Below are 56678 nucleotides of genomic sequence, written 5' to 3'. Positions count from 1 at the left end.
GGTCACAAGCGAGTGTCAGCGACAAGGGCGGGCCCCTGGCTGGGGACCACGTGGCGTACGTCCCTGACACCGTCGGACTGGGTACAGATAAAGGCCGAGGCGTACGGGAAGTTCGCCCAGGAGCCGAACCGCCCCGAGCTGGAGCGGTTCTTCTTCCTGGACGACATCGACCGCGATCTGATCGCCCGGCGCCGCTCCACGCACCACCAACTCGGCTTCGCGCTCCAGATGTGCACGGTTCGCTACATCGGCCGGTTCCTCCCGGACGACCCGCTGGACGCGCCCTGGCCGGTGGTCGAGCACCTGGCCGCGCAACTCGGCATCGAGGACCCGTCGGTGGTCAAGCGGTACACCGAGCGGCCGAAGACGGCGTACGAGCACGCGTGGGAGATCCGGGACGCCTACGAGTACCACGAGTACGACGACCCGGAGTGGTCCCGGCGGTTCCGCACCTTCCTGCACGGTCGGGCCTGGACGCACGCCGAGGGCCCGAAGGCGCTGTTCGACCACGCGGTGGGCTGGCTACGCCGCAACCGTGTACTGCTGCCGGGCGTCTCGGTGCTGGCCCGGCAGGTGTCGGAGGTACGGAAGGTCGCGGACAAGCGGCTGCACGCCACCGTCGCGGGCGCCGCCCGCCGCGCGGACCCGGCGCTGCCCGCGGATCTGGTGGCGACGCTGAAGACGCCGGAGGGCTCGCGGTTCTCGGAGCTGGAGCGGCTGCGCCGGCCACCGACGCGGACGACGGGCACAGCGTTCGCCCGCGCGCTGGAGCGGGTGGACGAGATCGGCGCGTACCGGCTCGGCAGGCTGAGGCTGTCGCAGGTCCCGCCGAACCGGATGGCCGCTTTGGCCCGGTACGCCCTGGGGTCGAAGGCGCCGCTGCTGGAGCGGGCGGCGGAGCCCAAGCGCACGGCGATGCTCACCGCGGTGATGCGGCACCTGGAGGCGAAGGCGATCGATGAGGCCCTGGACCTGTTCCAGATCCTCATGGCCACCCGGCTGCTGAACACCGCGAAGCGCAAGACGGAGAAGGAACGGCTGTCCACGCTGCCGCAACTGGAGAAGGCGTCACGGGTGCTCGCGCGGGCGGCGAAGGTGCTGTTCGAGGAGCTGGAGTTGGCCGAGGAGCAGGAGGCGGACCTGGACGTGGCCGCGCTGTGGGCGGCGGTGGAGGAAGTCGCCCCGCGCGCCGCCGTGATGAGCGCGGCGGCCACCGTGGTGACCCTGGTACCTGAGGACGAGAACTCGGCCGAGGTCGCCATGCGGGCCGCGCTCGCGAACCGGTACGCCACGGTGCGCCCGTTCCTCGCGCTGCTGGGCGAGTCGAAGGCCCTGGACGCGGCGAGCGCCGGGAAGCGGGTCCTGGCCGGGGTGCGCGGCCTGCCAGCGCTGGCCCGGCGGAAGGTGGGGGTCAAGCCGCTGCTGCCGCGCGAGGTGGACGACAAGCTGGTACCGCCGGCGTGGCGCAAGGCGGTGTACGCCAACCCGGACCTTCCGCAGGGCGCGGTGGACCGGGACGCGTACGTGGTGTCCGTGCTGGAGCAGCTGCACCGGGCCCTGAACAACCGCGACGTCTTCGCCTCGCCCTCCCACCGCTGGTCCAACCCGCGCGCCCGCCTGCTGGACGGGCCCGACTGGGACGCGGTCGAGGAGGACGTCCTAGCGGCCCTGAGCCTGGACATGCCCGTCACCGAGCACCTGGCGGAGCTGGTGCGGGGACTGGACGCCGGATGGAAGCAGCTCGCGACACGCCTGGAAGAGGCGGGGCCGACGGCGAAGGTTTCCATCGAGGTGCGGGACGACGGGCGGGTGAAGCTGAACGTCGACAAGCTCGGCGCGCTGGGCGAGCCAAAGTCCCTGACCTGGCTGCGCCAGCGGGTCGAGAAGATGCTCCCGAAGATCGACCTGCCGGACCTGCTGTTCGAGGTGAACGCCTGGACCGGGTTCCTCGACGCCTTCGTGCACCTCGGCGACGGCACCACCCGGATGAAGGACCTGCCCACCTCGGTGGTCGCGCTGCTGGTGTCCGAGGCGTGCAACATCGGCCTGGCCCCGGTGGTCAACCCCGGCTACGAGGCGCTGACCCGGGCCCGGCTCGTGCACGTCGATCAGTACTACCTGCGCGCCGACACCATCGCCGCGGCGAACGCGCGGCTGATCGCCGCCCAGGCCGGCATCCCGATCGTGCGCCACTGGGGCGACGGGCTGCTCGCCTCGGTGGACGGGCTGCGCTTCCAGGTGCCGGTGCGCACCATCAACGCCGCCCCGTCGCCGAAGTACTTCGGGTTCAAGCGCGGCATCACTTGGCTCAACGCCGTCAACGACCAGGTCGCGGGCATCGGGCAGATGGTCGTCCCCGGCACCCCGCGCGACTCCCTGCACATCCTGGACGCCCTGCTGAACCTGGACGGCGGGGTGAAGCCGGAGATGGTGGCGACCGACAACGCCTCGTACTCCGACATGGTGTTCGGCCTGTTCAAGATCCTCGGCTACAACTTCAGCCCGCGGTTCCGCGACCTGGACGACCAGCGGTTCTGGCGGGCCACGATGCCCGGCGTCGAGACCGGCAGCTACGGCGCGGTGGAGGACCTGGCCCGCAACCGCGTGAACCTGAACAAGGTGATCGCGCACTGGACGGACATGCTGAAGGTCGCCGGTTCCCTGGTCACCAACCAGGTCCGCGCCTACGACCTGCTGCGCATGTTCGGACGCGACGGCCGCCCGACCCCGCTGGGGGCGGCGTTCGCGGAGTACGGACGGATCGCCAAGACCGAGCACCTGCTGCGGGTCGTCGACCCGGTGGACGACACCTACCGGCGGCAGATGAACCGGCAGCTCACCGTGCAGGAGTCCCGCCACAAGCTTGCCCGCGACGTGTGCCACGGCAAGCGCGGCACCATCCACCAGGCGTACCGCGACGGCATGGAGGACCAGCTCGGCGCGCTCGGCCTGGTCCTCAACGCCATCGTGCTCTGGACCACGAAGTACATCGACGCCGCCGTCGCCCAGCTCCGCGCCGACGGCCACGAGATCCGGGACGAGGACGTCGCCCGCCTCTCCCCGCTCAAGCACCGCAACCTGAACCTGCTCGGCCGCTACAGCTTCACCGCCTCCACCCCGGCCGCCGGCGCCCTGCGCCCGCTGCGCGACCCGGACACGCCGGAGCTGGACGAGGACGAGGACGGAAGCGGACAGGAGTAGGCCCCGTCCGGCCGGGCGGTCAGCGACCAGGAAGGCGCGAGTCGGTGGGGCCTCTTACTTTCGGGAGCGGCCGGCGGGCGGGGTGGCCAGTCCGTCCAGGAGCAGTCTCACCACCCGGTCGGTCTGGGCGTGGGACTCGGGGGTGTCGGGCAGGTCCCACACCCCGCACAGCGCCAGCAGTACGTCCCCGCCCTCGATGTCGGAACGGGCGTGCCCGGCGGCCGCCGCCCCGGTGATCAGCCGGTCCAGGGCCTGGACGGTGACCTCGTAGGTCTGTTCCAGCAGTTCCTCGCCGGTGAGGGCGGCGGCGCGGAAGGCGTCTGCCAGGCCGGGGCGGGTGCTGCCGTAGCGGGCCAGGCGGTGCAGCCAGCGTTGCAGGGCCTGCTCGGCCGGGAGGGTGGCCGCTAGTTCCCCGGCCTCGTCGGCGAGCGCGGTCATGTCCTGGTGGTGGACGGCCAGGATCAGGGCCTCGCGGGTGGGGAAGTGCCGGTAGAGGGTGGCGATGCTCACCCCGGCCTGGCGTGCGACCGCTTCCAGGGACAGCTGTGAGCCCTTCTGCGGCAGCAGCGCGAGGGCGACCTCCAGGAGCTGGTCGCGGTTGCGCCGGGCGTCGGCCCGCAGCGGCCTGGCCGCGGCCTTGGCCGCTTTGGTGGTGGGTTCCATGCGTCCTCCCTCGGACCGGATGGCCGTGCCCGAATGCACACCAGAGCCATAAACGTAGGGTCCTTCGTTTAGTGTACCGTCGAGTGAAACGAAGGGTCCTACGTTTAGGGCCTGGGTGCTCAACCGTGCTCAATGAAGGGATCTAACATGACCACCATCGCTGTGACCGGGGCCACCGGACGCCTGGGCGGACGCATCATCGAGCGGCTGCTCGAAGCCGGAGTGGCCGCCGCCGATATCGCGCCGCTGGTGCGCACCCACGACAAGGGCGCCCCTTTTCGTGAGCGCGGCATGGACGTGCGCGTGGGCAGCTACGACGACCCCATCGCCCTGACGGCGGCGCTGGCCGGGGTCGACAAGGCCGTGCTGGTGCCCCCGCCGTCGCTGGACAACGCGGCGCGCATCCACCAGCAGCACCAGGCGGTGCGGGCCCTGCACGCCCTGGACGTCTCCCACCTGGTGCTCGTGAGCCTGGCCGACCCCGAGCGGCGGCCATTCGGCCTGGAGGACGTGGACCTGGCCACCGAGCACATCATCCGGGCGACGGGGCTGCCCTTCACCTTCATGCGCAACAGCGTCTACATGGACGAGCTGGGGCCCGAGCTGGGCGTGGCCGCCAAGACCGGTGAGCTGGTCTCGGCGACCGGCAACCGGCCGCTGAACTGGGTGTGCCGGGACGACCTGGCCACCGCCACCGCCACCGTGCTCGCCGGGCAGGGCCACGAGGGGCGGACCTACCAGCTGACCAACACCGAGCTGTTCACCTACGACGACCTGGCCGCCCTGCTGAGCGAGGTGACCGGCCGGACCATCACCCACCGCCTCGCCTCGGCCCAGGAAACGGTGCAGGCCCTGACCGACGGCGGCATGGACGCCCACCACGCGGACATGATGGCCGGCTCCTTCCACGCCGCCATCGCCAAGGACATCTTCGACACCACCGCGGTCGACGTGCAGGAGCTGACCGGCCGCTCCCCGGCCGTGTCGGCCGAGCTCGTGCGCCGCCTCCTGGGCTGAGCACACCCCAATCCGGGGCAGCCCGGCCCTGTCTCCCCGGTGCCCGAGAAGGGTCAGCCCTTTTCGGGCACCGGGGCCCTCGGCGGGAAGACACCCCCTGCACTGCGGCCGGCACTTGCGACGGAACCGGGCGGTACGCGGCCTGCGCCAGCAGCCGAAGTGCATCCGCATCGCGCGCGGGCCTCACCTGAACCCGGCTGGCCCCGGCAACCGGCCGCGCCGTCGACGCCTGAAGCATCCCTCACCGTCGCGCCGGCCCCGGCCGGATCCATGACGCGATCTACAGAAAGCCAGAGAACCATGCACATCACCGGTCAGATCGCCCTCGTCACCGGCGCCAACCGCGGCATAGGCCGCCAGTTCGTCCTCGAACTGCTCGAACGCGGCGCGAACAAGGTGTACGCGGCAGTCCGCCGCCCCGAAACCGCCGACTTCGACAACAGCCGGGTGGTACCACTGAGACTGGACCTCCTCGACCACGAGTCCATCGCCGCGGCAGCCAAGACCGCGAAAGACGTCACCCTGCTCGTCAACAACGCCGGCATCTCGACCGGAGCCTCCCTCATCAAGGGCGACCTCACCAACGTGCACCGGGAGATGGACACGCACTTCTGGGGCACGCTCAACGTGATCCGCCAGTTCGCGCCGGTCCTGTCCGCGAACGGCGGAGGCGCGATCGTGAACGTCCTGTCCGCGCTGTCATGGTTCGCCACCGCCGACACCGGCGCGTACGCAGCCGCCAAGGCCGCCACATGGAACATGACCAACGCCGTGCGCCTTGAGCTCGCACCTCAGGGCACGCACGTGCAGAGCGTCCTCTTCGGCGTCGCTCGCACCGACCTCTCGACGGACGGCTACGACGGCCCCATGATCGATGCGCGCGAAGTGCCCCGTCGCTCCTTCGACGGACTGACCTCGGGAGCGATCGAGGTGATCGTGGACGACACGACCGCGATGGTGAAGGAAGCACTCGCCGGTGACCCCGCCTTGTTCTACTCGCAGATCACCGACAAGCTCGGCGTCAGCTGAGCACAGCGACAGGCACCCGGCGGTCGCCGGACCGCAAACCATCGTGACGCGGATGAGTGCCACGCCTGTCGCCAAAGGATCGTTTGACGACAGGCGAGCGTCGCGTCCAATGAACCCGTGCAATCCGGGGGTTCGAGGCGGCTCGAATCCAATCAGATCCGATGGTGATTGCTGACAGGGTTTGACGACAGATAGGGTCCGATCCTCCGTACGGAAGGGGCCCGCAGTGGCAAACCTGGTCTACAAGCGGGTCTCGACCGACCAGCAGTCCACCGCCCGCCAGGACCTCGTCCTGGACGAGGCCGGCATCGGGGACCCGGTCGTCTTCGAGGAGGACCCGGGCACCTCCAGTCGCCTCCACCCTCTCCAGCGCCCGAAGTTCGGCGAACTGCTCACCTACGCGCGGCCCGGCGACACCGTGCACATCTCCGAGATGTTCCGCCTCGTGCGCGGCAACCAGCACATCCTCGACGTGCTCGACGTCCTGCACCGCGACCGCCTCGCCCTGCGCATCCACGACGGCGCGTTCTCCGCCATGGACCTCACCGCCCGCCACCCGCGCACCGGCGAACTGCTGTCCACCGTGAAGTTCATGGTGCAGACCCTCGCCGCCGCCGGCGAACTCCAGCGCGACCTCCAGCGCGAGCTGACCTACGACGGACTGCGCGCCGCCGAGGCCAAGGGCGCGAAGGGCGGGCGCCGCCCCGCCGTGGCGGCCGCGAAGGCCGGCGACGTGCGCACCGCGTACCTGGAAGGCCGGTCCATCGCCGCTCTCGCCCGTGACCACGGCGTCAGCCGCGGTGCGATCCGTACCGCCGTCGCCGACCTCCTGCCCGACCACACCGCCAGCGAGGAGGGCGCGCCCGCCCCGGAGCTGCCGGTCACCCTCGACATGCCCGGCAAGATCGCCGACTACCTCCGCACCACCGAACTGGAGCCCGCCGAGCGCGCCGCCCTCGACCAGGGGACGACTGTACGGCGCGGCCAGGGCTACACCCTGCGCGTCAGCGCCGTCCCCGCCGTACACCGCCAGCTTCTCGCCCGCTGTGAGCCGCTCGACGGCGCCCAGGGCCTCGCCACGGTCCCGGCCCAGCGCAAGGCCCGCCGCGAGTACGAGAACCGGGTCACGGCGCTCACGCCCTGACCATGGTCGTTCTCAGCGCCAACCGCTGTACCGATGTTCCCCGAGGCCGGTTTAGTCACGCGCACGCTACACACCGCAATGCCGGAAGCGCACCGCGCGAGCATGCCCGTCCGCCCTGGGACGGGTGTGCACGCGACCAGGGCGGCAGGCCACCGGCGACCCCAAACCCTTCACACAGCCGTGGAGTTCGCCATGCCCGAGATCCCCCTCGTCCCTGTCCACTGGCGCTTCCCTGCCCACCCCGCCTCCGTGCGGCGGGCCCGGCACGCCGTCGCCGAATCGCTGCCGGACTTCCTTCGTCCCCATCTCTGCGACGACCTGGGCCTGTTGACCTCGGAGCTGGTCACCAACGCCGTCCGTCATGGCGCTTGCAGGGAGGACAAGGACCTCATCGAACTTGTCCTGTGGCCCGCCGACGGACACTACTGGCTCGCCGTCTCCGACCCCGGCACCGGCAAGCCCGTACTGGCCGACCCGGACACAGACGCCGAGAACGGTCGGGGTCTGCTCCTCGTCGACCGCCTCGCCACCGCCTGGGCCGTCCGGCCCCGCCCCACGCGCGGAACGTCCGTGATCGCGGGCCTGTCTGTCCACCCGGGCGGTTGACCAGAGGGAGCCGTCGACCAGGGATAGGACGGAAGGCTGGGCGGGTCAGGCCGCCTCGTCATCGATGTTCTCCTCCCGGCGGATCATCCGCCAGGCCGCCCGGCGCGCACTCTGGTTGAGCGACTGCTTGAAGCTGTCGTCGTGGCTGAAGTACTGCCGTCCCATGTCGGCGATGGTGTCGATGTGTTCGGCCATCTTGTCCTCGAAGACCTCGTCGAAGACGAGTCCGAAGTTCTCCTCGTCGTTGACGGCAGCGGCGCGGACCTTCGGGTCCGCCTTCGCCTCGGACCACGGCGTGATCACGTCCTGCTCGGTAAAGTCGGTGCCGAACTTGTCGTTGAACTTCTCGATCAGCTCCGACAGCAGCGACTTCTCCTGCTCCTTGGCACCGCCCGCACCCTCACCGAAGCCGCGCAGCTCCGCCGGTCCCTCGGCGGTCAGTGAAAGATCGTGCTCGCCGGTCCTCTGCACCCGCAGGTGGCTGAGGTCGACATCCCCTATGTCCACACCAGCGTCACCGCGTCGCGGCAGACGGTTGAGCAGGTGGCGGCCGTAGAGGTAGAGGCATTCGAGATCGGCGTCGCGGTAGGGCACGATCTGCGAGAGGAAGCCATACTTCCGCACGTAGTCGTTGAGATCCGCGCGGAACTGCTCAGCGGCCTCGGCGGCGTCCTCGTCGGGGTCGCCCGCCTCGTCCTTGCGGTCCAGCAGTTCGGTGAACCGCTCGACGGCGGGGCCGAGATGCCGGTACAGCTCGGCGTGCAGCTTCTCCCAGCGGGCCACCGAGCCCGCCGCCTTCTCCTCGGCCGCCAGATAGGCGTCCGCGAACTCCCGCATCTCCTCCTCGACAAGGATGTCGGGCTGCATGACCCGGCTCTGTGCCGTGTAGAGGAGGTTGGGGTCGGAGGGGAGGGTGTTCGCTTCCTCGAAGTACGGGCGGAAGGACTCCTTGATGTCCTCGGCGTCGTTGACGAAGTCCAGCACGGCCAGGTCCGCCTGGGACTTGCGGTCGGCCGTGCGGTTCAGACGGGAGAGGGTCTGGACGGCGCTGATGCCCGCGAGCTTCTTGTTCACGTACATCGTGGTGAGGAGCGGCTGGTCGAAGCCGGTCTGGTACTTCTCGGCGACGACCAGGATGCGGTACTCGCGCTGCGTCGCCTTCCCGCCGGTGCGCACGGCCTTGTCGTCCTTGCGTGTGTACGCGAACGCCTTCGGCAGAGCGGACTCGGCCAGGCCGCCGTTCTCCTTCGGCTCGGTGGTCTCCTTGCCGTCGTACGTCAGGCTGCCGGAGAACGCGACCAGGACGCCGGGGTCGGCGTACGCGCGATCATCGACGTACTTCCTGATCGCACGGGCCATCTGCACGGCGCTGTGCCGGGAGGCCGTCACCACCATGGCCTTGGCACGCCCGCCGAGCCGGCCGACGGTGTGCGTGCGGAAGTGCTCGACGATCACCTGCGCCTGCTGCGTCACGGTGGAGTCGTGCGTGAGCGCGTACCGGGCGAGCAGCGGATTGGCCTTGGATGGGTCCACCTCGCGCTCGTCCGGGTTCTTGTTCACCAGCTTCCAGTACGTGTTGTACGTGACGTAGGTGCGCAGGGGGTCGAGGATGAAGCCTTCCTCGATGGCCTGGCGCATCGAGTACGTGTGGAAGGGGACGTACGTCGGCTTGCCGTTGACGCTGGTCAGAGTGCCGAAGAGTTCGAGCGTCTTGGCCTTGGGCGTGGCCGTGAACGCGAAGTAGGACAGGTTCTCTGCCATGCTGCGCTGGATGGCCTTCCGGCGGAGCTTGGCATCGGTGGTGGCTTCTGCTTCCTGCTCGGTCGCCCCGGCCTCGTCGGAGTCCGAGTCCAGGCCCAGGCCACGCAGGGCCGCGCGTACGTCCGTGGCCGCGCCGCCGGACTGCGAGGAGTGGGCCTCGTCCACGATGATCGCGAAGTTGTGGCCCTGGATCTCGGTGGGGTTGCGGCGCAGGTAGTCGATGAGGGCCGGGAAGGTGTGCAGCGTGACCGTGATGATCTTTCCGGTCTCGCGGGACAGCGCCTTGGCGAGCTGGTCCGACTTCGCGCCTTGCCTCTCGTCGATCTTCACCACCAGACCGGCGGTCTTCTCGAAACTGCCGACGGTCTCCCGGAGTTGGGCGTCGAGATTGCGGCGGTCGGTGATGATCACGACCTTGTCGAACACGGGCGCGCCCGGCTTGAGCCCGGCGGCCAGGGCATCGGGGTCGATCTCGGCGGGGTCCGTGGGCGTGTGCAGCGACGACAGGCGATGCGCCAGCCAGCCGATGGTGTTCGACTTGCCGGAGCCGGCGGAGGCCATGCCGAGATAGTTGTGACCGGCGCCGTGGCGGGACGCGTGGTCGGCGAGCTTCTTGACGATGTCCCACTGGTGGTAGCGCGGGAAGATCAGCTTCTTGCGCGTCCGCCCGTCCGGGCCCTTCTCCTTGCTGAGGTGTACGAACCGCTCGATCAGGTCAAGCCAGGTGTCCCGCTCCCAGATCTGCTCCCAGAGGTACGAGGTCGCGTAGGTCCCGGGGACGGTGGGCGCCGGATTCCCCGCACCGCCGGGCTTCCCGGGGCCCTCCGACCCGGTGTTGAACGGCAGGAATCGCGTCGGCTTGCCCCGCAGCTCAGGCGCGACGAACACCAGGTCCGTGTCGATGGCGAAGTTCGCGATCACGCGCCGCGCGAAGATCAGCTCGGTGGGGTCGCGGTCCGTGCGGTACTGGTCCTTGGCGGCCTCCACCCCCTGGCGCGTGAGGGCGTTCTTCAATTCGGCGGTAGCCAGCGGGATCCCGTTGAGGAAGAGGGTGAGGTCGAGGCGCTTGCCCTTGTCCGCCTGCTTGGCGGCGTACTCCAGCTCCTTGACGAAGGTCAGCCGGTTCGCCCGGTAGTCGTCCAGGACCGCGTCCGAGGCGACGAGCGACGGCTTGAAGTAGGCGAGCCTGATCAGGACGCCGTGGTCCTTCACGCCCTTGCGGAGCACGTCCAGCACACCGTCGGTTCCGATCGCCTGGTCCACGCGCTTGGCGAACCCGGCCTGGGCGGTGTCGGGATCGCCGCCGTAGAGGGCGATCAGATCGGCCCAGTCGTCGGCTTGGGTCTTACGGATGAAGTCGAAGAGCTGGGGGGTGTCCAGGCCGAGTTGGGGTTGGTAGTGCGATCGGTTTCCTTCAACCCAACCGCGCTCCAGCAGGGCGGCGACTATGCCGTTCCCGAAGGCTGCTTCGTCGTGGACGGACATGAGCGGCTATTCCCCCCGCTTTCCGGTGACCAGATAGGTGATGTCGCGGCAGAACTTGTCGAACGAGGATGAGTTGGCGCGGGCCAGGTCGAGATCCATGTCTTGGGTCAGTGCCGGCTGGTCCACGCGGGGGCGGTACCGCACTCCGTCGCGCCGGTGGTGAGTCAGCCAGCCCTTGCAGTCGCGTAACGTCTCGCTGTTGGCCGGGACCTCCAACTGTTCGGCGAGCCCTGCCCGCCCGCCGAGGGAGGGCGCAGATGCGAGGAACCACGCCTCGAACTCCCGGTTCGCCAGTACGACGGACGTGCGGCGGTCCGGGCGGGTGGCCTCGGCCCTGGCCAGGAGCGAAGGCCCGAGGCTGGCCGGACAGTCGTCGTCGGCGTCGATCACCACCAGGATGCCGCCCGGGTGGTCGGCGGGTACGCGTCGAGCCTGTGCCTCCACGGCGGCTTCCAGACCGCCCGGTCGGATCAGTCGGCCGCGGTCGACCAGGAAAGGCGGCTGGATGTCCGCGTCCCAGATCTGTGCCTCGTACATCAGCCGCCGCAGGAGCACGGGCAGTGCGCTGATCTCGCCCTCACCCTCCACGACGGAGGCGATCGTGACCTTCGGGTGGCTCACTCCTCACCCTCCGGCTGCTCGTCCGACTGGGCTGGGGGTTCGACGACCGGGCGCAGTTGGTTGGAGCGCAGCAGTTCAGCGGTGGTCGCCAGGCCGTCGGCAACGATCGACCTGCTCACCGGGTCCACTTCGCCGATCACCGTCACCCCGTGCTCGGCAGCGACCACGCGGATGGCCGACAGGTCCGCCTCCTTACGGTCGAACAGCTCCGCGCTCTGCGTGGTGGCAAGGACCTGCACGTGCTCACTTGCTTCCGTGAGCGCGTCGTAGAGTGCCCCGGCCGCGAGCGGGTGCAGCGCCAACTCGGGCTCTTCGACGGCGATGAGCGGAATCCAGCCTTCGCGCGTGGCAGGTTGAAAGAGCGCGGTCAGCAGACCGATGGCACGGATGGTCCCTTCCGACATGGACTCGGCCCGGAAAACGTGGGGTTCCGTCTGGCCGTCGGTGGCGAAGTTGATCCGCGCCGCGATGTAGTCGGCGGAGGGGTCCGTGGGACCGACCTCCACCACACCGGGCACGATCACCCCCAGGTACTGCGAGACACGCTCACGCTCCTGCTCCCCGAGAGCGGCCAGGGCCGGGCCGAGGTCGCCGCCGTCCTCGCCCAAGGCTCCGGCGGTCGGCGTGTTCGGGCTTGCCTTGCGGAGATTGGCCAGGTCGGGGCTGTAGAAGAACATCTCCGTGAGAGCCGTGTGGAGGTCGGCGAAAGGCTCTGCCTCACCCATTCGCGAAAGTTCCAGCAGCCTTTGACGACGCCCCTTCCCCGTGCGGTCTCGCGTCAGGAACCGCTCAGCGTTTGCCCGGCCCTTGGCGCCAGGGTGGCGCATCTCGCAGAACTCCCGCTGGATACGGATACCAGGCCCCGTATCTCGCTCCGCCCCGAGGACGGTTGGTGGCGCGACAGTGATCTCGTACCGCCCCACCCAGGGCTTTGTGTCATGGGTGGTCGTCGGCAGGTGGAATTCCAGACCGATCGTGCAGGAGGTCGCCGGCTCAGGGACCCGGCGCAGCACCTCTTCCCATCCGCCGCGCGCTGCCACAGCCTCGGCCGGGCCGTTCACCAGCGCGTCGCGTACGAAGCGCAGGGCATCGAGGAAGTTCGACTTCCCTGCGGCGTTCAGTCCGAGCAGCACGGTGAACCGGCCGAGAGTCACGTCGCAATGAGCGATGGATTTGTAGTTATCGACTTGCACACGGGTGATGAACGGCATCGGGCGGTGAGGCGCGGCGGGACTCATGGCGCGATCATTCCTCGATCCCTCGTCCACTGGCGGTGGACACGTCGATCTGGCCGGTGACGGCAGCGGTAATCAGGGCTTGGCGGCGTTCGGCGAGTAGGGTCTCTCTCTCCCTGAGTAGTTGGACCTTACGGCTAATTTGCTCTTCCCCTCTAGTCAAGTGAAATACGATTTCCTGCTGCTCCGCCATGGCGGGGGTGGGAATCCATAGACTCTTGACCAGCTCCTGGCTGAGGTTAGGCTGACCAGCTCCTTGAGCGAGGGCGACGACGCTTTCTTTATGCGCCCGGAACCAATAGCGAGCATATTGCGTCGAGATTTTTCCTGTGGCCGACAAGACGCAGCATGCTTGATTTACGCATGCCTGTTTTGTCAGCAATCCCACTTTCCCCTTGGTGGCGCCCTGTCCGTACATCGCAATCACCAAAGAGCCGCGGTTATGGAGCTTCAGTGCGGGGAAGTCATTCAAGGCTCTATCTGTGATCGTCTTTTCACTCGATGTGACCTCTCCGTCATTGAGGTCGCCGCTGTTGACCCACCAATGGGGCCCATCGAAGTACTCGGCGACCGTAGACGTGGGAGTCGTACCGCTGCCCGTCACGAACTGATGGCCTACCTTGAGAAGGCTCCAATTGGGGTTCATCTTGGGCATCCATGAGATCTTTGTCGGACTCGCTTCGCCATTGCCAACCGTTGTCCAGAAGCGCATCGTCTCGTGAAATTGCTCCTGGAGGAGCGCTAGTTGACTAGCAGTTCTATGTAGAAGATCGTTGATGCGATTAGTCTCTGCCTCAAGGAAGTCGGCGATGCGGCGCTGCTCCTCCAATGGTGGCAGCGGGACAGGCAGGCGATTGATGTCCCACTGGAACAGATGTGGAACCCCCATTCCGCTCTTGAGCATATTGATGGTTTCCTGTGTCGTCCGGCTCGCTAGGACATACCGAAGGTAGGACGGCTCAATCCCTGTCGATCGGATGACGGCAATCGAGCCGTTTACGGTCGCCGGACGAGGGAGATCGCGGATGATATTAACGATTCCTAGAGTGTTGCCGTCTTTAGCGAGCAATACGTCCCCTGGCCTCAACCTCAGTTCCGGGGACTCTTCGTAACGGAATTCGGTGATGTAGTTTACATTGAAGAAGTCAATCTCGCCTCCCTTAATATTGGGAGTCGACAGAAACGCGTATCCTTCTGGTTGATACTCGGCTGCAGTGAGAGCCTTCCAGCCAATTCGCGCGTTGACCGTAGCGACCCGGTCCACCCGAGTCCTGCTCCATCCAGCAGGTAGCGACTGGAGGTCGACAGTCACTCGGTCACCTCACCCAGCAGCGCCTGAATCTCGGACTCCAGAGACTTCAACTCCGCGTCAATCTCCGCCAACGGCCGCGGTGGCTTGTACACGTAGAAATGCCGCGTGAACGGGATCTCGTACCCGATCTTCGTCTTGCTGTGGTCGATCCACGCATCCGGAACGTGCGGCAGAACCTCCCGCCGCAGGTACTCCTCCACGTCCTCCTCCAGCGGGACGTTCTCGTAGTCCCGCAGCTCCGGATCAGGCTCCGGCTCGCCCTTGACCTTCTGCTCCTCGCCATCCGGGTCGCGCACGCCGACTGCCTCCCGCAGCGCTTTGCCGAACGGCGCGCCCGTCGGCCACAACAGGCCGGCCGCGACGACCGCGTCCTTGAGGTCGATCCACGCGTCGGACTTCGTCGTCCAGGACTTGCCGACCAGCGGGCGCAGCGCCGCCGCGAATGCCTCAACGTCCGTGGCCCGTGCGATCGGCTTGGACGCGGTGATCGCCGTCAGCGTCTCCTCCGTCATCTCGAAGCGGAGCTTCAGCGGCCGCTCGACGGTGATCCGGCGATACCCGAAGTCCTCGTTACGGAAGACCTTGATCTTCCCGGCCCGGTCGGCGAGGTCATGGCCGCCACCCTTCTCGGCCGCGTCGAGGACCGCCAGCGCCTCCGTATAGAGCCTGGTGATCTCGGAGATGTGCTGATCGCCCAATTCCTTGCGCTTGTCGCCGAGCGACTTCCGCATCTTGCGCCAGTAGTCGCGCGCGTCCAGCAGGATGACCTTGCCGCGCCGGTCCCTCGCCTTGCGGTTGCTGAGCACCCAGAAGTACGTGGAGATGCCGGTGTTGTAGAAGAGCTGGTCGGGGAGGGCGACGATGCCCTCCAGCCAGTCGTTCTCCAGGATCCACTGCCGGATCCTGGACTCACCCGACTCCGCCGCCCCTGTGAACAGAGGGGAGCCGTTGAAGACGATCGCGATGCGGCTGCCGCCCGCCCCCGACGCGTCAACCGGCTTCATCTTCGAGATCATGTGCTGGAGGAAGAGCAGCGAGCCGTCGTTGATGCGTGGCAGGCCGACGCCGAACCGCCCGCTCTCGCCGAGGTGTTCGTGTTCGTACTCGACCGCGTCCTTGACCTTCTTCCACTCCACGCCGAACGGCGGGTTGGCCAGCAGATAGTCGAAAGTGGTGGGCGTGTTCTTGTCCCTCCTGGAGTCGTCGCTGCTGAAGCCGTCGTCGCTGAAGGAGTTGCCGAACTTGATGTTCTCCGGGTCCTGACCCTTGATCATCATGTCCGACCGGCAGATGGCCCAGGACTCGGGATTGAGTTCCTGGCCGAAGACCTTGACGGTGGCGTCCGGGTTGAGGGCAGTGATGCGCTCCTCGGCCGCGCTGAGCATGCCGCCGGTGCCGCAGGCCGGGTCCATGACCGTACGGACGGTGCCCGGCAGAGCCAGCGCATCACTGTCCGGCGCGACGAGCAGGTTCACCATCAGCCGGATGACTTCCCGCGGTGTGAAGTGCTCACCGGCCGTCTCGTTGGACTGCTCGGCGAAGCGCCGGATCAGCTCCTCGAAGATGTAGCCCATCTGGTGGTTGGAGACGATCTCGACGGGCTTGCCGTCCTCGTCGAGTACGACGTTGCCGTCGGCGTCCCTCTCCACCGGCCGCAGGTCGAGGTCGGCGAACCGTCCGACCACCTGGTACAGCAGGTCCGCCGTGTCCAGTCGCTTGATCTGCTGAGCGAACTCGAACCGCTCCAAGACCTCCCGGGCGTTGGGTGAGAAGGCGCCGTAGTACTCGGTGAGGTACTTCGCGGCGTGTGAGGGGTCGCCCGCGATGGCCTTCAGCGTGTAGGTGCTGGTGTTGTAGAAGCTGTGGCCGGACGCCTTGCGCAGGAAGCGGTCGGGGTTGATGTCCTGGTCCTGGTAGCGGGCGGCGACCTCCAGGACCTTGTCCTTGGTCGGGGCGAGGACACACTCCAAGCGCCGCAGCACGGTGAACGGCAGGATCACCTTGCCGTAGTCGGACTGTTTGTAGTCACCGCGCAGGCGGTCGGCAACCGACCACGCGTGGTTCGCCAGTTCCGTGTGCTTACTGCTGTTCAACGAATTCCTTCCGGTGTTCGCCGTCCCAGCGGGACAGAGACGTCAAGTCTGGTCGTTCGCGGTGCTGCGGCGCACGTTTCACGCCGATCCGTGACCGTCCGGCAACAGCGCGCCGCCGGTGAGGCCGGTGCCGAGGAGACGGGTGACCTCCTCGGCGGCCTGGTCGGCACGGCGAGCGGCGGTACGCAGTTCATGAAGGCGGCGGAAGGCGGCGCCGTAGCGCTGCTGCTCGGCGAGCGGGAGCAGGGGAACGCGCAGGCGTCGCGGGTCGACCCGGACGAGGGAAGTGCCGGTGGCTGCGGCGTTGACGTTCTGCTCCGCCGCGAGGAAGCCGGCCAGGAACCAGGGGTCGAGCCGGCGCCGATCCGGGCGGAACAGCAGCAGGTGGGGTCCGAGGAAGCAGCCTGCCTCGCCCGGTTCGACGACCCGGGCCCCGGCCGCGCGTCCCACGCGGAGGATCTCTGTGAGAAGCACGTCACTTGCCTGGACCAACGGTAGGGCGACGCCGGTGGGAAGGTCCGCTTCCGTTCCGGAGGCGGGCCGGTTCTCGAAGACGTCGGCAGCCGTGAGCGCGGGTCGTGCGCCGGGTTCTGCTTCGGGCCCGGGCTGCGGCTGGCCGCTACGGGTCCGGCGGCCCGGGGGCGCGGTGTGGAGCAGGCTGAGAGCGCTGCCGCGCAGAAGGTCCGCGACTGTTGCGGTGCGCCAGTCGCGAGGCCGGTCGTCGGCCGGCGGCCAGTCGCCGTCGGTGCTGAGGCCGACCAGGTCCGTTGCCGCTCGACGTAGTTGGTCATACAGCTCCGATGCCTGCCGGGCCAGCAGGGCGGGGCGGAGGGCCTGCCCGGAAGCCGTCCGGATGCGGCGGGCCGGGGTCAGGTCCACGGCCTCGTCCAGGAGGTCGGTGACCGGCATGGCGGCGGCGATGCCGGGGGCTCCCGTGAAGCCGTCCTGGTCGTCGAGGTAGGGCCGCCATGCCGAGAGCACGGTGTCGTCGACGCTCTCCCCGGCGAGATCTCGGCTCTCGGCGGCGGCGTCGACGAGCAGGACCGTCCCGGGGGCTTCGGCCCGCGGATCGGGTCGTTCGAGCACCCACAGGTGCAGGCCGATGTGGAGCGGGATCGCCGCGCCGGGGGGAAGCGAGACGACCGCGCGGAGGGCTCCGTCCCGTACGAGTTGAGCCCGGATGCGCCGGCCGGCGGTGCGTTCCGCGACGGCGGGCGGCATGAGCAGTACGGCTCGGCCGCGGGGCGCGAGGTGGGCCAGGCAGTGCTGGACCCAGGCGAGTTCGGGCTCGCCCTTGGGAGGCACGCCGTAGGCCCAGCGTTGGTCGTACGCCAGATCGTCGTGCCCCCAGTTACGGGCCCCGTACGGGGGATTGCACAGGACGGCGTCCACGGTGAGGCCCTTGAAGGCGTCGGAGCGCAGACTGTCCCCTGTACGTACGGAGATGGCCGCTTCGGGGGCGCTCAGCCGAAGCCGCACGGCGGCCTGGGCGGCCTGGGCGACCAGCATGTCCTGGCCGTGCAGTTCGCTCGCGCCCGCGGATGCCGCCGCGGCGAGCAGCGATCCCGTCCCGCACGCAGGGTCGAGAACGCTCGCGGGGAAGGCACCCGCGCTGTCGGTGAGGAGCCGGGCCATGAGGTCGGCCAAGGGGCGCGGCGTGAGGTAGGTGCCGGTGCCTCCCGTGTCCTCCATCAGGCGTTCGGCCAGGACATCCGTTGCGGCCTCGGCGCCATCCGTGACGACGCATCGCAACAAGGCCCTCAGTGGCCCGGTCGCGTCGAGGCCGTACGTGGCGTCCGCGATCCTAGGGATGTCGTCGGCTCCGTCGTCCGCAGCTGACCGGACCCATCGCAGCAGAGCGTCGTCACGCAGTTCGGGAAGGGCTTCGCGCTCGCTCCGGTCCAGCCGGGCAGCCGCGAGCACCACTGGGAGCAGGTGCAGGGCCAGTCCGCCGTCGCCGGGGTGGGTGCGCAGCGCGGTGCGAAGCCGGTCCGCCGGTGTGTCCTCGGGGAGTTGGCCACGGGCGGAGAGCCAGGCACGTACGGCGTCGAGGTCGTAGGTGGGGCTGGTGTCCGTGCCTCCCGCAGGGGCGGGGAAGTCCGGATGCCGACGACGCCAGTTGCTCACCGTGGCACGGGTGACTCCGGCTAGCCGGGAGATGTCGGCGGCGGTCACGAGGGCACTGGCCTGCTGGTTCATGGGCTCCTGCCGGGTGACGTGGGGGCGGGCGTGCTGGACGGCTCCACTCTATACCGACCCTCAACCGATGTGAAGTATTTGACAGTGCTTTCAGTTGCTGCTCTACTGATTGTGCTTTCGCTCGGCTTCCCGGCTTCCCCTGGCCTCCCGGGCTTCCCCCTGCCCACAACACGTCGATTCGAATGGAGCGGCACCATGGCCACCAGCACGTCCGGCACGTCCAAGCGCACCCTGTACCGACTCACGGGTGTCGCTCCCACGGTCGACGCGATGTTCGACGTCCTCGACCTGGCTCGACTCGAAGCCGTTGACGCGGAACTGCACTTCCCCCAGGAGCGGTTGGGTGTTCCGGCGCTGCTGGTCACCGGCAGCTTCGAGCAGCCGGTCGCGAGCTGGTGCGGCGAGATCAATCGCACGACCGGGTGCGAGGTGGCGCGGCCGGTGAACCGGTCGGCCGGGCTGCTGATGCTCGCGGTCGACGGCGAGGTGTACGCCGTCGGCTACGACCAGGGCTTCCGTCTGGTGCCCGACCGGGTCAAGGACCGGCGGTTCGGGCTGAGCTTCGTGATCCGCAGGGTGGACCCCGCTCAGATCCGGGACATGGTCTCCCATACGCCGGGGGGCGGCCGGACCGACATCACCCTCGTGCCCGGCGGCGCTCCGGTCTGGAGCCTGGGTGTCCAGGAACATGCGCAGATCGTGCGGCGGCTGGGCGGCCGGCTGGACGGGATCCAGATGACGATCGCCCAGGACGACCGTACGAAGATCTCCAGCGTCGAGGGCGGTACCGGGCTGCGGATGCGCCTCGGTATCGACGCCGCGGACCTGGTCGCGGACATCCGGGCCATCGCCCGTGTCCTTCGGGACGAGGCACCGGCTCCGGAACTGGAGTTCGTCGAGCACATCGTCCCGGTCAAGGACGCCGACCTCGTCACGCGGCTGGAGAAGCGGCTCGACGACATGCTGGGCGAGGTACAGGACGGACGTATCGCAGTCGCCGTCCCGTCCGAGCACTGGGACGACTACGGCGCCGCCCAGGCATTCGCCACCAAGGTGCACAGCCTGGAGGCACGCCTCACCGACGACTTCAGCCTGGACTACGTCCTCAACCGGGCCCGCGTGCAGAGGGCGGGAACGCGCTTCGCCGCGCTCCGGGACGGCACCGTCACCCTCTACACGCACACCCGGGCGGAGAAGGGCGACGTCATCTGGACATCGAGCGTACTGCGGTGGATCGAGGCGGAGTTGGCGTTCGGTGCCCGCCGGTTCTTCCTGCTCGACGGGCAGTGGTACGAGATCGGTGAGGTGTACCTGGAGACGATCCGTTCGCAGGTGGAGCGGCTCATCACCGGCACGCCCTCGGTCGACCTTCCGGCCTGGGTGCTCGGGGACAAGGAGCGGGACTACAACGAGTGGGTGCCCGACCTGCGGCCCGGGTACGTCTGCTTCGACCGTGACAACGTCCGGACCGCGCTGCACCGGGGCAACGGCGTGGAGATCTGCGACCTGCTGAGCCCGGACGACGTCCTGGTCATGGTGAAGCGGGCCAAGGGCTCCGACGCGCTGAGCCATCTGTTCGGTCAGGCCGTGGTCGCCGTTCAGACCCTGCTGCACTCGCCGGAGGCCATGGATAGGTTCGCCCGGAAGGTGGCCGCGGCCCGGCCCGGCCGGGCCCTGCCGGACGGCTTCCGGCCGTCGAAGGTCGTATTCGCGATCCTGCTGAAGAGCGGAACCGGACTCACCGCCGACACGCTTTTCCCGTTCTCCCAGGTCACCCTCGTGCAGACGGCCAAGGTGCTGGAGGCCTGGGGCGTCGCCGTCGAGGTCATCGGGATCCAGGCCACGGCGGTGCCTCAGGGCCGGGCGGGAATCCGCCGCCTAGCCGCATAGCGGGGGGCCTCAACACGAGGGGTTCGAACAGATGGCCATCGGTTGGCCGGGCGGTGCGCCCGCGCTGCTGTCGGAACTCGCCCGTGCAAACCCCGCCACCGCATCGCATGCCCTTGAGTTGGTATTAGCCCCTCGTGGAGGCAGCGGTATGCCATGGAGGCCGACAGGCCGTTGTCGCACGCGAGTTGGGAAAGGCGGGCGCCGTCGATGAACCAGCGCAGGCCGAGCACCGCCTGGCAGGGGCAGCCCAGCGCAGGCTTGCCCCTCCGGGTTCCGGCCGCGATGCGGTGATCGCGCAGCAACCGGGCCAGGGGCGCGGGGCTGTGTCGATGTGCGGCTCCGCCGCGCGGGCGCGACCAGCCACGACGCACCCGCAGACAACCGGCAACACCCCAAACCCGCGGCGCGATCAATTGCCGTGCCGCACCGCGTAGATCATGACCCAGGCCAGGATGTGGATGCCGAAGAGGAAGTACGCGAGGAAGTACCAGACCTGGCGCTCGTTCTTCGTCTCCTGGGCGAGCCGGCGCTTCTCGGCGGCCCGCTCCGGTGAAAGCTCCTCGGACTCGGACATCAGCGCTCCCGGTACACCTTCGTGTTCGACGCCTGGGCCCGCGGACGCAGGATCAGCAGGTCCACGTTGACATGGCTGGGGCGGGTCACCGCCCAGGCGATGGTCTCCGCCACGTCCCCCGCGGTGAGCGGCTCCGCCACGCCCTCGTACACCTTCGCCGCCTTCTCCGCGTCGCCGCCGAAGCGGGTCAGCGCGAACTCGTCCGTCCTGACCATGCCGGGCGCGATCTCGATGACACGGACCGGCCGGCCGACGATCTCCAGGCGCAGGGTCTCGGCGAGAACGTGGGCGCCGTGCTTGGCGGCGACATAGCCCGCGCCGCCCTCGTAGGTGCCGTGGCCCGCGGTGGAGGAGACCACCACGACCGTGCCGTCACCGCTCGCCTCCAGCTTGGGCAGCAGCGCCTGGGTGAGGTTGAGGGTGCCGATGACGTTCGTCTCGTACATGGCGCGCCAGTCCGCCGGGTCGCCGGTGGCGACCGGGTCGGCGCCGAGCGCTCCGCCCGCGTTGTTGACCAGCACCCCGACCGTCTTGAAGGCGGTCGCGAACTCGTCGACGGCGGCCCGGTCGGTGACGTCCAGCGGATAGGCCGTCGCCGCGCCCCCGGCCGCGCCGATCTCCTCGGCCAGCGCCTCGATGCGGTCCTTGCGGCGGGCCGTGAGGACGACCCGGTAGCCGGCGGCGGCCAGCGCACGGGCGGTGGCGGCGCCGATTCCGCTGCTCGCACCGGTGACGACGGCGATGCGGGAGGCGGCGGGCGGTACGGCGGTGGCCATGGGCTGCTCCTCGGGCGGACGGAGGCGGGTCTGTGCCCAGGGTAGGTGACGGCCGCCGCCGCCCGCCGCCCGGTGCCGGGGCGACGGATCAGCCGGCCTCGCGCGGCGCCCACATGATCACGGCCATCCCGACGAGGCAGATCAGCGCGCCGGCGATGTCCCAGCGGTCGGGCCGGTAGCCGTCGGCGACCACGCCCCACAGGATCGAACCGGCCACGAAGATCCCGCCGTAGGCGGCGAGGATGCGGCCGAAGTGGGCGTCGGGCTGGAAAGTGGCGACGAAGCCGTAGGCACCGAGGGCGAGCACACCGCCGGCCACCCACAACCAGCCGCGGTGCTCCCGGACGCCCTGCCAGACGAGCCAGGCGCCGCCGATCTCGAAGAGGGCGGCGACGACGAACAGGGCGGCGGAGCGGAGGATCAGCATGGGGTGCAGCTTGGCATGCACGGTGTCACCTGTTGGACGGCGCCTGCCGCCCGCTGCGCGTGGCATACATCCCTGCGTACGCCATGACGTGATACCGGATCGCACGACGGAGTGGGTGGCATGCGAAGGACGAGGGTGCTTGCTGTGTGGGGCGCCGCCGCGCTGGCGGCGGTCGCCGCCGCCGGGCCCGCCGGGGCGGCCGGGGCGCCGGAGGCGGACCTGGCGTACCACGGGTCGGCGGTGCTGACCGGGGACCGGGTCGACATCCGGTTCACGCCGCGCAACCACGGGCCGTCCGCGGTGCCGGGCGCGAGCGTGCAGCTGCGCTGGTCGGTGCCGCTCGCGGACCGGCAGGAGCTGCCGGCCGGGTGCGCGCGCACGGGCGAGCGGGAGCTGGTGTGCGGGACGGGTCCGCTGGCCGAGGACGGGGTCGGGGAGCAGATCCGGCTCATGGTGGCGCTGCGGGAACGGCCCGCTGAGGTCACGGTGGAACTCGACACGGTGTGGAGCGGCGGCACATGGGACCGCGACCGCACCAACGACCGGGAACAGCTGGTGATCCTGAACACCGGGGACTCGTACGCGTTCTGACCCGGTACGACCCGCGCCCGGCACATGCTCGACGTGCAACGGCGCGAGCGGGCGGCGCGGACCGAACAGCCCGTGCGCAGGAGCGCGAGCGAAACCGCGGACGAAAGGGAGCGCATGACCGGGAGCGGGAGCGCGCGGGGGCGGCTGCTGGCGGAGCTGTCCACCGTCTCCCGCCGGTACATGGCCTCGTACGCCCTGTTCAACCAGGCCGTCGCCGACCATCTGGGGCTGCACCCCACCGATCTGCAGTGTCTGAACCTGCTCGCGCTGGAGCGGGCTCCGGTGACGACGGGCCGGGTCGCGGAGCTGACCGGGCTGACGACCGGATCGGCGACCCGGCTGGTGGACCGGCTGGAGCGGTCGGGCTATGTGGTCCGGGAACGGGACGCGTCCGACCGGCGGCGGGTGCTGGTGGCGACCGTGCCGGAGAGGATCGCCGAGTTCGGGCGGGCGTGGGAGCGGCTGGGCGGCGACTGGGCCGCCCTCTTCGAGGACCTGGACGACATCGAACTCGCTACGATCGTCGGCCACATGAGGCGAACGGTGGCCTTCAGCACCGAACGGATCAACCGGCTGCGCGAGGCCCGGACGCACTCCCCGCCGGGCGCGTGAGGCCCCGGCGCCCGACGGCACTCTCCAGGGGCCCGCGGCCTCAACCCTTCACGCACACGACCTGCTTCAGCTTCGCAACGACCGCCACCAGGTCCCGCTGCTGGTCGATGACCTGCTCGATCGGCTTGTAGGCGCCCGGGATCTCGTCGACCACGCCGGAGTCCTTGCGGCACTCCACGCCACGCGTCTGCTCCTCCAGGTCCTTGGTGGAGAAACGGCGCTTGGCGGCGTTGCGGCTCATGCGCCGACCGGCGCCGTGCGACGCGGAGTTGAAGGACTTCTCGTTGCCGAGGCCGCGCACGATGTACGAACCCGTGCCCATCGAGCCCGGGATGATCCCGTAGTCGCCGGAGCCCGCGCGGATCGCGCCCTTCCGGGTGACCAGCAGGTCCATGCCCTCGTAGCGCTCGCGGCTCACGTAGTTGTGATGGCAGCTCACCTCGGGCTCGAAGGTCACCTTGGCCTTCTTGAACTCTTTGCGGACGACCTCCTTGAGCAGCGCCATCATGATCGACCGGTTGTGCCGCGCGTACTCCTGCGCCCAGTACAGGTCGTGTTCGTACGCCGCCATCTGCGGGGTGTCCGCCACGAAGACGGCGAGGTCGCGGTCGACCAGTCCCTGGTTGTGCGGAAGGCTCCGGGCGACGTCGATGTGGTGGTCCGCGAGTTCCTTGCCGATGTTGCGGGAGCCGGAGTGCAGCATGAGCCAGACGGAGCCGGTCGTGTCGACGCACACCTCGCAGAAGTGGTTGCCGGAGCCGAGCGTGCCCATCTGCTTGCGGGCCCGTTCCGCCCGGAACCTGACCGCGTCCGCGATCCCGTCGAACCGTCCCCAGAGCCCGTCCCACTGCGCGGTGCCGAAGCCGTGGAAACGGGACGGATGGACGGGGTCGTCATGCATGCCCCGGCCCACCGGAATCGCTTCCTCGATCTTCGAGCGGAGCCGGGACAGGTCCCCCGGCAGGTCGTTCTCCGTCAGCGACGTCTTCACCGCCGACATCCCGCAGCCGATGTCCACGCCCACCGCGGCCGGGCACACCGCTCCCTGCATGGCGATGACCGATCCGACCGTCGCTCCCTTGCCGTAGTGGACGTCCGGCATCACGGCCAGGCCCTTGATCCAGGGCAGCGTGGCGACGTTGCGCAGCTGCTGCAGCGCCACGTCCTCGACCGTGGCGGGGTCGGTCCACATGCGGATGGGGACCTTGGCGCCCGGTATCTCCACGTACGACATGTCTTCCTCATTCCCCCGAGAAGATTCCCCCGAGAAGTCAACAAAAGCCTTAGAAGCGACACACGGCAAAATCGACGCCAAGGTCGACGAAAAGCGACAACGGACCGGCGTGTACGGCAGCGCGTGCGATACACATTGTCTCCAGGGAGCGCCCCGCTGCGGCAAGCGAATAACCAGCGGGGACACTGGAGAACCGAACGCACCGACACCGTCGAGAGGACCCTGACCGTGCAGCGGAAGGCGTACGCAATCGGCACCGCCGCTCTCCTCGCGGCGCTGCTGGCCGGCTGCACCGGCGGGTCCGGCGACAAGGGGTCGACGGACAACGCGAACCCGGGCGACACCGGCACGGCGACCGAGGCGGCCCAGCCCGGCAAGTACCGCACGCTGCCCGAACCCTGCGGCGTGGTCGGCCGCGGCACCCTCGACTCCCTGTTGCCCGGCATCAAGCAGATCGCCGACCAGGACCAGCGGGCCAAGGCGTACGAGGGCACCGCGACCCTGACGTACGACACCGACCGCAAGGTCGGCTGCCGTTGGAAAGTCGAGTCCGCCGACGCGACCGACCACCTCCTCGTCGACTTCGAGCGGGTCGTGTCCTACGACAACGCCGTCAGCGACGACAACCAGGCGCACAACCTGTTCGCGGCCAAGGAGACGGCGGCCGACCTGCCCGAGCCCAGCGTGCCCGCCTCCTCATCGGCGCTCGCGGCCGGCGGCGACGCGACCGCCGACGCCTCGGCCGGCAACTCGCCCTCGCCCTCGGACTCGTCCCCGTCGCCGTCCTCGTCCGCCTCGTCCCCGTCCGCCTCGCCGTCGGCCGGCACGTCCGGCGGTGCCACCCCGTCCGACCTCCAGCCGCGCGTGCTCGACGGCCTGGGCGACGAGTCCTTCCTCGACGACCAGCTCGGCGGCTCCGGTTCGACGGCCGCGCGGCGGACGGTGACTGTGGTGTTCCGCACGTCCAACGTGATCGTGACCATCGAGTACGCGGAGCAGCCGACGACCGTCGGGGTGACCCCGGACAGCAAGGAACTGCAGGACAGGGCGCGGAATCTGGCCGCGCAACTGGCCGGCTCGCTGAGCGGCTAGCGGCACCCTCGCCCGCTTCGGTGGCGCTCCGCGAGGCACCCGAACCGGAACCGCACCGCTCCTTCACCGCGTACCGTGGCCCCTCCGGACCCGATCCGACCGCAGGAACACGAGCGTCATGAGTGAAGGAACCATGCAGCGAGCAGCCCAGCGAGACGACCACCGTGATCAGCGTGACCGGCGAGCGGGGAGACTGCGCCGAGCCCTTGTCTGCGCGGCCGCCGTTCCGGCGGTGCTCGTCGCCGCCGGCTGCTCCTCGGACTCCGGCTCCCAGGGCGGCGAGGCCAAGCAGTCCCCGAGCGGCAGCGCGGCCGACGGCTCCGTGAGCCCCTCGCCCACCGTTCAGGCCGCCGCGTACCGCAAGCTGCCGGAGTCGTGCGCCGTGCTGTCGAAGAAGACACTCGGCGAACTCGTCCCGAAGGGCACGTCGTCGGGCAAGGAGGGCGGCTCCAACGACACCTCGTCCCGGGCCAGTTGCTCCTGGACCAGCCTGGACGACAACGGGGTGAAGGGCTCCCAGTTCCGCTGGCTGAGCGTCTCCCTGCTGCGTTTCGAGTCCGACACCCACCGCGGCTCGGCCGACAAGCAGGCACAGGAGTACTACGCCAAACAGGTCCAGGACACGCAGGCCGTGGAAGGCGCCAAGAACGTCACGTCGCAGCCGCTCGCCGGGACGGGCGACGAGGCGACCACGGTGCGCTACGACCTGAAGAAGAAGGAAGGCGCCTTCAAGCAGCAGACGATCGTGGCACGCGTCGAGAACGTCGTCGTCACCCTCGACTACAACGGTGCGGGCCTGGCCGGCGAGAAGACCCCGGACGCCGGCGATCTGGCGAAGGCCGCGCAGAAGGCCGCCAAGGAGGCCGTGGCCGCGGTGTCGTCGGCGAACGACGGGGGCGCCTCGCCGTCCGCGTCACCCTCCAAGTCGCCCTCCAAGTCGGCGTCCGCGTCGCCCTCCGCGTCCGAGTCGGCCAAGAAGGGCTGACCAGCGGCCTGCTGACGGACCGGCGACACGCGCGCCGCACACATGTGCCACCCTGTTGCGCGCAACCACACGCAAGGGGAGGGGAGTCGGGTGGCCCGGCCAATCCAGCTGACCCGGATGCACCGCGTTCTCATCGGCGTGGTCGTGACCGGCGCAGTGATCATCGCCGGCATCGGCTTCGCCGGTTCCTACGCGGCCGTCCGCGAGCTGGCCCTCAAGAAGGGGTTCGGGGATTTCTCCTACGTCTTCCCGATCGGCATCGACGCGGGCATCTGCGTCCTGCTCGCCCTGGACCTGCTGCTGACCTGGATCCGGATCCCCTTCCCGCTGCTGCGCCAGACGGCCTGGCTGCTGACCGCGGCGACCATCGCCTTCAACGGCGCGGCGGCCTGGCCCGACCCGCTGGGCGTGGGCATGCACGCGGTGATCCCGGTGCTGTTCGTGGTCGCGGTCGAGGCCGCACGGCACGCCATCGGCCGCATCGCCGACATCACGGCGGACAAGCACATGGAGGGGGTCCGCCTCACCCGCTGGCTGCTCTCCCCCGTCCCGACCTTCCTGCTGTGGCGCCGCATGAAGCTGTGGGAGCTGCGCTCCTACGAGCAGGTGATCAAGCTGGAGCAGGAACGCCTCGTGTACCAGGCGCGGCTGCGCTCCCGCTTCGGCCGGGCGTGGCGCAGGAAGGCGCCGGTGGAGTCCCTGATGCCGCTGCGGCTGGCCAAGTACGGGGTGCCGCTCGGCGAGACGGCACCCTCGGGCCTGGCCGCGGCGGGCATAGAACCGATCCTGATACCCGCGGCGCCCCCGCAGCCGGAGCTGCCGACGGCCGTCGTCCCCGGCGTGGCCGCCGCGCCGGTCCCCGTCCAGCAGCCGCCGGCGCCCGCCGACGAGCAGCACTCCGGGCCGGCCGAGCAGGACACCGGGCAGCCGGAGGCCGCGCAGAACCCGGAGCAGAGCCCCTGGTTCCAGAAGCACCCCCAGCACGTCGACTACCAGGGGGGATACGACCCCTCCTTCGACCCGGGCTACGACCCGGCGTACGACCCCCGGTTCGGCCCCGACGAGCAGTACGAGCAGCAGTGGTTCGAGGCCCAGCAGCACCCGGACCGGCTGCCGGCCGGCCCGTACCCGGAGCGGCCCCAGGACCAGCGGGCCGCCGGGCCGTACCAGGAGCAGCCGTACCAGGAGCCCGAGCCGCCCGCCCCCTCCCCCGAGGACACCGGCAGCTTCCCGATACCGGTGGGCCCGAACCGCACCCGGGAGCTGGGCGAGGGCGGCGGCACCCCGGCCGCGGAGCCGGACGAGGACGCGTACTACCAGGTGTTCAAGAAGTCGATCAACGGCAGCTACCCGACCCCGCGCGAGTTCGGCGACAACGTCGAGGCCGAGTTCGGCAGGTCGCTGCCCTCGGACGACGCCAAGCGCATGGTCAACCGCTTCACCAACCGCCACACCGCGGAACTGGAAGAGGACCACATCGCCTGAACCACGGAACCGCCACGCGAGAACAACACACGACCGACGAGGGGCGCCCGGTGTTCACCGGGCGCCCCCTCGTCATGGTGGTGGGGTCACTCCCCGAGCAGGGCCCGGACGCGGTCCTGGCCGACCGCCAGCAGCAGCGTGGGCAGGCGCGGGCCGGTGTCGCGGCCGACCAGCAGGTGGTACAGCAGCGCGAAGAACGACCGCTGGGCGGTCTTGATCTCCGGCGGCAGCTCCTTCGGCGTGGCATCGGCGGAGAACCCGGCCTGCACCTTGGGCACGCCGTACACGAGGTGGGTCAGCCCGTCCAGCGACCAGTTCCCGGCCAGCCCGTCCAGCAGCAGCCGCAGCGACTGCTGCCCCCGCTCGTCGAGGGACTTCAGCAGCTCGGCGTCGGGCTCCTCGCGCACGATGGTGCGCTGGTCGGCCGGGACGTGCGTGTTGATCCACGCCTCGGCCTTGTCGTAGCGCGGACGGGCCTCGTCGAGCGAGCCCAGCGGATCGGCCGGGTCCAGTTCGGACAGGATGCGCAGGGCCTGGTCCTGGTGGCCGGCGGTGATGTCGGCGACCGACGCGAGCGTGCGGTACGGCAGCGGACGCGGCGTCTTCGGCAGGTCGCGGGCCGCCGTGCCGACGGCGCGCGTGTAGGCGGCCACGTCCCCGGGGAGCGCGGCGCCCTCGGCGACCTTGCCCGCCAGCTTGTCCCACTCGTCGTACAGACGCTGGATCTCCTGGTCGAAGGCGATCTTGAAGGACTGGTTGGGCCTGCGGCGGGCGTACAGCCAGCGCAGCAGCTGCGGCTCCATGATCTTCAGCGCGTCGGCCGGGGTGGGCACGCCGCCACGGGACGACGACATCTTCGCCATGCCGCTGATCCCGACGAAGGCGTACATCGGGCCGATCGGCTGCTTGCCGCCGAAGATCCCGACGATCTGGCCGCCGACCTGGAAGCTGGACCCCGGCGAGGTGTGGTCGACGCCGGAGGGTTCGAAGACGACCCCCTCGTACGCCCACCGCATCGGCCAGTCGACCTTCCACACCAGCTTGCCGCGGTCGAACTCGCTCAGCCGGACGGTCTCCGTGAAGCCGCAGGCACCGCAGGTGTACGTCAGCGCGGTGCTGTCGTCGTCGTACGAGGTGACCGTGGTGAGGTCCTTCTCGCAGCGGCCGCAGTACGGCTTGTACGGGAAGTAGCCGGCGGAGCCGGAGCTGCCGTCGTCCTCGCTCGCCGCGCCGGAGCCCTCCTCGGCCTCCAGTTCGGCCTCGTCGACCGGCTTCTGCGGCTGCTTCTGCGCCTTCGGCTTGGTCCGGTACTGCGCGAGGATCGCGTCGATGTCACCGCGGTGCCGCATCGCGTGCAGGATCTGCTCGCGATAGACGCCGGAGGTGTACTGCGCGGTCTGGCTGATCCCGTCGAACTCCACGCCCAGTTCCGCCAGCGACTCGGTCATGGCGGCCTTGAAGTGCTCGGCCCAGTTCGGGTACGTGGAGCCGTGCGGTGCGGGCACGGACGTCAGCGGCTTGCCGATGTGCTCGGCCCAGGACTCGTCGACGCCCGCGATGCCGACCGGGACCTTGCGGTAGCGGTCGTAGTCGTCCCAGGAGATCAGGTGCCGGACCCGGTGGCCGCGGCGGCGGACCTCGTCGGCGACCAGGTGCGGGGTCATGACCTCGCGCAGGTTGCCCAGGTGGATCGGGCCCGAGGGGGAAAGGCCGGACGCGACGACGACCGGTTTGCCCGGGGCCCGACGCTCCGACTCCTCGATGACCTCATCCGCGAAACGGGAGACCCAGTCGGTGGTCTCGGTGCTCTGAGCCACGATCGGCACGTCCTTCTTTCTGAACGGTTGACACCCCATTGTCACAGACCGGCTTGCGACCGCGAAAACCGCTTTACCCCCCGTGGGATACTGACGGAGACCATCCATCCCCACGAGGAGAACGGCACCCCTTCCTATGGCCTCGGTCACGTCCCTCAGCGACTCCGTACAGCAGCGTCTCGCGGCGGCCCTCTCGGCGGCCCTGCCGGACGCCGACTCCGCGGACCCGCTGCTGCGACGAAGCGACCGGGCGGACTTCCAGGCCAACGGGATCCTGGCGCTCGCCAAGAAGGCCAAGGCGAACCCGCGGGAGCTGGCGGGCGAGGTCGTCTCCCAGGTCGTCACCGGTGACGTGATCGAGGGCATCGAGGTCTCCGGGCCCGGCTTCCTGAACATCACCGTCGGCGACGGCGCGATCACCCGGAACCTCGCGCAGCGGTACGCGGACGAGACGGGCCGCCTCGGCGTGCCCCACGCCCCCGACCCCGGCACGACGGTGATCGACTACGCCCAGCCGAACGTGGCGAAGGAGATGCACGTCGGCCATCTGCGCTCGGCCGTCATCGGCGACGCGGTGGTCCAGATCCTGGAGTTCACCGGCGAGTCCGTGGTCCGCCGTCACCACATCGGCGACTGGGGCACCCAGTTCGGCATGCTCATCCAGTACCTGGACGAGCACCCGCACGAGCTGGACCACAAGGCCGACGACAGCACCGCGGTCTCGGGCGAGGAGGCGATGTCGAACCTCGACCGCCTCTACAAGGCGGCGCGGGGGCTCTTCGACTCCGACGAGGAGTTCAAGACGCGGGCCCGGCGCCGGGTGGTCGACCTCCAGGCCGGCGAACCGAACACGCTCGCCACGTGGCAGCGGTTCGTGGACGAGTCGAAGATCTACTTCTTCTCGGTGTTCGAGAAGCTGGACATGGAGATCCGCGACCCGGACATCGTCGGCGAGTCCGGGTACAACGACATGCTGGCCGAGACCTGCCGCCTGCTGGAGGAGTCCGGCGTGGCGGTCCGCTCCGAGGGCGCGCTCTGCGTGTTCTTCGACGACGTCAAGGGCCCGGACGGCCAGCCGGTCCCGCTGATCGTGCAGAAGTCCGACGGCGGCTACGGCTACGCGGCGACGGACCTGTCGGCGATCCGGGACCGCGTCTTCAACCTGAAGGCGGACACGCTGCTGTACGTGGTCGACGCCCGTCAGTCGCTGCACTTCCGCATGGTCTTCGAGACGGCCCGCCGGGCGGGCTGGCTCAACGAGGACGTGAAGGCGCAGCAGCTGGCGTTCGGCACGGTCCTCGGCAAGGACGGCAAGCCGTTCAAGACGCGTGCGGGCGAGACGGTCCGGCTGGTCGACCTCCTGGACGAGGCGATCGACCGGGCCACGTCGGTCGTCCGCGAGAAGGCCGAGAAGGTGGGCCTGACCGAGGAGGAGATCGTCGAGAACGGCCGGTACGTCGGCATCGGTGCGGTGAAGTACGCGGACCTGTCCACGTCGGCGGTGCGGGACTACAAGTTCGACATCGACCAGATGGTCTCGCTCAACGGCGACACCTCGGTCTACCTCCAGTACGCGTACGCCCGTATCCAGTCGATCCTGCGCAAGGCGGGCGATGCCCGCCCGGCCGCCCACCCGGAGCTGCCGCTGGCGCCGGCGGAGCGCGCGCTGGGCCTGCACCTGGACCAGTTCGCCGAGACGGTCCGCGAGGTGGCCGCGGCGTACGAGCCGCACAAGCTGGCCGCGTACCTGTACCACCTGGCCACGCTGCTGACCACGTTCTACGACCAGTGCCCGGTGCTGAAGGCCGACACCCCGCAGCAGCGGGCGAACCGCCTGTTCCTCGTCGACCTCACGGCCCGCACCCTGCACCGCGGCATGCGCCTGCTGGGCATCCGCACACCCGACCGGCTCTGACCCGCACCCCTGCGGCCAGCCGCGAACGCCCCCGCCGAAACCCGGGTAACCCCCGGACGGCGGGGGCCACTTCGTCATGCCCCGATGGCAGCAACGACCCGCCGGACATCCGACAGGTCGTCCAGCACGACATCAGCACCAGCGTTGCGCAGGTCGCTCGCCGAGGCGCGGCCGGTCGCAACAGCCACCACCCGCACCCCGGCCTCCTGCCCCGCCACCACGTCGGCGCGCGTGTCTCCCAGGAACACGGCGGCTCCCGGAGCGACGGCCGCGCGCTTCAGTGCTGCACGCAGTAGCTCGGGCCGTCCTTCACCGTCCTCGCCGTACGCGCCACCGTCCAGGCTCAGGTAGCTGTCGAGACCGAACACCACCAGCTTCACCTCTGCGGCCCCACGCACGTTGCCCGTCACCACGGACTGGCGCACGCCCTGCTCCGCAACGGCCGACAGGACGGCGGCGGCCCCGGGGAGAGCGTGACCGCGCTCGCGCAGCTCGGCGACACGACGAAGGTGCACGGCCCCGAGCGCTTCGGCGAACGCCGTGAACAGGCCGTCGGTGTAGGGCACATCGTGCAGCCGCGCCGTCTCGCGCAGGATCACCCGTTCCGTGGACCCGGTGACGTCCGCCTGCTCACGCATCCGCACGCCGGTCACCTGGTGAAACGCCTCGGCCCACAGCTCACGTCCGAGGCCCCGCGTCGCCATCAGCGTGTGGTCGATGTCCCACAGAACCAGCTCCGGCACCAGCGTTCCTCTCTCCACGAACTGCACCTCACCGTGTAGCGGGGCAGCCTACGCTCAGAACACAGAGCAAGGAGTGGGCGCATGGTGGCAGCAGACCTTCCCATCGGGGACCGGATCAGGCACTACCGCGGTGGACGCCGACAGGACGCGGTCGCCGGACTGGTCGGCATCTCGCCCGACTACCTGTCGCAGATCGAACGGGGCCTCAAGGTCCCGTCGTTGCCGATCCTGTACGCGCTCGCCCAGGAACTGGGCGTGCCCGCCGCCGCCCTCCTCTCCGAGCAGGCCCCCGCTGAGGAGACCGCGGTGGACACGGCGGAGGCCGCGGTGGGCCGGGCCCTGCTCGGGTACGGGCCCGCGCGCAGCGCCGAACCGGTACCGGCGGCCGTGCTGCGAGACCGGGTGGAGGCGGCGTGGCAGAGCTGGCAGACGGCGGGCGACCGCTTCACCCAGGCAGCCGCCGTGCTGCCTGATCTCGTCGCTGACACCGAGCACGCCGTGCGCACCGCCCGCACCGGGGCCGACATCGACGAACGGCGGGCTGTCCTCCGGGCTGCGGCCGACCTGTACTGCCTGCTCCGTTCGTACCTGCGGCGCACCGGCCGTGTCGACCTCGCAACGCTCACCGCGGACCGGGCGATGCGCGCGGCCGAGGATGCCGACGACCCGCTCCGTATCGCCGCCGCACAGTGGAACCTCGGGCATGTGCTGCTCGCCGCCGGCCAGCCCGGGGAGGCGGAGGAGCTGGCGTTGCGGGCGGTCGAGCAGGTGGCGGCGGCCCGGCTCCCAGAGGTGCAGCGGACCGCAATGAGCGGCGCTCTCCAACTCGTCGCGGTGGTGGGGGCGGCCCGTCGGCGCCGTTGGTGGGAGGCCCGCAAGCGGCTTCGGGAACAGGCGGCGCCCGCGGCCCGCGCGGTACCCGACGGCAGCAACGTCAGTTGGACGGTGTTCGGGCCGACCAACGTGGCACTCCATGCGCTGTCGATCGAGATGGAGGCCGGCGAGACCGGTGAGGCGCTGCACACGGCGGACGCCATCGACACGAGTCCGCTGCCGTCTCTGGAGCGGGAGTTCACGTTCGGGCTGGAGATCGCGGCGTGTCACAGCCAGCGCCGGGACGATGCGGCCGTGCTGCTCGCTCTGCTCGGCCTGGAGGCCATCGCTCCGGAGGATCTGGCGCGGACACAGTTGGCGCGGCAGTTGGTACTGACGGTGATCCGGCGGGCCAGGGCGATGCACGCGCGGCAGGCTGAGCAGTTGGCAGAGCGAATCGGTCTGGTCTAGGCCGAGCTTGTGGTTCACCCGAACTGCCAGTTCGGGTGAGACTGCTGGGGCCTGCCTACGGTCACGGTGTGAGACGGATCACCGCGACCGTGGAGGCGTGACCATGCCGCACGCGACAACCCTGGCGCCCGTGGAAGCAGTCCAGCTGTTACCGCTCCCGCCGATCCGCAACCTGACCGAGGACCAGGTCTGCGGCCGGGCGTGCGTCTGGTGCAGAACAGGCCTGACGGCAGGCGCCGTGATGAGTCTCGGTCCGCGGCGGCGCCCCGGCACGGAGAGCGCCGCCTCCTGGTACCCGCGGGGCTGCCCGCCGTGCGTGCGCGCCGAAGCCCGACACGTCGCCGACCTTCACGCCCGCACCTGCTCCACCTGTCAAAGCCCCCGCGCCTGCTCGACCCGCAGGGAACTGCTCAGCCTCGCCGACCGGGGCCAAGGATGACCGCGCGGGCGACTGCCAGCAGGCGGGGCCTGTGCTCGTGGTGCCGCCGCTTCACCGCCGACATCCGGCTGATCCTGATAGACGACGCAGGGTCTAGCTCGGCCACGCGTGGCCTGTATGCGTGCGGCCCGTGCCGCAAGGCGCGCCGCTTGGTCCCGCTCGCCGACCGGCCATGACCCCACCGCCCGAGCCGCCGCCCGCCGCATCGCTGACCTACGCCCAGTACTCGGGGTGGGCCTGCTGCTGGTGCGCCAAGAGCCTGCTCGACGTGGTCGGCGCCGTGTCCGCGGGCATCGCTCGCGGCCGGGACGGCGTGCACGTCCTCGACATCGAGGTCTACGCCTGCCCCGACTGTGCCGGCCTCATCTCCCGCAGCCCCACGAACCGCCGAGGAGGAACCCCGTGAAGACCGACACGGCCGAGCGCAGCGCAGCAGTCGGACGGCCGTGCCTTGGGCTGCTGCTTGTCCCACCGCGCCATCCGGAGACGGGCGCGCCGCTCTGCGCCGAAGTCACACCGGGCGACGCACTGCCGGAGCCGTACGTCGCTTCGGTCAAGGCGTCCCGGGGAAGGGAGGCGGCGATGCCCATGAGGCCGGACAGTCCGAAGGGCCAGTTCTTCTACGCGCTGGCCCTGGCCGCCCTCATAGGTGCCCTCGTGGCCGGAATCGGCCGCTGACCCCATGACCGGCTCCGGTCGCCCGCGCCCCAGGGAGTGACCGGAGCCCCCAGGCACCCGCCGGCTTCCCGCTCCCGGCTCTCCCCCGCGGAGGACCGGCGGGCCCGGCCCGGCACACCCGGCCCCGTGATGCCCTGCGGTGTGCCGGACCGCCACTCTCGTCTCCTCAAAGGAAGGTTCTCGATCGTGTTGCCTCCGGCCCCGCTAGGTGTTGTTCCGTACATCGCCGGATGGAGTGAGGAAAGGCTCCTGTCGTGTCCGATCACCCGCCGCCCCGGCTTCCCGGGGATCGCGTACGCGGATGAGACGCCGTACGACCGGGACAGTTTCGGTGTGCTCTGGGTCCGGTACGCCCTGCGGTCGAAGCAGCGGCGGGGCAGCCCGCAGCTGCGGAACGTCCACCCCTACCGGCAGCGCCGGGCCATGCTGAACATGATGTGCCAGGTCTGCTCCCGCATGCCGACGGACCCGCACGGCCCGCATCTGTTTCTCCTGCGGGACTCCTGCGGTGCGGTCCGGGAAGGGGAGCGTACGACGAGCCCGCCGGTGTGCGTACCGTGCGCCGGGATCTCCATCCAGCTCTGCCATGCCCTGCGCGGTGGGCGGTTCGTGGCGGCGTGGGCGAGGCGTGTGCCCGCGTGGGGTGTCGTCGGTCCCCTCCACCACCCACAGACACTCCAGCCCATCCCGGGGGCGCACATGGAACAGGTGAAATACGGCTCGCAGTGGGCGCCTTGGGTCCGGGCCGCCCGCACGATGGTGGAACTGCGCGAGGTCACACCGGCAGACCTCGACCAGGAATTCGCGGCCCTCGGCCGCGACCGCCTGGAGAAGGAGTTCACCCGGATCGCAGCACTGACGGCGGTCGCCTGAGGCACCCGTCTCGGGCCGGTCGCGGCGAAGTGACCGGCTCCCCATGCCGCAGGACCCGCAACTGTCCCACCTGGTCCCGGACCTCGAAGTCCCTCGCCCTTTCCGATGCTGGGGGGCCACGACCTCCGGTTCAGGCTGTCCGGCACCGTGGGCGCCACCCCGCGCGGGGAGGTCGCCGACGCCGGCGATGACCGACGGCCGCCTGCCCGGTGGGGGTCCCTGGCCGGGCCGACGGGCCTTGGCCGGGCGACGACCAGCCGCCTGCGGGGACACAGGCGGAAGCCTCAAGGCCGCCCGTGTCCGTTCCATACCCGCGGTGTCTGTGAACGGGCCTTCCGGGGGTCGTAGCGTGGCCGGTGTCGGGCGTGCGGATCCGACCTGCCGGCGGCCGTGGATCCGAGCGGCCCGGGAGGCGGGGGCGCCGTGCCGGGGTGCCCCGCAGGCCGACCGGTCGTCGGTAAAACGGGTGTCGGGGCGGGCGTAGCGTAGACGTCATGACGAAGTACGGATCCTTCCCCAGTACGCGTCCCCGTCGGCTGCGCACCACCCCCACCATGCGCCGCATGGTCGCCGAGACCCGGCTGCACCCGGCGGACTTCATCCTGCCCGCGTTCGTGCGGGAGGGTGTGAGCGAGCCCGTGCCGATCGCCACCATGCCGGGTGTCGTCCAGCACACCCGGGACAGCCTGAAGAAGGCCGCCGCGGAGGCGATCGAGGCGGGGATCTCCGGGATCATGCTGTTCGGGGTGCCCGAGGAGGCCAAGAAGGACGCCGTCGGAACCCCGGGGACCGACCCGGACGGGATCCTCCAGGTCGCGATCCGTGAGGTGCGGGCCGAGGTCGGCGACGACCTGCTCGTCATGTCCGACCTGTGCCTGGACGAGACCACCGACCACGGGCACTGCGGTGTGCTCGACGCGCAGGGGCGTGTCGACAACGACGCCACCCTGGAGCGGTACGCCGAGATGGCCCAGGTGCAGGCCGACGCCGGTGCCCATGTGGTCGGGCCCAGCGGGATGATGGACGGGCAGATCGGGGTCGTCCGGGACGCCCTGGACCAGATCGGACGGGAGGACGTGGCGGTCCTCGCCTACACCGCCAAGTACTCGTCCGCCTTCTACGGGCCCTTCCGTGAGGCCGTCGCCTCCTCGCTCAAGGGCGACCGCAAGACATACCAGCAGGACCCCGCCAACTGGCGTGAATCGCTCAGGGAGTTGGCGCTGGACCTGGAGGAGGGGGCCGACATGGTGATGGTGAAGCCGGCCGGGCCCTACCTCGACATCCTGGCCCGGGTCGCCGACGCCGTGGACGTGCCCGTCGCCGCCTACCAGATCTCCGGCGAGTACTCGATGATCGAGGCCGCCGCGGAGAAGGGCTGGGTCGACCGGGACCAGGCGATCATCGAGACGCTGACCGGTATCAAGCGGGCCGGGGCGCGCACCATCCTCACCTACTGGGCCGTCGAGGCGGCCCGGCGGCTGCGCTGACCATCCCCTCCGTGGCCGGTCGGACACGGTTCGAGGTCGGTCCGGTACCGAACCGGCGGCGGGGCGGTCTCGGTGTGCCTGCGATTCGGCCACGAAACGAACTCGGTGGCCGAAACGCCCGGGGGCCGGCCGGGGAATCCGGGGTGATCAAGGGTGAGTCTGTCCTGAAATCGGCGTAGATCCACGGGTGTTCGTCGTCCGTGGGCGAGGCGTCCCAGGTCGGCGACCGGCGCGACAGGTTCCTGCCAACGTCCATATCCTCTGCGTCTGGCCTGATCCGTTCCGGTGGGCCCCGGACGTCAATCCCTGGGGGACGTTATGAACTGGTACATCGAGGTGCTCAAGAAGTACGCGGTCTTCGAGGGGCGGGCACGCCGCCAGGAGTACTGGATGTTCGCGCTGTTCAATGTGATCATCGCCATCGTGCTCGCCATCGTGGACGTCATCCTGGGCACCCAGATCCCGTCCCTCATCTACACCTTGGCGGTCCTGCTGCCCGGCCTCGGTGTCTCGGTCCGCCGGCTGCACGACACGGGCCGCAGCGGCTGGTGGCTGCTCATCGGGATCATCCCGGTGGTGGGCTTCATCGTGCTGCTGGTCTTCACGGTCAGCGAGGGCACGCGCGGTCAGAACGAGTACGGCGCGGACCCGAAGGGCGGCGGGTACGCCCCGGCGCACAGCTGACGCCCGTGGCGCGCACGCGCCCGACCCGCCGAAGGCCGTCCGGTCCGCTCACCGGGCGGCCTTCCGGCTGTCCGCGTCCGCGAGATGACCGGCCGCCGGCGCCTGCCGCGCGGTGGCGGGGGTACGGTCCGACGGCCCCTCGTCGCGGAGCCCCGTTCCGTCGTGACATCCGCTCAGGGTCAGGGCGACGAGGGCGGCCAGGGCGACGAGCGCCGCGCGGGCGCCGTGTGCGGGCATGGGTCCTCCCGGCGGTGGGGGCGAAGGGCGCGGGCCCAGCGTGCGGCGTGCGGTGGCGGCGGCGCCATGGCCGGGGGCGAAGTGGGGACGCCGCGGGACGGGTCCGCGCCCTGAGCTGCCCGGACCGGCCCGTCCCGGACCGAGGGACGGGACACGGGAAGACCCACCGGACCCAGGACCCGACACCCCCACCCACCTGAGGCACACCGCCTGCTTGACATCCTTGACCCGGTCTTCACCCGCCGGACTGGCCTGGAGCGGCCTGCGGGCCGGGTCGGTATGGAGGGGGCGGGCCGGGGTGGTGGGTCAGTCCCACCAGAAGGACCAGGTGCGTTCGGATATCAGGGTTTCGGCGTAGTCGGCCAGGTTGTCTCGGCCGTTCTGGGTGAGGTTGTCCGGACAGAACGCGAAGTGCTCGGCCGCCAGCGCCTCTGCCTCGGCCCGGGCGGCGGGCGGTGCGGCCACGGAGACGACCAGTGTGTCGAAGCCGAGGGCGACCACCCGTATCCCGAAGCGGTCCTCCCACGAGCGCAGCACCGCGCAGAGCCGGGCGACATCGTTCTCGTGGTTGACCGGGCCGGTCCAGCCGATGGCGGCGGGGATGTCGGCGGAGCGGCGGGCCGGGACGAGCGCCAGATGCGGGTCCTTGAACCCGGCGTGCGAGCGGTCGCCCGCGTCGGCGCCGCTCAGCAGATCGGCGACCCGGGCGGCGCAGACCCCGGGCTCGACGGTGAGCGACCCGGCGGAAGCCAGTCCGGGCCAGTCCGCCCCGAACGGCGCGAGGAGCCGGGCCAGTTCGGGATCGAACCCGTCCTCCTCGCCGTCGTCGCCCATGGCTTCCCAGCATTCCGCGAGCACGTCCTCGGCGTCGTGGTCCCCCGGGTACGAGGTGTCCGCCGGGGACAACTGCCACCGCTCCGGGCCGCCTTGGGGGCCGCCCAGATCGACGAGTACGGGCAGCAGGCCCACCCGGCTGGCCGGTGTGCCCAGCGCCGCCCAACTGCCGGGCGAGGCCGACTTGTCGGCATGCCACAGCAGAGGCTCCCGCCAGGGCCCGTCGTCCGTCGCGTCGATCAGTCTCCCGGGCGGGAGCCGGAGCCCCAGGGAACGCCCGCTCGGGTCGGCCGCCAGCTTGGGCAGCGGATTGGGAAGAGTCGCCATCCCGCGACTTTAAGGGGAGGCAGTGACAACACGAACGGCGCTCGCCGGAAGGTCTTGAGTTCTGGTGGTCGTCGCAACCGTGCGTGCCGTACGGCGTTCGCGGCGCGTTCGGCCGCGACCAGCCGGGCTGGGTCCAACGGCAGCCCCCCGCCGGGCGGTTGCTTCGCTGTGAGCAGCCGGGCGAGCCGCGCGCCGCGCCGGGTTACGGGCAAACGGCACGGAGGCGCCCCGGCCCCGGTCACCCCCGCTACGCAGAAACGGTTCGCCGTACCGCATCGGAGTCATTCCGCTGCGGTACGACGAACCGTGCCGGGGGCGAGCCGTCAGCCGGAGTTGCGCCGTCTGCGTGCCCCCGGTCGCCGCTCGCTGGGCCGCGTCACCGGGTCCCCGGCCTCCAGCGCGGCGGCCCGCCGCCGCGCGCCGAAGTCCGCCAGCGCCTCCGCCAGCCGGTGCACGGACGGCTCCGGAGCCATCACGTCCACCCGCAGGCCGTGCTCCTCCGCGGTCTTCGCCGTGGCGGGACCGATACACGCGATCACGGTCACGTTGTGCGGCTTGCCCGCGATGCCCACCAGGTTCCGCACGGTCGAGGACGACGTGAACAGCACGGCGTCGAAGCCACCGCCCTTGATCGCCTCCCGGGTCTCCGCCGGCGGCGGCGAGGCCCGCACGGTCCGGTAGGCGGTGACGTCATCGACCTCCCAGCCCAGCTCGATCAGCCCGGCGACCAGGGTCTCGGTGGCGATGTCGGCCCGCGGCAGAAAGACACGGTCGATCGGGTCGAAGACCGGGTCGTACGGCGGCCAGTCCTCCAGGAGCCCCGCGGCCGACTGCTCCCCGCTCGGCACCAGGTCCGGCTTCACACCGAAGGCGATCAGCGCCTTCGCCGTCTGCTCCCCCACCGCGGCGACCTTGATCCCCGCGAAGGCCCGCGCGTCGAGGCCGTACTCCTCGAACTTCTCGCGCACCGCCTTCACGGCGTTGACGGAGGTGAAGGCGATCCACTCGTACCGCCCGGTCACCAGGCCCTTCACGGCCCGCTCCATCTGCTGCGGTGTCCGCGGCGGCTCGACGGCGATCGTCGGCACCTCGTGCGGCACGGCCCCGTAGGACCGCAGCTGGTCGGAGAGCGACGCCGCCTGCTCCTTCGTACGCGGCACGAGGACCCGCCAGCCGAACAGCGGCTTGGACTCGAACCACGACAGCTGGTCGCGCTGGGCGGCGGCAAAACGCTCACCGACCACGGCTATCACCGGCCGCCCGCCGTCCGGGGACGGCAGCACCTTCGCCTGCTTCAGGGTCTGCGCGATGGTCCCGAGGGTGGCGGTCCAGGTGCGCTGCCGGGTCGTCGTGCCGGCGACGGTCACCGTCATCGGGGTGTCCGGCTTGCGGCCCGCGGCCACCAGCTCACCGGCCGCGGCGGCCACCGAGTCCAGCGAGACCGACACGACGACCGTGCCGTCCGACGCGCCCACCTCGGTCCAGCACCGGTCGGAGGCGGTACGGGCGTCCACGAACCGGACGTCGGCGCCCTGCGCGTCCCGCAGCGGAACACCCGCGTACGCGGGCACGCCGACCGCAGCCGCGATGCCGGGGACCACCTCGAAGGGCACCCCGGCCGCGGCGCACGCCAGCATCTCCTCGGCGGCGTACGTGTCGAGCCCGGGGTCCCCGGACACCGCACGGACGACCCGCCTGCCGCCCCGCGCGGCCTCCATGACAAGATGTGCGGCATCCCGCGTCGGCGGGACCGCAGCGGTTGTTGACGCAGCGTCAACAACCGCGCGTTGAGACGTGCCCGGGCCCGGCTGCGTATCAGTGGAAGGATCCGCGTCGACACGCAGGACGGAGACGCCCTGCCTGGCGTGGGCACGGACCACGTCCAGCACGTCGTGCTCGACGACGAGGACGTCCGCGTTCGCCAGCGCCTCCACGGCGCGCAGCGTCAGCAGTCCCGGATCCCCGGGTCCGGCACCCAGGAAGGTGACGTGACCGAGTTCAAGGCCGGTGGGAAGGGTGGTGGGGCTCAATGTGCTCGCTCCCCCATCAGACCGGCCGCGCCCTGGGCGAGCATCTCGGTGGCGAGTTCGCGACCGAGCGTCACTGCCTGGTCGTCCGTCTCGGGCACGGGACCGGTGGTGGACAACTGCACCGTGCGGGCGCCGTCGGTCGTGCCGACGACCCCCCGCAGGCGCATTTCCTTGACAATCTGCCCGTCGGCATGGGGGTCCCCCCGCTCAAGCGGAGCCAAGAGTGGGGGAAGGTGGTCGGCCAGTGCGCCAACAGGGGCGCTGCAGCCGGCCTCCAGGGCGGCGAGCAGTGAACGCTCGGCGGTGACGGCGACCCGCGTGCACGGGTCGTCGAGTTCGCCGAGCAGGGCGATCAGTTCCGCGTTGTCCGCGGCGCACTCGATCGCCAGGGCCCCCTGGCCGGGGGCGGGCAAAATCGTGTCGACCGACAGGAAGTCGGTCACCTCGTCGATACGGCCGAGGCGGCTCAGGCCTGCGGCGGCCAGCACCACGGCGTCCAGCTCGCCGCTGCGGACGTATCCGATGCGGGTGTCGACGTTGCCGCGTATCGGTATCGTCTCGATGCCCAGCCCGTGGCCGCGCGCATACGCGTTCAGCTGGGCCATGCGGCGCGGCGAGCCGGTGCCGATGCGCGCCCCGCGGGGCAGGTCGGTGAGCTTCAGCCCGTCCCGGGCGACCATCACATCGCGCGGGTCCTCGCGTCCGGGCACGGCGGCCAGCGCCAGCTCCTCGGGTTGCGTGGTCGGCAGGTCCTTGAGCGAGTGCACGGCGAGGTCCACCTCGCCCCGGTGCAGTGCCTCGCGCAACGCGGCCACGAACACGCCCGTGCCGCCGATCTGCGCCAGGTGCTCCCGGGAGGTGTCGCCGTACGTGGTGATCTCGACCAGTTCCACGGGCCGTCCGGTCACCCGGCTCAGGGCGTCCGCCACCTGCCCGGACTGGGCCATGGCGAGCTTGCTCCGCCTGGTCCCGAGCCGCAGCGCCGCTGTCTTGCTCATGCTGGCCCTCGGTTCTTCTTGTCTGTGCTTTCCTCGGCCCGGGAGACGGAGGCCACCGTCTCGGGGTCGAGGTCGAAAAGGGTCCGCAGCGCGTCCGCGTACCCGGCGCCGCCGGGCTCGGCCGCGAGCTGCTTGACCCGTACGGTCGGCGCGTGCAGCAGCTTGTCGACCACCCGGTGCACGGCCTGCCTGATCTCACCGCGCTGGCGTTCGTCAAGGTCGGGGAGCCGTCCGTGGAGCCGGGCGATCTCCCCCGCGACGACGTCGGCGGCCATGGTGCGCAGGGCGACCACGGTCGGCGTGATGTGCGCCGCGCGCTGCGCCGCCCCGAAGGCCGCGACCTCGTCGGAGACGATACGCCGGACCTGGTCGGCGTCTGCCGCCATCGGGGCGTCCGCGGACGCGTCGGCCAGCGACTCGATGTCCACCAGCCGCGCCCCGGCCAGCCGGTGCACGGCCGCGTCGATGTCGCGGGGCATGGCGAGGTCGAGGAGGTAGAGGGCGGGCGCCGGACGCGGCACCTCGGCGACCGGTTCGGGCCTGCGGCGCTCGGGGACGCGCCCGGCCACCGCGACGGTGGCGGCCAGCGCGGCGATGGCGTCGGCGTCGTCGGCCGGGTCGCTCTCGCTGCCCGGCCTGCGCTGCGCGCGGCCGGTCGCGTCGCCCTTGTCGACCCAGACCGCGTGCTGCTCCAGCTCGGCGGCCGCCATACCGGCCACGGCCGCCTCGCCCAGCACGGAGAAGGCGGCGGTGCCCTGCACGGCCGACAGGTCGAGCGGGCAGTTCTCCTCACGATCGTCACCGGCCGACCCGACCGACCCGGACAAGGCCGCCGTGTCGCGCGCGCCGGGGCCACGGTCCTGAGCACCGTCGTACGGCCCGGCCGGAGCGGCTTCGGCGGACCCGGCGGCTCCGGCGACCGTACGACCCCCGGCGCCGGCCCGGGTGGCCGCAGCGGCCGTACGGCCGTCGGCGTCGGAGGCGGTCGCGCCCGTACGGCCCTCGACGCCCGCGGCGATCGTCTCCGCCGTCAGGACGAGCCCGGTCGCGCCGGTGCAGGAGACGGCGACATCGGCACGTGTCAGCTCGGCCGGCACCGCTTCCATCGGTACCGCGCGGGCCACCACGTCCGTGTCGCCGGCCGCCGCGAGGATCTGCGCGAGCCGCTCGGCACGCTCGACGGTCCGGTTGGCGACGACGACCTCGGCGACACCGGCCCGCGCGAGCGTGGCCGCGGCCAGCGAGGACATCGAGCCGGCTCCGATGACCAGTGCCTTCTTGCCGCGCGCCCAGGACTGCACCGCCGTGCCCGCGGCCAGCTGCTCCAGGCCGAAGCTGACCAGGGACTGCCCGGCGCGGTCGATGCCGGTCTCGGAGTGCGCGCGCTTGCCGACCCTGAGCGCCTGCTGGAACAGATCGTTCAGCAGGCGTCCGGCGGTGTGCAGCTCCTGCGCCCTGGCCAGGGAGTCCTTGATCTGGCCGAGGATCTGGCCCTCGCCGACGACCATCGAGTCCAGTCCGCAGGCCACCGAGAAGAGGTGGTGCACGGCCCGGTCCTCGTAGTGCACGTAGAGGTGGGGGGTCAGCTCGTCCAGGCCCACCCCGCTGTGCTGGGCGAGCAGCGTGGACAGCTCGGCGACGCCGGCGTGGAACTTGTCCACGTCCGCGTACAGCTCGATGCGGTTGCAGGTGGCCAGCACGGCGGCCTCGGCGGCCGGTTCGGTGGCGACCGTGTCCTGCAACAGTTTGACCTGGGCGTCCCCGGTGAGCGCGGCCCGTTCCAGGACGCTCACCGGGGAGCTACGGTGGCTCAGCCCGACGACGAGGAGACTCATGCCGGCATCACGGCGGGTACGTCCCCGTCGGGCCCCTGGTCGGTGGACTCCTTGCGGGTGGCCACGACCGGTCCCGCACCGTTGGGCGTGGCCTCCTCGCCGGCCTTGCGCTGCTCGTGGAAGGCGAGGATCTGCAGCTCGATGGAGAGGTCGACCTTGCGCACGTCGACGCCGTCCGGGACGGACAGCACAGTCGGCGCGAAGTTCAGGATGGAGGTGACACCGGCGGCGACCAGGCGGTCGCAGACCTGCTGGGCAGCGCCCGCCGGGGTGGCGATCACGCCGATCGACACGCCGTTGTCCTCGATGATCTGCTCAAGGTCGTCGGTGTGCTGGACGGGGATGCCCGCGACGGGCTTGCCCGCCATCGCCGGGTCCGCGTCGATGAGCGCGGCGACCCGGAAGCCACGCGAAGCGAAACCGCCGTAATTGGCCAGCGCAGCGCCCAGATTACCGATGCCGACGATCACAACCGGCCAGTCCTGGGTCAGGCCCAGTTCGCGGGAGATCTGGTAGACGAGATACTCGACGTCGTAGCCCACGCCCCGGGTCCCGTAGGAGCCGAGGTAGGAGAAGTCCTTGCGCAGCTTCGCGGAGTTGACCCCCGCGGCGGCGGCCAGCTCCTCGGAGGAGACCGTGGGTACCGAACGCTCGGACAGCGCCGTCAGGGCGCGGAGGTACAGCGGAAGCCTGGCGACGGTGGCCTCGGGGATTCCTCGGCTACGGGTCGCCGGTCGGTGAGTTCGGCCAGTTGCCACGGTGCTCCTGCGGGTAGAGCGGGGCTGCGGGCGGTCATACGTCCCCGGACCGCCCCGTCCACAGCAGGCTATGTCTTTGTGAACGCGTGCACAAAGATGGTGTCCGATTTGTCCGGCCAACGTGACCGGGGTCACGCGCCCAGGGCGCGACCGTATGGAACCGGCGCACCTGCGGCGATGCTGCTCTGCCGATGGGGGCAAAACCGAACACTCTCCTCAATGAATCCCGCCCCCGAGACCAAACGTGCTCGATCCTAGGCGACTTTCCCGGCCACTTTCCCGGCCGCTTCCCAGCTGATTCCCGGCCGCTTCGCGGCCGCTTCCCGGACAGTCGGACTAGCCGGTCAGTTCTTTTCGCAGCCGGTCCTCGTTCACCCGCCAGAAGGTGTGCTGTGCCCCGTCGACGAGCACCACCGGGATCTGCTCCCAGTACTGCTCGTGCAGGCGCGCGTCCTCGGTGATGTCCTGCTGCTCCCAGGACACTCCGAGTTCGCCGCACACCCGCTCGACCACGGCTTGCGCGTCATCGCACAGATGACACCCGGGCTTGCGGATCAGGGTGACGCGCCGGTCCTCGGGGGCCGGCTTCCTTCGGAAGAGGGGACTCATACCGGCCATTCTCGCGCGCTCCCGGTCACTTCGGGACCAGTTGTCGCCTCGGTTCTTTAACGGCTCGGTCGAGGAGAGTTCACACCGTCCAAACCTCACGACTCCGGAAGCACCGAACAAACTGGCTATGCTCACGTCCATGGCCGCTCTCGGATGGCTCACTCCCCGTAGGCGCTCCGCCACGGCGCGGAGCGTGTTGGCAGGCGAGGCCTCGGCGGAGGCAGCGCGCAAGTCCTCGCAGGACACCCAGGACGTCCACGACGTCCAGGACACCACGGACGCCGCCGCGCGGGAACCCGAGTTCCCGGTGCTCGGCGACGACCGGGCCGCGGCCTTCTTCGACCTGGACAACACCGTGATGCAGGGCGCCGCGCTGTTCCACTTCGGCCGGGGCCTGTACAAGCGGAAGTTCTTCGAGACCCGCGACCTCGCCAAGTTCGCCTGGCAGCAGGCGTGGTTCCGGCTGGCCGGCGTCGAGGACCCCGAGCACATGCAGGACGCCCGCGACTCCGCGCTGTCCATCGTCAAGGGCCACCGCGTCGCCGAGCTCCAGTCGATCGGCGAGGAGATCTACGACGAGTACATGGCCGAACGCATCTGGCCGGGCACCCGGGCGCTGGCCCAGGCCCACCTGGACGCGGGCCAGAAGGTGTGGCTGGTCACGGCCGCCCCGGTGGAGATCGCCACGGTCATCGCCCGCCGGCTCGGCCTGACCGGTGCGCTCGGTACGGTCGCCGAGTCCGTCGACGGGATCTACACCGGCAAGCTGGTCGGCGAGCCGCTGCACGGCCCGGCCAAGGCCGAGGCGGTCCGCGCGCTGGCGGCGGCGGAGGGCCTGGACCTCGCCCGGTGCGCCGCCTACAGCGACTCGCACAACGACATCCCGATGCTGTCGCTGGTCGGCCACCCCTACGCGATCAACCCGGACACCAAGCTGCGCAAGCACGCTCGCGAGAAGGACTGGCGGCTGCGCGACTACCGCACGGGCCGCAAGGCGGCGAAGGTCGGCATCCCCGCGGCGGCGGGCGTGGGCGCGGTGGCGGGCGGCACGGCCGCGGCGATCGCGCTGCACCGGCGCCGTCGGTAATGGCCGGCACCGGCGCACCGTCGGCGGGTGCCGGGCACCGGCGCCCGCATGATGCCTCACGCACCCCAACACGCCCCCCACTCCGCCGAAACGCGCACTTTTCTGATCAACAAGCGGTCAATCTGCGACACTTGATGGTGCGTCAATCGGTTACGGAAGCGACGTAATCGATGATTTGAGCAACTGGGCGTAGCAGCACCTGCACGAAGCGTTATTCTCCTCAGACGCAAACCGGTACCCCTTCCGTCGCCACGACGGGTGAACGGTCCCGCACTGCACGTGATGGAAGCTCTGCCTCTGGGAGTCCCGTGTACCCACACGTCGGGGTTGACGCCTCGGGCCTGGCTACGCTGCGCACAACGGTCGCTACGGCCCAAGAACTGCTGCGCGGCCTCGGCCCGGCCGCGCATGCCGTCCCCGCCTTCGCCACCGCCGCACCCGTAGGCCCGTGCTACGCACTCGCCGACGGCATCGAGCAGGCGCCCGCGCGCAGCGCGGTCGTCGAGGGGCGGCGCTCGGGCGACGGACGGGTGGCCGGCAGACGGGGGCGCGCGTCCGGCGCGGCCACCGCCCGCCGGCCGGCCGCGGACAGCGACAGCGCCCGGATGATGGACCTTGTCGAGCGCGCACAGGCCGGCGAGGCCGAGGCGTTCGGCCGCCTCTACGACCAGTACAGCGACACCGTTTACCGCTACATCTACTACCGGGTGGGCGGCAAGGCGACCGCCGAGGACCTCACAAGCGAGACCTTTCTGCGGGCCCTTCGCCGCATCGGCACCTTCACCTGGCAGGGCCGCGACTTCGGCGCCTGGCTGGTCACCATCGCCCGCAACCTGGTCGCCGACCACTTCAAGTCCAGCCGCTTCCGGCTGGAGGTCACCACCGGCGAGATGCTCGACGCCAACGAGGTGGAACGATCCCCCGAGGACTCCGTCCTGGAGTCCCTGTCCAACGCGGCCCTGCTCGACGCCGTAAGACGACTCAACCCCCAACAACAGGAGTGCGTGACGCTTCGCTTCCTTCAGGGCCTCTCGGTCGCGGAGACCGCCCGTGTGATGGGCAAGAACGAGGGCGCCATCAAGACGCTCCAGTACCGGGCCGTGCGCACCCTCGCCCGGCTCCTGCCGGACGACGCACGCTGACGCCCGGCCGGACATCGCCACCGTGTGCGATGTCCAACTCACGTTCAGTGAAAGCCCATTGACTTTCCCAGCCGATCATCCGTCGTCCGTAACCCAAGTGCCGCGCCAGTCGTTGTGCGGGATACAGGCTCCCTGTGGTCACGTTCTGGCCGACCCTGATCACCTGATCGTGTGGAAGTGGTCATGGGCGTGCAACCCTCAGGACCCCCTGGGGAGTCGACCGTCATGACGAGAGGAGGTGCCGCCAGTGATCGCGAACGTATCGGCGCACCGGCGGGCGAACGCCTTCGCCCAGGCCCTGGAGGAGCAGTCCGCCCGGGACACGGCGGCCGAGCAGTCCGAGGGGCCGGCTCCGGCCGGCGAACGGACGGAGCAGGGCGAGTTGTTGGCCCTCGCCACGGGACTCGGCGCACTGCCCAAGCCGCACCTCGACCCGGAGGTCAAGGTCGTCCAGCGGGCCCAGCTCGTGGCCGCGATGGAGGCCATGCTTCGGGAGGGCGGCGCGACCGGAGCGACCGACCCTACGGTGCCCGCACAGAGGTCCCATCGGGCCGAAGGGGCGCACCGGGCCGGCCCGCTGGGGAAGTTGCGACCGCGCACCCGGCTGACCAAGGGGCTGGCCGCGGGCGGACTCAGCGTCGGAGTGGCCGCCGGAGCCTTCGGGGGCGTCGCCGCCGCGAGTTCCGACGCCCTGCCCGGCGATTCGCTGTACGGCCTCAAGCGGGGCATCGAAGAGTTCAAACTCAACTACCTGACCGACGGGGACGACGAACGCGGCCAGACCTACCTCGACCAGGCCTCGACCCGGCTGAGCGAGGCCCGGCGGCTGCTGGAGCGCGGCCGCGGCGGCCACCTCGACCACGAGTCGATCGGCGAGATCCGCCGCACCCTGTCGGGCATGCGGCAAGACGTCACCGAGGGCCACCGCCTGCTGCACGAGGCGTACGAGCGTGACCCCGACTCGCTCGGCCCCATCCAGGCCCTGTCCACCTTCTCCAGCTCCCACCGCGACGTGTGGGGCGCGGTGCGCGACAGGCTTCCGGTCCAGCTCGGGGATGTCAGCGAACAGGTCTCGTCGGTCTTCGACGCCATAGACGAAGAGGTCGCCCCGCTCCAGTCCCTGCTCCCGCAGAACCCCGCCAGGACCGGCGAGGACGCGCAGCAGAGCCCCGGCTCCTCGCCCGACAGTTCCTCCGGCACCCGCCACTCGACCACGCCCAGCGCCGGTCACGGCTCGACCCCCGGCGGTGACTCCAGCAGCAGCCCGAGCGACTCGGCCACCGGCAGCACGGAGGAGGGCCTGCTCGGGGGCAGCACGGGCGGACTCCTCGACCCGCCGGAGAGCAGCGACAGCGCCTCCCCGTCCACCAGCAGAACTCCCAGCAGCGAGCCGGATGTCACCCTCCCGCCCCTGCTGCCCGGCCTGCTGCCCGGCCTGGGCATCGACAGCGAGGACGCGAACTAAGCGCTCCGCTGGAGATGCCGCGCTGTGCCGTCGGTCGTCTGCGGCGCCGTCGTGGCTGGTCGCGCAGTTCCCCGCGCCCCTTTCGGGGCGCTGTCGAACCGCAGCGGACTTCACTGGAGCTGCTGAGGCGGCAGCGCCCCATGGTGGGCCCCTCCCGTGAGGGGCCCACCATCATGCGACACCGGTCAGTTGAGGGCAGGACCTCAGAAGAACACCGACCGGCGCTGCACCAGCAGCTTGTACAGCGTGTGCTGGATCTGCTCGCGGACCTGGTCGGTCAGATTGAACATCAGCATCGGGTCGTCCGCGGCCTCCGGCGGATAGCCGTCCGTCGGGATCGGCTCGCCGAACTGGATCGTCCACTTCGTCGGCAACGGGACCGCGCCCAGCGGCCCCAGCCACGGGAAGGTCGGCGTCAGCGGGAAGTACGGAAAGCCCAGCAGCCGCGCCACGGTCCTGGCATTGCCGATCATCGGGTAGATCTCCTCCGCCCCGACGATCGAGCAGGGGACGATCGGCGTGGCCTTGCGCAGCGCCGTGGAGACGAAGCCGCCCCGCCCGAACCGCTGGAGCTTGTAACGCTCGCTGAAGGGCTTGCCGATGCCCTTGAAGCCCTCCGGCATCACCCCGACCAGCTCCCCCGCCCCCAGCAGCCGCTCGGCGTCCTCCGTGCAGGCCAGGGTGTGGCCCAGCTTGCGGGCGAGTTCGTTGACCACCGGCAGCGCGAAGACCAGGTCGGCCGCGAGCAGCCGCAGATGCCGGCCCGCCGGATGGTGGTCGTGCACGGCGACCTGCATCATCAGCCCGTCCAGCGGCAGCGTCCCGGAGTGGTTGGCGACGATCAGGGCGCCGCCCTCGGCCGGGACGTTCTCGATGCCCTTCACATCGACCCGGAAGTACTGCTCGTACACCGGGCGCAGCAGGGACATCAGGACCTGGTCGGTCAGCTCCTCGTCGTAGCCGAAGTCGTCGACCTCGTAGTCCCCGGTCAGCCGCCGGCGCAGAAAGGCCAGGCCGCTCGCCACCCGCTGCTCCAGGCCGCGGTCCCGCGGCTGCGGTGGCTGTTCCTCTCCGGTCACGGGAACATCATCCGGCGCCGGGACCCGTCCCGGGAGGGGCTGGACCTCGCGCACCACCGCGCTCTCGCCGGAGCGCCGGCTGCCCGCGCTCCGGCGCCGCGTGGACCGGGCCACGGCGGATCCGCGGGACCGGTCGTCGTCGAACGGAATGACCTTGGCGTCCGGCATCGTTGCTGCGCTCCTCAATCGGCGCTCTGCGTCTGGGGGTGGCCGCCGCTTCGCAGGGACAGCGCGGCGATCCGGTCGACGGCCCCGGCCAGGGACTCCGGCGGCAGCAGCCCGGGACCGCGGCTGCGCGCGAAGTCCGCGAAGGTCTCCGCCGTCGTGTACTTCGGCTGGAAGCCGAGGGTCTCGCGCATCTGGTCCGTCGACACGACCCGGCCGTGGGTGAGCAACCGGATCTGCTCGGGTGAAAAGTCCGTCATGCCCAGGGTACGCACCAATGAGCCGGTCCAGGTGACCGCGGGCAGCAGCAGCGGCACCGTGGGCCGCCCGAGGCGCCTGGAGCACTGCGAGAGCAGCAGGACACCGGCGCCGGCGATGTTGAAGGTGCCGCTGTTGAGCGTGGACCGGGCCGGCTCGTGCGCGGCGATCCGCAGCACGTCGATCACGTCGTCCTCGTGCACGAACTGCAGCCGCGGGTCGTAGCCGAACACGGTCGGCAGAACGGGCAGCGAGAAGTACGCGGCCAGGGGCGTGTCGGCGGTGGGCCCCAGGATGTTGGCGAACCGCAGGACGCACACGGCCACGTCGGGCCGTCGCCGCGCGAAGCCGCGCACATACCCCTCGACCTCCACCGCGTCCTTGGCGAAGCCCCCGCTGGGCAGCGACTTGGGCGGGGTGGTCTCGGTGAACACGGCGGGGTCGCGGGACGCCGATCCGTACACATTGGTGCTGGATTTGACCACCAGGCGCCGCACGGCCGGCGACTTCTGACAGGCCCCGAGCAGTTGCATGGTGCCGATGACGTTGGTCTCCTTGACCGTGGCCCGGCTGCCGCTGCCCAGCGCCATGCCCGTCACGTCCAGGTGCACGACCGTGTCGGCGGCGGTCTCGGCGAGGACGCGGGCGATGGTGGGCTGCCGGATGTCGGCCTGGACGAAGTCGGCCCCGCCGAGGTGATGCTCGGGCGGCACCGCGTCCACGGCGACGACCCGGTCCACCTGGGGGTCACGCTGGATCCGCCGGACGAAACGGCCGCCCAGCTGCCGGGCCACGCCGGTCACGAGCACGACCTTCCCCAAGATCAGCGCCTTTCTTCCGTATGTCCCCGTGTTCGAGTCAACTTAGCGGGTCGACGTTGCGCTGTGATGACCACTCGATGCTGGAGGCGGCGGAAATTCCCCAGTCGGAATATGCCTGTGGCCCCCCACCGCTCCCGGTGGGGGGCCACAGACGCAGCTCTCGCGGCTTGCGTCGACCTTACTTCTTGTTACGACGCTGAACGCGCGTGCGCTTGAGCAGCTTGCGGTGCTTCTTCTTCGCCATCCGCTTGCGCCGCTTCTTGATAACAGAGCCCACGACTACCCTCGCTCACTTCTCATCACTCGGTGCTGGGCGCCATGGGCCCATACGACCTACGAGGGGCTAGCCTACCCGCCCGAGGGCTGAGGTCGTAATCGAGGTGCTCCGGGCGGTCACCCGGAGCCGCCGTCAAGCCGTTTCGACCCCCACATAGCTCTCGCGGAGGTACTCGTGGACCGCTTGCTCCGGGACACGGAACGACCGTCCCACCCGGATCGCGGGCAGATGACCGCTGTGCACCAACCGGTACACGGTCATCTTCGACACGCGCATCACCGCGGCGACCTCCGCCACGGTAAGGAATACGACCTCGTTCAGAGGCCTCTCGCCAGCAGCCATGACACACCTGAACCTTCCGCACTCGACGGCCACCGGCTTCCCCTTCCGGTGACTCTTCGTCGTTGCGTGCTCACTCCCCAGACTAGATGCGGGTGATGCGAGTGGGGAAGAGGTGCACCCATCGGCGGCCTACTGTGACAGACACGCTCGATTGAGTACGTAGCGGGTAAGCGGGCGGTAGTAAGCAGACCGCACCGCGTCATCAAGTGGAACGACGACGGACACTCGCCCCTCGGCCTCACCCACGAACGGCGCGGGGTCGTCGGTGTCCGCAAGGCCCATCGCCTCGAACCCCAGTTGACCTGCTCCGCAGACCCAGCCGTGGTCTCCGATCACCAGCTCGGGCAGCGGCCCGCCGGCCTCCGCCGCGGCGGCCAGCACGGTCCGAACCGGCAGCGGGGAGTGGGTGTGCGCGCCGGGCTCACCACCGGGGCGTTCGGCACCGGCCGGGCGGACCAGCGCGACTCCCCGTACGTAATCAAGGTTGTGGGTACGTAGTCCGAACCGGGTCGTTATGTCGACACAGCGACCCTGCGCGGGGGTGAGGACGTCACATCCCGCCGCCGACAGGGCGTCCGCCAAGGCTGCGTAGAACCCGAGCAGACGGTGCGGGTGCCCGGTGCCGAACAGCACCGGGGTGCCACGCCGGGCCGCGACCCCGATGCGCTCCGCGAAGACGTCCAGCGCGGCGAGGGTCAGCTCCGGGTCAATCACATCATGGCCGGATGTGTGCCGGGGATCAGCCGAAACCCCACATCGCCTCGCCATCAGCTCGATCAACTCCCGCTGTCCCCAGGTCAGTTCGGGATCGATGCCGATCAGCACACGGGGATCACGAGCAGCGAAGAGCCGATAACTACGCAGGCTCTCCTCCCGCGAGGTGGCCACCGGCCCGGCGAGACGGGCGGCCAACAGATGCGCACGAAGCGCTCCAACGCTCAACACACCAGCGATCCTGACGGACCACACCCCCCACCACCCCCAAAACCCCCCAACAACCCCACACTTGGCCCAACGCCCCGCGCCCGAAGGAGCGCGGGGCTGTATCGACATGCGGCTCCGCCGCGCGGGCGCGACCAGCCACAACGGCGCCGCAGCCGAACAACAACACGGCACCGCCCGCCCACACGACCAGGCACGGCCAGCCACAAGGAAGCCGCAGCCGAACAACAACGCAGCACGGCCCGACCAGCGGAGCGCTGTGGTTACGCCAACAGCCCCCGCAGCGGGAACACCGCCCGGCGGGTCGCCCGTACGGCCTGGTCCAGTCGGTCGGCGGGGTCGTACCCCGACTCCCAGTCGGCCCACGACACGGGCCAGCGCCCGTCGGTCATCCGCATCGGCCCCAACTGCCGCGTACGGGCGTAGACATCCTGCCGCCACCCCTCGGGGATCACGGTCTCCGGCGCCACGGGACGCCCCGCGGCGATCCCCACCAGATGCGTCCACGAGCGCGGCACGACGTCCACCACCTCGTACCCGCCTCCGCCCAGCGCCACCCACCGACCGCCCGCGTACTCGTGCGCCAGGTCATGGCACGCCACCTGCACGGCCCGCTGCGCGTCCAGCGAGACCGCCAGATGGGCCAGCGGATCCTCGAAGTGCGTATCGGCCCCGTGCTGCGTCACCAGCACCTCGGGCCGGAAGTCGGCCACCAGCTCCGGCACCACGGCGTGGAACGCCCGCAGCCACCCCTCGTCCCCGGTACCGGCCGGCAGCGCCAGGTTCACCGCGGATCCCGCCGCCGACTCCGCCCCGGTCTCCTCCGGCCACCCGGTCTGCGGGAACAGCGTCCGCGGGTGTTCGTGCAGCGAGATCGTCAGCACCCGCGGATCCTCCCAGAACGCCGCCTGCACCCCGTCCCCGTGGTGCACGTCCACGTCCACGTACGCGATCCGCTCGGCCCCCAGCTCCAGCAGCCGCGCGATCGCCAGCGCCGCGTCGTTGTAGATGCAGAACCCCGACGCGGCCCCGGGCATCGCGTGGTGCAGCCCGCCCGCGAAGTTCACCGCGTGCGCCGCGTCCCCGTGCCACACCGCCTCCGCGGCCGCCACCGACTGCCCGGCGATCAGCGCGGACACCTCGTGCATCCCGGCGAACGCGGGATCGTCCACCGTCCCCAGTCCGTACGAACCGTCCGCCGACCCGGGATCCGCCGAGGCCGCCTTCACCGCCTCGATGTAGTCCTCCCGGTGGACCAGCCGCAGCGTGGACTCCCCCGCCGGTTTTGCCGCGACGACCTGCACGGCGCGGTCGAGCCCGAGGGCGCCCACCAGTCTCCGGGTCAGCTCCAGCCGGACCGGGTCCATCGGATGGCCCGGGCCGAAGTCATAGCCCGTTACTGCCTCGTCCCACATCAGCTGTGCGCGGCCGCTCATGCCGGCCACCGTATCGGTCCGGCCGGGCCTCGAACGACCTGGCGTACACCGACGTCACCAGCACCAACACCATCGGCACAAGCATCGCCCAGCGGTAGCCCCAGGCGTCGCCGAGTACCCCCACCAACGGCGAACCGATCAGAAAACCCACGTAGTTGAAGATGTTGAGCCGGGCGATCGCCGCGTCCGAAGCCCCCGGGAACAACCGCCCGGCCGCCGCGAACGTCTGCGGCACCAGCACGCACAGACCCAGCCCCAGCAGGGTGAATCCCAGCATCCCGACCCATGCGCCCGGCGCCGCCGACACCACCGCGAACCCGGCCGCCGCCACCAGCGACCCCAGCCGTACGACCGCCGCCGCCCCGAACCGCCGCACCCCGAAGTCCCCCACGGACCGGCCCACGAGCGTCGTCACCATGTACACGTTGTACGGCACCGTCGCCAGTTGCTCCGAACTCCCCAGCACGTCCTTCAGGTACTTCGCGCTCCAGTTGGACACGGTCGAGTCCCCGATGTACGCGAAGGTCATCACCAGACACAGCGGGAGCAGCACGCGGAAGACGACACTCCCGCCCCCCGCTCCGCCCTTCCCCTCCTCCGGGCCTGTCCTGCCGGTCCCGTCCGCCGTGGGCGCCGGATTCCCGTCCAGGTACCACCGGCTGCCCACCAGGACCGCAGGCAGCAGCACGGCCACCACCGGCAGGTACGACACCCACAGCGCCAGCTGCCAGTGCGCCCCCGCCCAGGCCAGCGAGGCCCCCACGATCCCGCCCAGGCTGAACACCGCATGGAAGCTGAGCATGATGCTGCGCCCGTACGCCCGTTGCAGGCTCACCCCGAGCATGTTCATCGAGGCGTCCAGCGCACCGACGGCCAGCCCGAACGTCGCCAGCGCCACCGCAAGCCAGGCCAGATCACCACCGGCGCCCACGGCGAGCAGCGCCAGCAGCACCACGGGCTGGGACCAGCGCAGCACTCGGCTGGGCCGCATCCGCCTCACCAAGTGCTCGGTGGTCACACTGCCGACCCCGGCGAGGACCGGTACGGCGGCCAGGAAAACGGGCAGCAGCGCGTCGGAGACGCCGTACCGGTCCTGGATGGCCGGAATGCGCGTGACGAGGAGGGCGAACGCGGCGCCCTGGGCGAAGAAACCGAACGCCAACGAGGCCCTGCCGCGCCGCAGCACATCTGTCATGGCCGCGAGCGTAGGGCTCCGGCATACCCGTGGGTAGGTCCAGCCAAAGGTGAATTTTCCTCACCTTCGCCCCGGGCGGATGCCCAGGGTCATATCAGCAGGTCGGCCAACTGTTGCATGTCGGAGAAGAGTTGCCCGGCACCCGTCAGCTTCTCCGGTGGGGTCATGACGGTGAACCCGTACACATCCATCCCGGCCGCGACGGCCGCCCGCACGCCCAGCGGACTGTCCTCCACGACGACACACCGCTGCGGAGCGACCCCCATCCGCTCGGCCGCGTACAGGAACAGGTCCGGCGCCGGCTTCCCGCGCCCCACGTCCTGCGAGCTGAAGATCCTGGAGTCCTCGAACCATCTGTCGAGCCCGGTCGTCCGATGCCCCACCCGGATCCGCTCATGGCTCCCGGAAGACGCCACGCAGTACGGCACCCCGTCCGCGGCCAGCTTCTCCAGCACGCCGCCGACCCCGCTCACCGGCTTCAAATCCTGCTCGAACGCGGCGAACACGCGCGCGTGGAAGACGTCGTCGAAGTCCGCAGGCAGCCGCTGCCCGGTCCGCTCCGCCACCAGATCGTGCACGCGGTGCATGGCGGCCCCCATGTAGTCCCGCAGGGAGTCCTCGTAGGAGGTCGGATGACCCAGTTCGGTGAGGTAGGCGGCCAGCAGCCGGTTGGAGATGGGCTCGCTGTCCACGAGCACACCGTCGTTGTCAAAGATGACCAGGTCATAGCGCATGCCTCGACCCTAAACGCAGAAAACCCCGCATTCAAAGAATGCGGGGTTTTCCCACGATTAGTTCGGCGGTGTCCTACTCTCCCACAGGGTCCCCCCTGCAGTACCATCGGCGCTGTAAGGCTTAGCTTCCGGGTTCGAAATGTAACCGGGCGTTT

Annotated in this window: 49 protein-coding genes and 1 rRNA gene; 21 read left to right on the top strand and 29 right to left on the bottom strand. The window is 70.3% G+C overall.

Features of this window, described 5'->3' with window-relative positions; translation table 11 throughout:
• Positions 1-63 precede the first annotated feature (63 nt).
• Complete coding sequence (locus ACFYTE_RS39080; RefSeq protein WP_388721407.1) at positions 64-3201, top strand: Tn3 family transposase; 3138 nt, start codon at positions 64-66, stop codon at positions 3199-3201.
• Between the two features lie 54 nt (positions 3202-3255).
• On the opposite strand, the gene ACFYTE_RS39075 is transcribed toward ACFYTE_RS39080, so the two are convergent.
• A complete protein-coding gene (locus ACFYTE_RS39075; RefSeq protein ID WP_388721398.1) occupies positions 3256-3864 on the bottom strand; it encodes a TetR/AcrR family transcriptional regulator in 609 nt (202 codons plus the stop codon).
• Positions 3865-4011: 147 nt separating this feature from the next.
• Between ACFYTE_RS39075 and ACFYTE_RS39070 the strand changes: the two genes are divergently transcribed.
• The 4 genes from ACFYTE_RS39070 to ACFYTE_RS39055 all read left to right on the top strand — a co-directional run bounded on the left by ACFYTE_RS39070 (position 4012) and on the right by ACFYTE_RS39055 (position 7660).
• A complete protein-coding gene (locus tag ACFYTE_RS39070) occupies positions 4012-4881 on the top strand; it encodes an NmrA family NAD(P)-binding protein (RefSeq protein WP_388721396.1) in 870 nt (289 codons plus the stop codon).
• A 300-nt stretch (positions 4882-5181) separates the two neighbouring features.
• Positions 5182-5910, top strand: coding sequence for an SDR family oxidoreductase (locus tag ACFYTE_RS39065; RefSeq protein WP_388721393.1), 729 nt, complete (start codon positions 5182-5184; stop codon positions 5908-5910).
• A gap of 226 nt (positions 5911-6136) precedes the next feature.
• Positions 6137-7054: a recombinase family protein gene (locus ACFYTE_RS39060; RefSeq protein WP_388721390.1), complete on the top strand. Its 918-nt coding sequence runs from the start codon at positions 6137-6139 to the stop codon at positions 7052-7054.
• A 192-nt stretch (positions 7055-7246) separates the two neighbouring features.
• The gene (locus ACFYTE_RS39055) at positions 7247-7660 is read left to right on the top strand and encodes an ATP-binding protein (protein WP_388721387.1); all 414 of its coding nucleotides are present in this window, start codon (positions 7247-7249) and stop codon (positions 7658-7660) included.
• A gap of 45 nt (positions 7661-7705) precedes the next feature.
• Here ACFYTE_RS39055 and ACFYTE_RS39050 read toward each other — a convergent pair whose 3' ends face one another.
• The 6 genes from ACFYTE_RS39050 to ACFYTE_RS39025 all read right to left on the bottom strand — a co-directional run bounded on the left by ACFYTE_RS39050 (position 7706) and on the right by ACFYTE_RS39025 (position 18366).
• Positions 7706-10906, bottom strand: coding sequence for a type I restriction endonuclease subunit R (locus ACFYTE_RS39050; RefSeq protein ID WP_388721384.1), 3201 nt, complete (start codon positions 10904-10906; stop codon positions 7706-7708).
• Positions 10907-10912: 6 nt separating this feature from the next.
• On the bottom strand, positions 10913-11527 hold the full coding sequence (locus tag ACFYTE_RS39045) for a DUF4276 family protein (RefSeq protein WP_388721381.1): 615 nt from the start codon (positions 11525-11527) through the stop codon (positions 10913-10915).
• Entirely contained in the window at positions 11524-12765 is a 1242-nt protein-coding gene (locus ACFYTE_RS39040) for an AAA family ATPase (RefSeq protein WP_388721378.1), read from the bottom strand. The genes ACFYTE_RS39045 and ACFYTE_RS39040 overlap by 4 nt, the downstream gene beginning before the upstream one ends.
• Positions 12766-12772: 7 nt before the next feature.
• Positions 12773-14026 carry a restriction endonuclease subunit S gene (locus ACFYTE_RS39035; protein WP_388721375.1) on the bottom strand — a complete coding sequence of 418 codons (1254 nt, stop codon included), beginning with the start codon at positions 14024-14026 and terminating at the stop codon, positions 12773-12775.
• Between the two features lie 44 nt (positions 14027-14070).
• Positions 14071-16167 (bottom strand): N-6 DNA methylase, encoded by a 2097-nt coding sequence (locus ACFYTE_RS39030; protein ID WP_388721372.1) that lies wholly within the window; start codon positions 16165-16167, stop codon positions 14071-14073.
• Between the two features lie 78 nt (positions 16168-16245).
• Positions 16246-18366, bottom strand: coding sequence for an N-6 DNA methylase (locus tag ACFYTE_RS39025; protein WP_388721369.1), 2121 nt, complete (start codon positions 18364-18366; stop codon positions 16246-16248).
• A gap of 195 nt (positions 18367-18561) precedes the next feature.
• Between ACFYTE_RS39025 and ACFYTE_RS39020 the strand changes: the two genes are divergently transcribed.
• Positions 18562-20256 carry a TIGR04141 family sporadically distributed protein gene (locus ACFYTE_RS39020; protein WP_388721366.1) on the top strand — a complete coding sequence of 565 codons (1695 nt, stop codon included), beginning with the start codon at positions 18562-18564 and terminating at the stop codon, positions 20254-20256.
• Positions 20257-20665: 409 nt separating this feature from the next.
• On the opposite strand, the gene ACFYTE_RS39015 is transcribed toward ACFYTE_RS39020, so the two are convergent.
• From ACFYTE_RS39015 to ACFYTE_RS39005, 3 genes are all read right to left on the bottom strand, one after another.
• The gene (locus ACFYTE_RS39015) at positions 20666-20830 is read right to left on the bottom strand and encodes a hypothetical protein (protein WP_388721363.1); all 165 of its coding nucleotides are present in this window, start codon (positions 20828-20830) and stop codon (positions 20666-20668) included.
• Entirely contained in the window at positions 20830-21606 is a 777-nt protein-coding gene (locus ACFYTE_RS39010; RefSeq protein ID WP_388721361.1) for an SDR family NAD(P)-dependent oxidoreductase, read from the bottom strand. The genes ACFYTE_RS39015 and ACFYTE_RS39010 overlap by 1 nt, the downstream gene beginning before the upstream one ends.
• An 88-nt stretch (positions 21607-21694) precedes the next feature.
• Positions 21695-22033, bottom strand: coding sequence for a YnfA family protein (locus ACFYTE_RS39005; protein ID WP_388721404.1), 339 nt, complete (start codon positions 22031-22033; stop codon positions 21695-21697).
• Between the two features lie 120 nt (positions 22034-22153).
• Between ACFYTE_RS39005 and ACFYTE_RS39000 the strand changes: the two genes are divergently transcribed.
• Together ACFYTE_RS39000 and ACFYTE_RS38995 are read left to right on the top strand one after the other, a co-directional pair.
• Complete coding sequence (locus ACFYTE_RS39000; RefSeq protein ID WP_388721358.1) at positions 22154-22624, top strand: hypothetical protein; 471 nt, start codon at positions 22154-22156, stop codon at positions 22622-22624.
• A 114-nt stretch (positions 22625-22738) separates the two neighbouring features.
• Positions 22739-23236: a MarR family winged helix-turn-helix transcriptional regulator gene (locus ACFYTE_RS38995; protein WP_388721355.1), complete on the top strand. Its 498-nt coding sequence runs from the start codon at positions 22739-22741 to the stop codon at positions 23234-23236.
• A gap of 40 nt (positions 23237-23276) precedes the next feature.
• Here ACFYTE_RS38995 and ACFYTE_RS38990 read toward each other — a convergent pair whose 3' ends face one another.
• Positions 23277-24470 carry an RtcB family protein gene (locus ACFYTE_RS38990; RefSeq protein WP_388721353.1) on the bottom strand — a complete coding sequence of 398 codons (1194 nt, stop codon included), beginning with the start codon at positions 24468-24470 and terminating at the stop codon, positions 23277-23279.
• A gap of 228 nt (positions 24471-24698) precedes the next feature.
• Between ACFYTE_RS38990 and ACFYTE_RS38985 the strand changes: the two genes are divergently transcribed.
• From ACFYTE_RS38985 to ACFYTE_RS38975, 3 genes are all read left to right on the top strand, one after another.
• Positions 24699-25562 (top strand): DUF3558 domain-containing protein, encoded by an 864-nt coding sequence (locus ACFYTE_RS38985; RefSeq protein WP_388721350.1) that lies wholly within the window; start codon positions 24699-24701, stop codon positions 25560-25562.
• A 118-nt stretch (positions 25563-25680) separates the two neighbouring features.
• A complete protein-coding gene (locus ACFYTE_RS38980) occupies positions 25681-26547 on the top strand; it encodes a DUF3558 family protein (RefSeq protein WP_388721347.1) in 867 nt (288 codons plus the stop codon).
• Between the two features lie 90 nt (positions 26548-26637).
• Positions 26638-28032: a DUF2637 domain-containing protein gene (locus ACFYTE_RS38975; protein ID WP_388721344.1), complete on the top strand. Its 1395-nt coding sequence runs from the start codon at positions 26638-26640 to the stop codon at positions 28030-28032.
• 86 nt (positions 28033-28118) lie between these two features.
• Here ACFYTE_RS38975 and lysS read toward each other — a convergent pair whose 3' ends face one another.
• Positions 28119-29858, bottom strand: coding sequence for a lysine--tRNA ligase (lysS, locus tag ACFYTE_RS38970; protein WP_388721341.1), 1740 nt, complete (start codon positions 29856-29858; stop codon positions 28119-28121).
• A gap of 127 nt (positions 29859-29985) precedes the next feature.
• Here lysS and argS point away from each other — a divergent pair, with 127 nt between their 5' ends.
• Positions 29986-31764, top strand: coding sequence for an arginine--tRNA ligase (argS, locus tag ACFYTE_RS38965; protein WP_388721338.1), 1779 nt, complete (start codon positions 29986-29988; stop codon positions 31762-31764).
• A 74-nt stretch (positions 31765-31838) separates the two neighbouring features.
• Here the strand turns inward: argS and ACFYTE_RS38960 are convergent, their stop codons facing one another.
• Positions 31839-32507: an HAD family hydrolase gene (locus ACFYTE_RS38960; protein ID WP_388721401.1), complete on the bottom strand. Its 669-nt coding sequence runs from the start codon at positions 32505-32507 to the stop codon at positions 31839-31841.
• 81 nt (positions 32508-32588) lie between these two features.
• On the opposite strand from ACFYTE_RS38960, the gene ACFYTE_RS38955 reads away from it, so the two are divergent.
• From ACFYTE_RS38955 to ACFYTE_RS38930, 6 genes are all read left to right on the top strand, one after another.
• A complete protein-coding gene (locus tag ACFYTE_RS38955; protein WP_388721335.1) occupies positions 32589-33791 on the top strand; it encodes a helix-turn-helix domain-containing protein in 1203 nt (400 codons plus the stop codon).
• Positions 33792-34402: 611 nt separating this feature from the next.
• On the top strand, positions 34403-34636 hold the full coding sequence (locus ACFYTE_RS38950; RefSeq protein WP_388721332.1) for a hypothetical protein: 234 nt from the start codon (positions 34403-34405) through the stop codon (positions 34634-34636).
• Positions 34633-34908, top strand: a complete 276-nt coding sequence (locus ACFYTE_RS38945; protein ID WP_388721330.1) for a hypothetical protein — start codon at positions 34633-34635, stop codon at positions 34906-34908. Before ACFYTE_RS38950 ends, ACFYTE_RS38945 begins: the two co-directional genes overlap by 4 nt.
• A gap of 333 nt (positions 34909-35241) precedes the next feature.
• Positions 35242-35781 (top strand): hypothetical protein, encoded by a 540-nt coding sequence (locus tag ACFYTE_RS38940; RefSeq protein ID WP_388721327.1) that lies wholly within the window; start codon positions 35242-35244, stop codon positions 35779-35781.
• Positions 35782-36275: 494 nt separating this feature from the next.
• Complete coding sequence (gene hemB / locus ACFYTE_RS38935; protein WP_388721324.1) at positions 36276-37268, top strand: porphobilinogen synthase; 993 nt, start codon at positions 36276-36278, stop codon at positions 37266-37268.
• 318 nt (positions 37269-37586) lie between these two features.
• A complete protein-coding gene (locus ACFYTE_RS38930) occupies positions 37587-37952 on the top strand; it encodes a DUF805 domain-containing protein (protein WP_351743079.1) in 366 nt (121 codons plus the stop codon).
• Positions 37953-38000: 48 nt separating this feature from the next.
• On the opposite strand, the gene ACFYTE_RS38925 is transcribed toward ACFYTE_RS38930, so the two are convergent.
• The 7 genes from ACFYTE_RS38925 to ACFYTE_RS38895 form a co-directional block, all read right to left on the bottom strand.
• Positions 38001-38189, bottom strand: a complete 189-nt coding sequence (locus ACFYTE_RS38925; RefSeq protein WP_388721321.1) for a hypothetical protein — start codon at positions 38187-38189, stop codon at positions 38001-38003.
• A 306-nt stretch (positions 38190-38495) separates the two neighbouring features.
• The gene (locus ACFYTE_RS38920; RefSeq protein ID WP_388721318.1) at positions 38496-39350 is read right to left on the bottom strand and encodes a DUF4253 domain-containing protein; all 855 of its coding nucleotides are present in this window, start codon (positions 39348-39350) and stop codon (positions 38496-38498) included.
• 323 nt (positions 39351-39673) lie between these two features.
• On the bottom strand, positions 39674-41380 hold the full coding sequence (locus tag ACFYTE_RS38915; RefSeq protein ID WP_388721314.1) for a uroporphyrinogen-III synthase: 1707 nt from the start codon (positions 41378-41380) through the stop codon (positions 39674-39676).
• The gene (hemC, locus tag ACFYTE_RS38910; RefSeq protein WP_388721311.1) at positions 41377-42378 is read right to left on the bottom strand and encodes a hydroxymethylbilane synthase; all 1002 of its coding nucleotides are present in this window, start codon (positions 42376-42378) and stop codon (positions 41377-41379) included. Before hemC ends, ACFYTE_RS38915 begins: the two co-directional genes overlap by 4 nt.
• A complete protein-coding gene (locus ACFYTE_RS38905) occupies positions 42375-44213 on the bottom strand; it encodes a glutamyl-tRNA reductase (protein WP_388721306.1) in 1839 nt (612 codons plus the stop codon). The genes hemC and ACFYTE_RS38905 overlap by 4 nt, the downstream gene beginning before the upstream one ends.
• Positions 44210-44971 (bottom strand): redox-sensing transcriptional repressor Rex, encoded by a 762-nt coding sequence (locus ACFYTE_RS38900; protein WP_388721303.1) that lies wholly within the window; start codon positions 44969-44971, stop codon positions 44210-44212. Before ACFYTE_RS38900 ends, ACFYTE_RS38905 begins: the two co-directional genes overlap by 4 nt.
• A 336-nt stretch (positions 44972-45307) precedes the next feature.
• Positions 45308-45589: a glutaredoxin family protein gene (locus ACFYTE_RS38895; protein WP_388721301.1), complete on the bottom strand. Its 282-nt coding sequence runs from the start codon at positions 45587-45589 to the stop codon at positions 45308-45310.
• Positions 45590-45719: 130 nt separating this feature from the next.
• Here ACFYTE_RS38895 and ACFYTE_RS38890 point away from each other — a divergent pair, with 130 nt between their 5' ends.
• The 3 genes from ACFYTE_RS38890 (at position 45720) to ACFYTE_RS38880 (ending at position 49274) form a co-directional block, all read left to right on the top strand.
• Positions 45720-46667: an HAD family hydrolase gene (locus ACFYTE_RS38890; RefSeq protein WP_388721298.1), complete on the top strand. Its 948-nt coding sequence runs from the start codon at positions 45720-45722 to the stop codon at positions 46665-46667.
• Between the two features lie 308 nt (positions 46668-46975).
• A complete protein-coding gene (locus tag ACFYTE_RS38885) occupies positions 46976-47809 on the top strand; it encodes an ECF subfamily RNA polymerase sigma factor, BldN family (RefSeq protein ID WP_388721295.1) in 834 nt (277 codons plus the stop codon).
• Positions 47810-48056: 247 nt separating this feature from the next.
• Entirely contained in the window at positions 48057-49274 is a 1218-nt protein-coding gene (locus ACFYTE_RS38880; protein ID WP_388721292.1) for a DUF5667 domain-containing protein, read from the top strand.
• 203 nt (positions 49275-49477) lie between these two features.
• Here ACFYTE_RS38880 and ACFYTE_RS38875 read toward each other — a convergent pair whose 3' ends face one another.
• The 9 genes from ACFYTE_RS38875 to rrf all read right to left on the bottom strand — a co-directional run.
• Positions 49478-50521 carry a lysophospholipid acyltransferase family protein gene (locus ACFYTE_RS38875; RefSeq protein WP_388721289.1) on the bottom strand — a complete coding sequence of 348 codons (1044 nt, stop codon included), beginning with the start codon at positions 50519-50521 and terminating at the stop codon, positions 49478-49480.
• A 14-nt stretch (positions 50522-50535) separates the two neighbouring features.
• The gene (locus tag ACFYTE_RS38870; protein ID WP_388721286.1) at positions 50536-51597 is read right to left on the bottom strand and encodes an NAD-dependent epimerase/dehydratase family protein; all 1062 of its coding nucleotides are present in this window, start codon (positions 51595-51597) and stop codon (positions 50536-50538) included.
• Between the two features lie 178 nt (positions 51598-51775).
• Positions 51776-51874 (bottom strand): 30S ribosomal protein bS22, encoded by a 99-nt coding sequence (locus tag ACFYTE_RS38865; protein WP_003948845.1) that lies wholly within the window; start codon positions 51872-51874, stop codon positions 51776-51778.
• Between the two features lie 132 nt (positions 51875-52006).
• Positions 52007-52216 (bottom strand): helix-turn-helix domain-containing protein, encoded by a 210-nt coding sequence (locus ACFYTE_RS38860; protein ID WP_067299677.1) that lies wholly within the window; start codon positions 52214-52216, stop codon positions 52007-52009.
• Between the two features lie 129 nt (positions 52217-52345).
• Positions 52346-53161 (bottom strand): phosphatase, encoded by an 816-nt coding sequence (locus tag ACFYTE_RS38855; protein WP_388721282.1) that lies wholly within the window; start codon positions 53159-53161, stop codon positions 52346-52348.
• 260 nt (positions 53162-53421) lie between these two features.
• The gene (locus tag ACFYTE_RS38850; RefSeq protein WP_388721279.1) at positions 53422-54594 is read right to left on the bottom strand and encodes an acetoin utilization protein AcuC; all 1173 of its coding nucleotides are present in this window, start codon (positions 54592-54594) and stop codon (positions 53422-53424) included.
• Positions 54545-55789, bottom strand: coding sequence for an MFS transporter (locus ACFYTE_RS38845; RefSeq protein WP_388721276.1), 1245 nt, complete (start codon positions 55787-55789; stop codon positions 54545-54547). Before ACFYTE_RS38845 ends, ACFYTE_RS38850 begins: the two co-directional genes overlap by 50 nt.
• A gap of 89 nt (positions 55790-55878) precedes the next feature.
• Complete coding sequence (locus tag ACFYTE_RS38840) at positions 55879-56523, bottom strand: HAD family hydrolase (RefSeq protein WP_388721273.1); 645 nt, start codon at positions 56521-56523, stop codon at positions 55879-55881.
• A gap of 60 nt (positions 56524-56583) precedes the next feature.
• Positions 56584-56678: ribosomal RNA gene (gene rrf / locus ACFYTE_RS38835) — 5S ribosomal RNA — on the bottom strand; the annotation flags it as partial.

It is taken from the genome of Streptomyces sp. NPDC004629, assembly GCF_042873595.1.
GTDB lineage: Bacteria > Actinomycetota > Actinomycetes > Streptomycetales > Streptomycetaceae > Streptomyces.
Note: the sequence above shows the minus strand (reverse complement) of the source record. Positions and strands in the feature narration are given on the sequence as shown.

Excerpts from the sequence above, each read along its gene's own strand:
- ACFYTE_RS39075 (WP_388721398.1), bottom strand. The coding sequence starts at position 3,864 with ATGGAACCCACCACCAAAGCGGCCAAGGCCGCGGCCAGGCCGCTGCGG.
- ACFYTE_RS39070 (WP_388721396.1), top strand. The coding sequence starts at position 4,012 with ATGACCACCATCGCTGTGACCGGGGCCACCGGACGCCTGGGCGGACGC.
- ACFYTE_RS39065 (WP_388721393.1), top strand. The coding sequence starts at position 5,182 with ATGCACATCACCGGTCAGATCGCCCTCGTCACCGGCGCCAACCGCGGC.
- ACFYTE_RS39055 (WP_388721387.1), top strand. The coding sequence starts at position 7,247 with ATGCCCGAGATCCCCCTCGTCCCTGTCCACTGGCGCTTCCCTGCCCAC.
- ACFYTE_RS39050 (WP_388721384.1), bottom strand. The coding sequence starts at position 10,906 with ATGTCCGTCCACGACGAAGCAGCCTTCGGGAACGGCATAGTCGCCGCC.
- ACFYTE_RS39040 (WP_388721378.1), bottom strand. The coding sequence starts at position 12,765 with ATGAGTCCCGCCGCGCCTCACCGCCCGATGCCGTTCATCACCCGTGTG.
- ACFYTE_RS39025 (WP_388721369.1), bottom strand. The coding sequence starts at position 18,366 with ATGAACCAGCAGGCCAGTGCCCTCGTGACCGCCGCCGACATCTCCCGG.
- ACFYTE_RS39020 (WP_388721366.1), top strand. The coding sequence starts at position 18,562 with ATGGCCACCAGCACGTCCGGCACGTCCAAGCGCACCCTGTACCGACTC.
- ACFYTE_RS39015 (WP_388721363.1), bottom strand. The coding sequence starts at position 20,830 with ATGTCCGAGTCCGAGGAGCTTTCACCGGAGCGGGCCGCCGAGAAGCGC.
- ACFYTE_RS39010 (WP_388721361.1), bottom strand. The coding sequence starts at position 21,606 with ATGGCCACCGCCGTACCGCCCGCCGCCTCCCGCATCGCCGTCGTCACC.
- ACFYTE_RS39005 (WP_388721404.1), bottom strand. The coding sequence starts at position 22,033 with ATGCTGATCCTCCGCTCCGCCGCCCTGTTCGTCGTCGCCGCCCTCTTC.
- ACFYTE_RS39000 (WP_388721358.1), top strand. The coding sequence starts at position 22,154 with ATGCGAAGGACGAGGGTGCTTGCTGTGTGGGGCGCCGCCGCGCTGGCG.
- ACFYTE_RS38995 (WP_388721355.1), top strand. The coding sequence starts at position 22,739 with ATGACCGGGAGCGGGAGCGCGCGGGGGCGGCTGCTGGCGGAGCTGTCC.
- ACFYTE_RS38990 (WP_388721353.1), bottom strand. The coding sequence starts at position 24,470 with ATGTCGTACGTGGAGATACCGGGCGCCAAGGTCCCCATCCGCATGTGG.
- ACFYTE_RS38980 (WP_388721347.1), top strand. The coding sequence starts at position 25,681 with ATGAGTGAAGGAACCATGCAGCGAGCAGCCCAGCGAGACGACCACCGT.
- argS (WP_388721338.1), top strand. The coding sequence starts at position 29,986 with ATGGCCTCGGTCACGTCCCTCAGCGACTCCGTACAGCAGCGTCTCGCG.
- ACFYTE_RS38955 (WP_388721335.1), top strand. The coding sequence starts at position 32,589 with ATGGTGGCAGCAGACCTTCCCATCGGGGACCGGATCAGGCACTACCGC.
- ACFYTE_RS38950 (WP_388721332.1), top strand. The coding sequence starts at position 34,403 with ATGACCCCACCGCCCGAGCCGCCGCCCGCCGCATCGCTGACCTACGCC.
- hemB (WP_388721324.1), top strand. The coding sequence starts at position 36,276 with ATGACGAAGTACGGATCCTTCCCCAGTACGCGTCCCCGTCGGCTGCGC.
- ACFYTE_RS38930 (WP_351743079.1), top strand. The coding sequence starts at position 37,587 with ATGAACTGGTACATCGAGGTGCTCAAGAAGTACGCGGTCTTCGAGGGG.
- ACFYTE_RS38925 (WP_388721321.1), bottom strand. The coding sequence starts at position 38,189 with ATGCCCGCACACGGCGCCCGCGCGGCGCTCGTCGCCCTGGCCGCCCTC.
- ACFYTE_RS38920 (WP_388721318.1), bottom strand. The coding sequence starts at position 39,350 with ATGGCGACTCTTCCCAATCCGCTGCCCAAGCTGGCGGCCGACCCGAGC.
- hemC (WP_388721311.1), bottom strand. The coding sequence starts at position 42,378 with ATGAGCAAGACAGCGGCGCTGCGGCTCGGGACCAGGCGGAGCAAGCTC.
- ACFYTE_RS38905 (WP_388721306.1), bottom strand. The coding sequence starts at position 44,213 with ATGAGTCTCCTCGTCGTCGGGCTGAGCCACCGTAGCTCCCCGGTGAGC.
- ACFYTE_RS38895 (WP_388721301.1), bottom strand. The coding sequence starts at position 45,589 with ATGGCCGGTATGAGTCCCCTCTTCCGAAGGAAGCCGGCCCCCGAGGAC.
- ACFYTE_RS38890 (WP_388721298.1), top strand. The coding sequence starts at position 45,720 with ATGGCCGCTCTCGGATGGCTCACTCCCCGTAGGCGCTCCGCCACGGCG.
- ACFYTE_RS38875 (WP_388721289.1), bottom strand. The coding sequence starts at position 50,521 with ATGCCGGACGCCAAGGTCATTCCGTTCGACGACGACCGGTCCCGCGGA.
- ACFYTE_RS38860 (WP_067299677.1), bottom strand. The coding sequence starts at position 52,216 with ATGGCTGCTGGCGAGAGGCCTCTGAACGAGGTCGTATTCCTTACCGTG.
- ACFYTE_RS38850 (WP_388721279.1), bottom strand. The coding sequence starts at position 54,594 with ATGAGCGGCCGCGCACAGCTGATGTGGGACGAGGCAGTAACGGGCTAT.
- ACFYTE_RS38845 (WP_388721276.1), bottom strand. The coding sequence starts at position 55,789 with ATGACAGATGTGCTGCGGCGCGGCAGGGCCTCGTTGGCGTTCGGTTTC.
- ACFYTE_RS38840 (WP_388721273.1), bottom strand. The coding sequence starts at position 56,523 with ATGCGCTATGACCTGGTCATCTTTGACAACGACGGTGTGCTCGTGGAC.